Origin of the sequence: Streptococcus sp. Marseille-P6264 (assembly GCF_902460355.1) — a bacterium.
Classification (GTDB): domain Bacteria; phylum Bacillota; class Bacilli; order Lactobacillales; family Streptococcaceae; genus Streptococcus.
Map to the genome: position 1 here is coordinate 57,672 of NZ_CABPTO010000007.1, position 55,524 is coordinate 113,195.

Below are 55,524 nucleotides of genomic sequence, written 5' to 3' on the forward strand. Positions count from 1 at the left end.
CCCAATAAAATACCGAAAGCAATCTGAATATAACCTGTTAGGAGGGCGGGAATGATTGTTGCCCCAGCAAAAGCTACAGCAAAATTATTCCACCATGTTTTCTTTCTACTTCCCCTTTTTACTTGATTAAAGGCCCAGACTTTCCCCTGATTCTTTGGCAGATAATACCAAGCATAAAGACCACATGCAAAGATAAAAAGAAGTAATATAAAGATAACATAAAATGGAGTGAGAGGGGATTGATATATCTCCTTGGCTCCTATAGGACTGCCGTCTGAAATAACCATTAATAAACCAATAAAATCTAAACCTATCACTAAGCTTAAAACTGTGAGGGCTATTAGATAATATATTAAAGCCTTCCATGCGTTTACCAAATAGGGAATAAAAGAAATGATAATACCTAATATATTCACAACACCGCAAAACAAAGAAAGTCCTGTAAAGATGCCTAGATTGTCTTCATAAGTTCCAACCAAATACATAAAACCGCTTAATGCCAAACCAATCCATGGATATAACTTAATATAAACTAAACTAACACCATCTGTAATCAAAGGACCATGGTATCTTTCTCTTTCTGTATCAATAATCTTCGCTTTATTTTTTCTATTTCTCTTTGCCATTAACTAAACCTCCCTCCTATTGTTTTTATTAAGGCATCCTTAGCTACGACTCTATCAGACTAGAGCTCTTCTATTTTGCCACTCATGCCTCAAAATTATGCTTCACACTTTTTATATGTTCTGCTAATATTCGTTTTTGTCCCATTGTCACTCCGCATTGGATTTATAGTATTGTAAAAACTCCTCTTCGCTTTGAACCAGATGCGCCTGTCCATCTTTCGAACTAGCCGCTGGAATGGTGATATCTTTAAAGATATTCGTACCTTCTGGAAACACGAGTTTTATCATATCTATGGACGTTTGCAAATCATCATCAGATGCAAGTTTATAGATATAACTTGTTTCGGGATTTTTAGAAATTATTTCCATAGATTTCGGGTATTTTCTATTTAAGAGCCAGTGTTTTGTATTATCTCCAAGTTTCCAAAAATGAATATCATCATCGCTAACATAAAAATCATGATCTTCAAATAACTGTGAAAAGGCATCTATCGAACTAAGTCCAATTTTAGGCGAACTCTTTTTTTGATTGTTCGGGTCAATATCTACAATCTTTCCTGTCTCTAAGTCTATCAATCTCTTAAGTAATTTGGATTCGTCTCTGACATCAGTGATGGTATCTTCTTTTTTCCGTAAAGAAATAGTCAGATATTCCTTACCATCTATACTGTCTATCGAATACTTATTTAATATAAAAGCAGGATAATAGTTCTCATTATAATTTCTAGTGATCTCAAATACATCCAGCACTTTCTTGTTTAACTTTTCACCCTTAGTGTCATAGACATTTATTTTCCAATATTCCCCCTTATCTGGATAATTTTGTTCTAGGATAGGAAAATCATCTCGCACTTCATTCCGGGCGGATTTTGCTTTGAATCGCGCCGCATAGGAAACAAGGAAACGTCTGCCAGCTATTCGCCCTGGAGATCCAAATTTAGGTTTTTTATCAAGAACTCTCACTTGTTGATTGACTTCCTTTTTACTGTGCCAATCAACTGTGATCATTCTCCCATTTTCAATAAATTCATAATCCGTAATTTCTGTATCTATAATCCAATATTCATATTTAGATAAGTCTTGTTTTTCAAACTCTCGAATACCAAATATAAAAAGGCTACATACACTAATAAAAATTAGAAAGATTGCACCGATTTTTTTAGCTTTCAATTACCCGTTCTCCTATCATCAGACTAGCCGTCTATCTACCTTGTCCCATTATACCATATTGAATATTGAGCGCCGATAGGAGGATAAGGTCTGTCGCAAACAAAAAAGAGAAGATGGTCGTCTCCTCTAAATTCGCTCATTTTATCACTCTGGCAATTCTATCTTCAAACCCATATCCGTATTCTGCAATGTCTTCTGAGCAGCTGCTAGAAAGGCCAAGCCTTTATCAGATGGAGAATATTGGAAAGTGATATTGATGACTTTTTTATTAAAGCTATCGCCGTATCGTACCACATACTGCTTGCTTTCGAGGAAGTAGATGTAGTTGTTGAGTTTTTCTTGAAGTTTCAACAAGTGTTCTTCTTCCAGAGACTCTATCCATTTGTTTTCATCAATCAACAACAACTCCAGATGGTCATCAGAGACACCCATCGCATCGAGAAGGGCATCCTTCACTTCTTTAGGTACATTTGCAAATTCTTTAAGAATATTTTCCTCAGTTAAATCTACCAGCACTTCATACTAACGGTATGCTTGAAATCCCTCAGGATATGGCAAATCTCTAGTATTAAAATATTGTAAATTTTACAAAGCTGAACTCGATAGCCCTAGTTTAGATTTTAGTATGCTAAATCAAATTTTGTCCATTTTCTTGTATCTAGATCTAATAGAAAATTAAAACAATCACGACCGTAGGAATCTCGATTCTCCTCAATAACTGCATCGCAAACAACTTTTATTTGGTTACTAAGAACATCTGTGACATAGACCATAGTATAACCCTCAGGAGATTTAGCTTGATAAATGAGATTACCATATAAATCCAATATTTTCATTTCAGTAACCGAAGTCTGTTCAGACGAGATTCTATAAATAACTAAAATCAGTTTTTGATTGGGGTAGAAAGAGACTGATTCTTTATTAGGAATCTCTATTTCATGTTTTTTATTATAGCCCCAGGAAATAATGTCAGTCGACTCATGATATTGGAGTATTAACACCCCATCTATAGAGTAATAATAAAAATCTGATGCAATAAAATTTTTTCCAACTCCAATAAAAATAACATTTTTATCTTTATCAAAGTCTACAAATATTATATTTTCTATGTGAATTTCTATAGTTTCTCCATTATTCTCCCACTTAACACTTTGGTCAGTATATTTAACCCTCATATAGACTACCCTCTCAATATTCTATATTACGAATTCCAATTATCTCTAAATGTTTCATTTTTTCTCTCCCCATCAACATTTCAATCTGATTGGGACCACCTGGCAAATACATGTTGATTTCCAAATCTATTTGAGGTCCGATAGATCCTACATTTGCAGGGATTTCACTCTCTTCTTTGACTCTATATTGAACAACTCTATCAATATCTTGAAAACCTCCTGTCATCTAGGACATTGTATAATTGCCATTTTCTCCAGTTATAATAAACCCATTTCCTTTTATTTGATTCATTTGGTAATACACCCTTTCCCCTTCATATAAGTATGCTCAATGAAAAATATATGACTGTTTCTAATCAATCGATTTCTGAATCATCTAACTGAATTGGAGTTTCTTTTATCCAAAATTTTGTTTTTATCAAACGATAAAGTCGATTTATTGCATCACTTTCATTTTTAAATTCGTCTCTTATCCAGATATCTTGGCGCTCATTAACCTCATATACTTTATATTGACTAGATTTCTCATCGTAATAGTATCCTAAGGTAAATTGACCTTCAAATCGTTCATCAAGTGCAATATGAAATATCCCTATCTTATCTCTATGTTTATTAATGAAATTTACTAGTTCTTGTTTCGTCATTTTAAATTTTCCATGGTGTTTCCTATAGTTTCACTACCTTAAGTGGATTGTAGTATTTTTCCTTGAATTCCTTAAGGAGCTTCTCTACCTTTTCTTCATCAGTTTCATTAGTGCCAGGCTTATATACACGTGGATTTTTTATTTCATAATAGCCTTGACGTTCAATCGCAGATAGAAAATCATCGTAAGAATACCCTTTTGTACCAATCGTTGGCATAAGTAGTTCGCTGTTTAGAACTGTTAAATAATCTTTTTATAAATATAGTCTCATTATACCACAAAAAGAGAGCGTTTCCGCTCTCTTTATCACTCTGGTAATTCTACCTTCAAGCTCATATCTGTAGGTTGTAAGACTTTCTGAGCAGCTGCTAAAAAGGCTAGACCGTTGTCAGATGGAGAATATTGGAAAGTGATATGGATGACTTTTTTAACAAAGTTATCGCCATACCGCTTCACATACTGCTTGCTTTCGAGGAAGTAGATATAGTTGTTGAGTTTTTCCTGAAGCTTCAACAAATGTTCTTCTTCGGTATCTGGAAGCCAAAGATTGCCATCTATTAATAAAAGTTCCAAGTCTGTATCACTCGTTCCGATTGCATCAATTTCTGAAACATCTAACTGAATAGGAACGCTTTTAATCCTACATCTAAATTTCACAACCTCATATAATTCTTTAATAGCATCCTCCTCTCTTTCAAAACTAGCTTTTTCATGTAACTGTTGACGTTCAGTCACCTCATACACTATAAATCTATTTGCACTTAAATCCTGATAATAGCCTATCGCAAACTGATCTAAAACTTTTTTATTTAAGTATACAGTATAATATCTAAGCTTGTTGCTATTAAATTTTAAAAAATCTAATAATTCCTGTTTTCTCATTAGTTCTCCTCCATCATTTCTATATTCAGCTAATGATTTCCTCGATAGTAGTTTCTCTATCTCTCACCAAATCATAAAATCCTACATGAACGCCTTCCTCATATAGCCAGCACAAGTCGGTGCCGTATGGGGCTTCAAAAATTTTCAGTATAACAGGAGCAATTTTTACAATGCTATTTGCTCCTAAAATTGTGAAATTTTTTGAATTAGCTAGGTAAGCTTCATCATCTTCGATTGATAACAGTGTCCAGCCATTTAATTGTGGAATAGCAGATTTCTCGCGATAGGAATAGCGAATAGCTTTTCCATCAAGAATATTGTTTGAAACAACAAAACCACCAAAATCATTGTTATTAATTTCTACCATTTTCATACTCCTTTATTATATCAAGCAGACCACTTCTCCAAACATATTCTTCCGCATAGTCTAGACACGATTTTCCAGATTTATTTTTTAACTTATAATCCGAACCAGCCTCTAGTAAAAGATTTCGGGATAAAATATTTTACAATCTTTTCTCCAACACTTCTAGTTTTCAACAGGATGACCATAAAAATACTTCATGCCTTCTACCCAAAGTTTTTTGATTAGACGATCAATATAACTAATCATTAAATCAATTTCATCTCTTGAAATTACAACATTAGTATCAACTGGAACTTTTTCGCCCGAATAGATAGACAAAAGTGACGATTGAAGATATAAATGATATTTTTCTTTCTTTTGAGCAGCGATGTGTAGAGCAGTCATAATTTCTTGTGTAAACAAACCAGGAAAAGCAAGAGAAGTATTATAATAATAACAATCTAAGTTTTTAGTTTTTACTACATCTATATATAGATTTCCTACTTCCTCTAACGTTGCGTTCTCTGATAAAACCGAGCGATATTCGAGAAAAGAATCCAACGCATCCTGTATAGCAATTTCTAAATCATTATCAGAATCTTCCCATTCTTGCCACAGCGTCAAAAGATATGGAATAACTTGATATGACATTGTTTCAACTGCACCAGTAACGAATGTAAAAGCTCCAAATTCCGATACAGAATCTAAAAAACGAAAATTATTAACATCTTTTAAATCATCATTTGTACACACTGAGCAAAATAATCTGATACATAAATTTAACACAGCTTCATCTTCTGTTTGATTCATTAAATCAATTAAAAGATTTTTAACGGAAAAATCTCCCTTTTTCATTATTTCAACAATTAACAGTATGCACTCACGCTCGTCTTGTACCGAAAGCAAGCTATTCTTTAATTCATCCAAACTTAATTGGCTTACCTCGCCATACCAAATTCCAGGCAGTAATACTTCACTCATCTATCAAGCTCCTATCTTAAACCTTGCTGTCTTTGCCATCTCAATACTTCATTTTGGAAATTAGTGACTTCAGTATGATTTGGATTATTTCCAAATACATATAGTCCACTTCTCTTTGATGTATTTTCAAAACCTTTGGATCCTTTTTACCATAATCATTTTCATGATAAAAACTAGTATCTAATCCTTCTAATTCTGAATGTCTAATCGTTGTTTCTCCAGTAAATTGAATATTTTCCGGAACATTCTCACCACCAAACGCCAACCCTTGTCTATTGTATCCTTTTGGCAGTTCACCTTTTCTAAGCATCTGTTGATAATGTGAGCGCGCTTTCTTCAACTCTTCTCCAGCGACAATCCTAGATGCATCAGGATCAGCCTACCATTTCGGATTATCTACATGACCTTTAACCGCTTCTTTGTAATACGGAACATAGACTTGTTGGCTTTATCACTGTCAATTTGTGCTTTTAAACTAGCATCACTCATTTTCTCCCCTTCTATTCTGCTTGCTGCTCTCCAGAATTTTGCTGCCTCAAGTCTTGTAAGGATTTATCAACCACCTTCTTAATCGTCTCGTCATCAGCTCCAGGGATATGGTAATGAGAGTTACTATTATCACTACTGGAGCTTTCCGTTTGAGCACTTTCTTCAATGGCAGTTGACGAATTAGACATAGAAGATGTTGATGTGGTAGATGTTCCCTCATTAACCTTGAGTGCATCATTTAGCTCTTTATAATTAATCTTCTGCTGCTCAACAGGTCTATAGAATACTGCAAAGGAGAGAAGCAAAGCTAAAGTTGCACCGATACCTGCTAATGTCCTTTTATTAGCCTCAGCCGTAGGAATCTTTACTCCTTTTGTACTAAGATCTTTCCATTCAGGATGCTCTTCTTCTATCGCTTTTTTCTGTTGCCAAAAAGGAACAAGCAGAAAATGATTGACAGGTATGACAGACGCCATGGCTGTTGCTAAAAATGGGATAAATCTGGAAGAACTAATTATTAGCATACAATCTAGTATGGCAAATAAAATGAAAAGGAAAATCACTAAAGCAAGACGAATTCTATACTCCTTTTAACCTGTAAATATTTCTCTTGGGACATCTTAAAACCTTCCTTATTTTTAGTTTCATTTGTAATTTTTAATAGAGATAGTCAATATTTCTGTAAATCGTTAATGCTATCACTTAATTATCTCTTAGTATACTTTAGACTTCTGCACCTTCAGCAACCAAATCATAGGGGAAATACGGGACACCTTCCAATTCTTTGTAATCCAAGCCCTTGAGTTTGCAGAGAGCACCAGATTCAAAGGACCAGTAACCATAATAATTATCAATATTCTCTTTATGCAGGTCATACCAACCTGTATCCCTATGTCCTGGATACCATTTCTTAGTTACATATTCTTTGAGTAGTTTGAGTGCCTGTTCAGCATTCTCTTCTTCAATAATTTTCCGAGTAAAGCCATAAGGTCTTGGGAAATTATAGTTTATCCGAATTGTCCACTCTGGATGACGAGACTGGATAAGGTAATCGATTAAATAGTCCTCTGGATCATCTTTCCTTACCAAATCTACCAATTTATCAAAAGTAGTTTCATCAATCTCTAACAAAATACCAATGGATAGAGCCCAGAGCATTGCATCATATCCTGAATTACTATACCAAATAGGGAGAAGGCTATCGACATATTTAAGGTACTCTTCTTTGAATCTCTCAATAGAATATCCTGCAGTGTAGGTGGCTATCATATTCTCTTTTTGGCAAACAGAATAATCAAGTTGTACTGATCTGATAACTTTTTCTATCGGACGCTTGTAGGGATTTATACCTTGCTTTAATTTTTCCAATTCTTCAACCAACTCATCAATTGATAAGTTGTTAATTTTAATTAATTCATTAATTTTTTCTTCTATAAATATATTATCTCTTTTCACCACTTATCCTCCTATGGCCATAAAGCGCCTTCTTTTAGGTTAATGAATTTTCAGCATATTACCAGTTTTATTGATTATTCTGATTTTCTTCCATTCAGGATGTTCCTCTTCTATCGCTTTTTCTCTTGCCAAACTGGGACCAGTAGAAAGTGATTAAAGGGAATAACCGTACCCATAACTGTTGAGCAGAGTTTCTTCCTTTGTTTATTTCCTTCTATTTCTTTATTTTCTTTACTCTATTCACTTGTTTTATTTTTGTCAAACACATTTTCCCCTATTTCCGTCCAAAACCAATATTCTCTTGGAATTAAATCTAGGAAATATTGATATTTCCCAATCCATGGAGCTGATACATACTCTTCAAAAGAAATAGACTCTGCGTAATTTGAGTACAACAACAAATTATCCATATCAACAAATAAAGATGGGGCGAAATCATAAATAGCGTTCAGTTTATCCCTTTTATACTCATTAGCAAAGACTTTCCTTAACTCTGACAGATCGCAACTATATTTTTGCATATCTTCTAAAAAATAGAGAATATTCTCGGGCAGTAAAATCGGAGAGCGTAATCTATCCTTATAAATCTCATCTAAATCGTATCCCGCTTCTTCGTAATTAATATACCATAACTCCAAATCAGAAATATACCAAGAATACTGATTTTTGTATTTAAAAGCGACAACAATATTTTCACCATATTTTGCTCTAATCATTTTTCTCCTTATTCAAATAAGTCTAGTTTTATAGCACTCAAGGAAATAGACTTTTGGAGCGCTATTCAAAACTATTTTTTAAAATTTCATATTCATGACATGCCAGTTCTACGAGCAAGATGCTCACGAGTGTTCCATCTTGAGAAAATCCTAATTTTGCTCTCCCATTAGTCAGATACATAGTTTCCTTAGGATTAAGCAACTGTATTTTCAAAAAGTCTTTAGACAAAAAGACATCAAAGGACCGCCTCCTATCATGTAGTCCATTTGTAAACATGACAGTATCACGAAAAACAGGAATGCCTTCTATCTCTTCCACTTCTTCTAGACTCATGTCATCCATTAAAGTCACATTTGATACCTGGACAAGTATGATATTCATCAATCGAAAAGAATTTGGATTTATCCCAATTTCAAGTAGGCTATTATCACCTACTAAACGGAAGTAAGCTTTTCGTATATATGAGGGGAAACTCGAACATTCAATAGTAAGAGGAGTATAATAGTCCACCTCTACATTGTAGGTATCTTCAATCACATGGCTTAATGTTAACATAGTCGACCCTCTCAATTTTAAATGATATGAACTAAACTGATAGAATAGTTCTCTTACTATATCAAGTTTTTTAGCCATTAATCAGAAAGCACTTTTTTACATTATACCATATTATAAATCTAGTCCAGAAAAGATTGCAAAGGCTTTTGAAGATTAGAAAAGAGAAGACAAACGCCTTCTCTTTTTCTAACTTACTCTGGCAATTCTACCTTCAAACTCATATCTGTAGGCTGCAACACCTTCTGAACCGCAGCGAGAAAGGCTAGGCCATTATCAGATGGAGAATACTGGAAGGTGATATGGATGACTTTTTTAGCAAAGCTATCGCCATATCGCTCCACATACTGCTTGCTTTCAAAGAAATAAATATAGTTGTTGAGTTTTTCCTGCAGAATTTCCAGATGGACTGCTTCTATCTCTTCCTCCCAGCCAACTGGATCCACCAGAAGAAGCTCTAAATGATTATCAACTGTACCAATAGCGTCAAGTTCGCTAGGTTCCAGTTCTGAAACAATGGCTTTGGTGACAATTTGTCTAAATTCCTCTGCTGTAAAAAGACGACGAGTATTTCCTGGGTTTTTTAAAATAAAAGAAGGATGATTTTCGATGAAGATCTTACCAGACTCATCTTGTGTATATTGTTTTTTAGATTTCCAAAAACCATATTGCGCATAATTCATCAACTCTTTGCCAGTATGTTCTCCCGACATATAGCTATCTGCAGCTTCTTTGGGAATTTCTCTAATCACTTCTGGGCAGGTAATATTAAAAGTTGGATAACGCAAGAAAAACTTATCGCCATCTCGACAGATTTCCAACATGTCTTTTTTGCTTAAATAAATTGTTTTCATTCATATCCTCCGTCAATTCAAGCTATTTGAAAAAATAAAAGTCTGAGACAAAAAGCCCCAGACCTGTTATCTATATAAATGAGATCCTAAATCTTATTTCAAACTATTAGATCTTTGATTTATCGGAAGATGAAGAGGAGCTTGAGTCAGATTTAGAGCCAGAATCTGTTGATTTGTTTCCTTTACGGGTTTCCGCACCATTTGCTGAATACTCATTTACAAAAATTGATTTACGCAATTCAATAAAGTTTTCGTCATTGAGAATATAGCGACCCTCTTTTGTCTTCGTTAACTCCATTGTAAACTCACGTGGCGCAATGTAGCCAAAGTCTTCATTCATACGGTCAAAAGCATAGTAGAAGAGGAAGTTATTTACCAAAGCCAAACGCTTCTCAAGATCTGGATCCGTTGAGTCTTCCAAGGCTTTTACATCTTCAACCCCATTTTCAAACAAACTAGCTTTGGTCATATTGATTAAATTGGCCAAATCACGTGTTGCAATCGCACGGCTCTTAAATGTTACAGTTGCAGTTTCTCCATCATCTTCAACTTTAGTAATTTCAAAATTATCGCCAACCGTAGCTAAGACTTTAAAACGTGCTTGGTCAAATAACTCCAAGATTTTTGATGGAGGGAATTTTTCTGTTTTTAAGTCAAGCGTGTAGTTTTCTTCTGGCGTATATTTAGACAGATTTTCATCAACGTAAGACTGAGTAATACCTTTCTTCCATTTGTCAACAGACGTTCCCATCAAGGTTGTGAAACCTGAAGAATGATCTGTAAAGACTGCACGCAAGATAATATCTGCGTCTTTTTCAATCCGCTTTTCATTGGTTTCTTTTTCTGATGTAGAAGATGAAGATTGCTCTGTCTTCACGTTTTCAGCGTTCTTCTTCTGTGGTTTTGGCAGGGCCGAACATGCTCCCAGCAAAAGAATACAAGCAGGCAATACGCCAAATTTCATCAATTTTTTCATTTTTTCTCCTTTATTTATGTAAGAGTATAACCATTATACCAAAATATTATCAATTTGTTACAGTATTTGCTCGTCGCGTAATAAAAATGTAATATTTTGAGATTCCTTAAAGAGCTAGAAATTTAAGAAAGGGCAAGTTTTTCTCTAACAACCTAATTTTTCGAGAACAGCCTGATAGTTTTCCTGGACTTGATCCAGTCCAACCAGCACTTCTTGACGAGTCGCATTATTCTTCACAGTGACTTGGCCGCTTTCGATTTCACTTTCACCTAAAGTAATGATGGTCTTGGCTCTGAAAGCATCTGCTGACTTGAATTGTGCCTTAAGCTTGCGGTCCAAATAGTCTCGATCGGCCGCAAATCCTTGATTCCGAAGGGCTTGCACCAATTCCAAAGCGCTGCGATTGGCAGCCTCACCTAGAACGGCAATATAGGCATCCAAGCCTGTCTCAAATGGCAAAGCTGCTCCCTGTTTTTCTAAAATCAAGAGGAGACGTTCCATTCCCATACCAAAACCAAAGGCAGGGGTTTCTGGCCCACCAAAGTAGTCAACCAAGCCATCATAACGGCCACCCGCACAGATAGTTAGTTCGCTGCCTGCCACATCAGTCGTAAACTCAAAAATCGTGTGATTGTAGTAGTCCAGTCCGCGCACCATATTGGTGTTAATGACATAAGGAACCCCTAAAGACTCTAGCATTGAGCGGACAGCCGCAAAATGCTCCTGGCTCTCCTCGTCCAGAAAGTCCAAAATCGAAGGAGCCTGCGCAACGGCTGCCTTATCTTCTTTTTCCTTCGAATCCAGCACCCGCAGCGGATTTTCCTCCAAACGACGCTGACTATCCTTAGAAAGACTCTCTTTCAGCGGAGTCAAATAATCAATCAAGGCCTGACGGTAGGCAGCTCGACTCGCTGCATTGCCCAAACTATTCAGTTGCAGCGTCACCTGTCCAATCCCAATTTCCTTGAAAAACTGAGCCGCCATAGCAATCGTTTCTGCATCTGTCGCTGGATTTTCAGAGCCGAAGCACTCCACCCCGATTTGGTGAAATTCGCGCAAGCGACCAGCCTGAGGCCGCTCATAGCGGAACATAGAGCCCATATAATAAAGCTTAACTGGCTTTTGAACTTCTGGTGCAAAAAGCTTGTTTTCCACATAAGAACGAACGACTGGCGCAGTTCCTTCTGGTCGCAAGGTGATATGACGGTCCCCTTTATCGTAGAAATCATACATTTCCTTGGTCACGATGTCTGTCGTATCTCCAACAGAGCGACTGATGACCTCATAGTGCTCAAAAATCGGTGTCCGAATTTCCGCATAGTTGTATTTTTTAAACGTCTTACGAGCAAACTCCTCCAGATATTGCCATTTAGCAGATTCCTGAGGGAGGATATCCTGAGTTCCTTTAGGTTTTTGTAATTTCATTTTCTAATCCTCTGCAACTATATAATATCTATTATTTTACCATAAATCAGATTTTTTGAGGAGTTAGAGCAGAAAAATTCCCTCCAAGAGACTAAATCCGTTTTCATTCGCCAGAATTTCTTGAAAAATTGTCAGAATTGTGAGAAAATAAGACCACCATTCTATAGAGAAAGAAGGACTGAAGATGAGAGACGATATCAAAATCAATGACCGAGCAGCAGCTATCCAAGAAGAATTAATTAAGAAACTCGAAACGATTTACGATCCAGAAGTCGAGCTCGATGTCTACAATCTCGGGCTCATCTATGAAATCCACCTTGACGAGACTGGCCACTGCAAGATTGTCATGACCTTCACAGACACAGCCTGCGACTGTACCGAGACCGTTCCCATTGAAATCGTCGAGTCCCTTAAGCAAATCGAGGGCATCGAAACTGTCTCCGTTGAAGTCACTTGGTCGCCCGCGTGGAAAATCACTCGTATCAGTCGCTTTGGACGGATTGCGCTAGGGATTAGTCCTAGATAAGAAGATAGAAATTCATCCAAATTAATAAACCCGCTAGAAAAACTAGCGGGTTCTTTTGTCATATATAGGCTATTTTTTACCTGTTTCTTCTGGTTTCCAGAAATCGGTAACAGCACCTTTAGCGGCAGAGGATACCATGTGAGCATATTTACCAAGTACACCGCGGCTATAAAGCGGTGGAATGGTTGTTTCTGCTTTGCGTTTTTCAAGTTCTTCTTCAGAAACTGCCATGGAAATTTCCTTGGTATCTTGGTCAACCGTGACCATATCGCCTGTGCGAAGGTAGGCAATCGGGCCACCATCCTGAGCTTCCGGAGCTATATGTCCGACAACGAGACCGTAGGTACCACCTGAGAAGCGGCCGTCTGTCAAGAGGGCTACCTTATCTCCTTGGCCTTTCCCTACGATGATAGAAGAAAGTGACAGCATTTCTGGCATACCAGGGCCACCCTTTGGACCAACGTAGCGAACCACGACTACATCGCCATCGACTACTTCATCGGCCAGCACTGCATCAATAGCAGCTTCTTCTGAGTCAAAGACCTTAGCAGGCCCGACGTGACGGCGCACTTTAACACCTGATACCTTGGCAACAGCGCCGTCTGGAGCTAGATTACCATGCAGGATAATCAATGGACCGTCCGCACGTTTTGGATTTTCAAGCGGCATAATGACCTTCTGACCTGGCGTCAAGTCAGCAAAATCAGCCAAGTTTTCAGCCACCGTCTTACCTGTACAAGTGATGCGATCACCGTGCAAGAAGCCGTTAGCCAAAAGATATTTCATAACGGCAGGCACACCACCGACATTGTATAGGTCTTGGAAGACATACTGGCCGGATGGTTTCAAATCCGCCAAATGCGGCACGCGCTCTTGAATGACATTGAAATCATCCAAGGTCAGCTCCACATTAGCCGCATGGGCAATGGCCAACAAGTGCAGAGTAGCATTGGTAGAGCCGCCCAAAGCCATGGTCACTGTGATCGCATCTTCGAAGGCTTCGCGAGTCAGAATATCAGACGGCTTAAGCCCCATTTCCAGCATTCGGACAACAGCTCGGCCAGCTTCCACGATATCATCCTTCTTATCTTGAGATTCCGCTGGGTGAGAAGAAGACCCTGGCAAACTCATACCTAGAACTTCAATAGCTGTCGCCATAGTATTAGCCGTGTACATACCGCCACAACCACCAGGGCCAGGGCAGGCATTACACTCGATGCGGCGTACTTCCTCAGCAGTCAAATCGCCATGGTTCCACTTACCGATTCCTTCAAAGACAGAAACCAAGTCAATGTCTTTCCCGTCAAGATTTCCCGGTGCAATGGTTCCTCCATAAGCGAAAATAGCTGGAATATCCATGTTAGCGATGGCGATCATGGAGCCAGGCATATTCTTATCACAGCCCCCGATAGCGACGAAGGCATCCACATTATGTCCCCCCATGGCAGCTTCGATAGAGTCCGCGATGATATCACGAGATGTCAAAGAGAAGCGCATACCCGGTGTCCCCATGGCAATCCCGTCTGCTACGGTAATCGTACCAAACTGAACAGGCCAAGCACCTTGTTCTTTTACTCCTTCTTTGGCTAATTTCCCAAAATCATGCAGGTGAATATTACAAGGCGTATTTTCAGCCCAAGTCGAAATCACTCCGACAATCGGAGTCTCAAAGTCCTTGTCCGTCATCCCTGTCGCACGAAGCATGGCGCGGTTAGGAGATTTGACCATACTGTCATAAATCTTACTTCTGTGGCGTGTATCTAGCTTATCTGTCATGTCTTTCCCTTTCATTGCAGTTATCTTTGTGCTTTATTATACCACACTTAGGCTCTGTTGGATAGAAGAAAATTTTTAAATTTTCAGAATATTGGAATAATAATCTAAAAAACAGGCGCAACTGCTAAAAAGCTTTGCTATGTCAAAAAGAAAATCAAAAATTTCTGTCAAGTAACTTTACTTTACAAAAAAGTTTTGTTATACTGTTAAAGTTGATGAAAATCATGAGATTGCATCGAATTACATTCTAAAAGGAGAAACAAACAATGGCAGTACCTGCACGTCGCACTTCAAAAGCGAAGAAAAACAAACGTCGTACACACTACAAAGTAACAGCTCCATCTGTAAACTTTGACGAAACTACTGGAGATTACTCACGTTCTCACCGCGTATCACTTAAAGGATACTACAAAGGACGTAAAATCGCTAAAGCTGCAGCAGCTGAATAATAGAAGGGAGATACCATGCGCGTAAATATCACACTTGAACACAAAGAATCTGGTGAACGCTTGTACCTTACTTCTAAAAACAAACGTAACACTCCAGACCGTCTTCAATTGAAGAAATACTCACCAAAACTTCGCAAACACGTTGTGTTTACAGAGGTTAAGTAAGGGTTTCAGTACACGTCAATAGACGTCAAAATATTGATTTTAAGTAATTTTTGATTTTTTGAAACTCATTATATCGCACTACAAATCAATAAAAACTCTACCTTTTACTCTACCTTTTTTAGATAAATATATCATCTGAATATTGAAGTTAAGCCCTGCTATCATTTCGATGGCAGGGCTTTTTAATATTTGGTACACTAACTTCTTATCTATATTTTGGTGGATTTTAAGTTGACATCTACAAAGTTTAATGTTAGAATACATTCAAAAATATATTTGAATGAGGTGTTTTATGATTCAAAATATTGTTACTTCAATAATCCTGTATTCTGGGACAGCCGTAGACTTACTTATTATCCTAATGTTATTTTTTGCCAAAAGAAAAAGCAGAAAGGACATCATTAACATCTATTTAGGACAATTTCTAGGCTCTGTTAGTCTAATATTCCTAAGTTTGCTTTTTGCATTTGTCTTAAATTATATTCCTAGTAAAGAGATTTTAGGTTTACTCGGTTTGATTCCAATTTTCCTAGGCCTCAAAGTTTTGCTTTTAGGAGATTCTGATGGAGAAGCTATTGCAAAAGATGGTTTGCGAAAAGACAATAAAAACCTGATTTTTCTAGTCGCTATGATTACTTTTGCAAGTTGTGGCGCTGACAATATTGGTGTCTTTGTCCCATATTTTACCACCTTAAATTTAGCGAATTTAATAGTGACTTTACTTACTTTTCTAGTCATGATTTATCTCTTGGTTTTTTCTGCCCAAAAATTAGCACAAGTCCCTTCTGTTGGAGAAACTTTGGAAAAATATAGCAGATGGTTTATTGCCGTTGTCTATTTAGGATTGGGGATGTATATCCTGATTGAAAACAACAGCTTTGACATGCTATGGGCTGTGTTAGGCTAGGAGAAAAAATTATGAAAAAAGATAGTATCTGTCAAGTGGATGTTATAAATCAACAAAATGTTACAACCGCAACGAACTACCTTGAAAAGGAAAAAGTCCAAAAATCACTTCGCATTTTATCAAAATTTACCGATAATAAACAGATAAATATCATCTTTTATCTCCTTGCCGTCGAAGAACTATGTGTCTGCGATATAGCCTGTTTATTAAATCTCAGTATGGCATCTGCCTCCCACCATCTTCGTAAACTAGCCAATCAAAACATCTTAGACACTAGAAGAGAGGGGAAAATTATATATTATTTTATAAAAGATGAGGAAATCAGAGATTTTTTTAATCAACTAGGATAACAACTATTTTTACTACTTTATACTTTTCCATGATTATAGGGGGATTATATATGAAATTTTTTGAAGAAAATTATTCACAAGAAATACCTACTCGTATCAAAAATTTAAGAAAAAAATACAATATTACACAAAGCGAACTATGATGACACGACAAACGCGTAAAGAGAAAAGTTCCAATAAATTTTTGAAATACAAAAGATTTGAAAGATTAATTCCATATTTTTCTGAAAGACGCTTTAAGCTGATTCCTTGTTTCCTTAGTTCATAGATTTGAACTTTATCTTCATAACGCAATTTCATTATAAAATACCCCAATGTTAGATTTTTTCTGTCCAACTTTTCGGGGTCAGTACATTTCAAGCGCTTTTCCTTTTTCTTGAATTCAGTACATCGCAATATAAATCAATCGAATCACTACCTTTTTCACTACCCTTATTTGAAATGAGAATATCGATTCGGACAATCAAAAGTAAGAGGAACTTCATTACGAGGCTCCTCTTTTTTCTATGCTCGCTCCAACATCTATTTTATTATTGTATTATAATAAGATAGCATGTAAATTGATGGATTTGGTTTTATTCAGCTCGACAAGCTGTAATCTGTTTACTTACGATATTCCTCTACTTTAGATTCATACTTTTTTAAAAGTTCCCGTGAGTAAACTTTTTCATGTATCGAGTTTCTAACTTCTTTCCAGAGAATAGCTGCAACTTTTAACCTATTAGAATAACAATCGCTCAATTCATCTAAACAAAAGTCTTTTAGAAACTGATTCCATTGGCAAGCCGAACTATCATACTTGGCATAATCTGACTCACCATAATATATTTTAATCATATCTTGAATAGTGAATGTTATATCTTTATCCCTTTTTACTTTTCGCCAAGCCGTTGCCATATCAGCACTAAATTTAAAGGGACTAATGCCTGTTACAGCTGAGAAATAATCTCGAAATTTTTGGTTAAAAGAAAAACCGCAGTTAAGTAGCGGAGTCTCCAAGGTTATCACTTCAACTTGACTCTTGTTTCCTTTACTCAAAAATTTTTCTATTTTATTTCCCTTAAAATACTGTTCGATAATATAGTTTAATTCTTGCTTCGTACATCTATACTCTAATCCAAGGGACTTACAAATTTGTGAAAGTTCTTCTCGATACCAGTAGTATCTATTAAATTCTTCAAATGATTTTATATCTCCAAAATCAGGTCTTTTTTCTTCCATATGCACACCTTAATACATTCAAATTTGTCAGACAATCAATTTACTTGCTAACTTGTAAACCCGTCTTATCTCTTTACTTTTTCATTTTAAGCTATCAAGCTCAATTAAGCAACTCTGGAAATTTCTTACTAATATCCCTTAAAGCATTTCCAACCGCTTTTCTCACATATTCGCTTGCATCTTCTTTTAAGTTTGCAATCTTTCAATAGCTTCATTCGGATTTCCTTAAACTATGATCTACTCGTCTATATTCTTAACCCCTCTATGACTGCTCTCCTTGTATTAGGATTGAATAACCGGAATACAATCATAACTGCTCATATTATAGCATTATTTCGAAGATATTATTTCTATCGACTTCGAATCCTTCAAAAAGAGAGGAAAAAATGGATAAAATTCGGAGAAAAACTCTTATAAAATTCCAAGAAAACCCTTACTTTTGAAAATCTTCATTTTAATGCAATAAACTTTGACAGATGCTCTACTAGCCTTTATAATAGTATTATTACTAAAATTAGGGAGAGTATGTCCATGCCAAATAATGAAGAGAACAAAGGTATGTTTCGTAATTTTTTAGGTGGCTTTAAGCGTCTTATAAAAGGAGAAGAGGACGAATCATCCACTTCTGCGGTTCATAACAATGAAGGAAGTAACTCACAAGTCAATGTGAACCCAGAAGATAGAGAAAATTTCCTCATTGAGAAAGCTTTGGAGTCGATCCAATACTACGACCGCTTGGATGTTATGAATATTGGTGGAGAAGAAGTAGACGAATCTCCAGCTGTAGAAAGTGAAGCTAGTCTGGAGCAGGAAAAAATGGCAGCGAAAAGCCATGCAGCTAGCACGACAGAATCTGCTGAGACAAGCACTTTTTCAGATTCTATGAAAAAGAGGGGCTTGAAGAGCACTGCTGATTCAATATCTCTATCATTAAGTATAGAAAGTAAAAAGGCCTCTCGTAGTTTGGAAGTAACCGAATCACAGACACACAGTTTGGAAGTTGGGCAATCTGATAGCAAAGAAACGGATACTTCTGCTAGCTTGTCAATTGCACAAAGTCATGCCTTCGAGCAATCAATCCTTGAAGAAAATAGAGCGTCGCTTAGCTTATCAATTTTTGAGTCAGTATCTCAAAGCATGGCCGCTGAAGAGTCTCTCAGTGCGGACAACGAAGCATCGCTGAGCTTATCTGCTGCTGAGTCTGTGGCTCAAAGCATTGCCATCCAAGAATCAATCAGCACGGAAACGGAAGCATCTACCAGCTTATCTGCTGCTGAGTCTGTGGCGCAAAGCATTGCTATCCAAGAATCGATCAGTGCAGAAATCGAAGCGTCTAAGAGTTTATCCGTGGCGGAGTCTATTTCTCAGAGCGTTGCCATCCAAGAATCGATTAGTACGGAATTGGAAGCATCTACCAGCTTATCTATCGCTGAATCTGTGTCTCAAAGTATCGCGATTCAGGAATCCATTAGCGCAGAATTGGAAACATCGCTGAGCTTATCCGTGGCTGAATCTTTATCTCAAAGCATTGCTATCCAAGAATCCATCAGCGCAGAAAACGAGGCATCACTGAGCTTGTCCGTGGCGGAATCTGTTTCGCAAAGTATCGCGATCCAAGAATCAATCAGCGCAGAAATCGAAGCGTCTACTAGCTTGTCCGTAGCGGAATCTGCTTCGCAAAGCATTGCTATCCAAGAATCTATCAGTGCAGAAATCGAAGCATCTACTAGTCTGTCGGTAGCCGAGTCTGTTTCTCAGAGCATTGCTATCCAAGAATCTATCAGTGCAGAAATCGAAGCGTCTACTAGCTTGTCCGTAGCGGAATCTGTTTCGCAAAGCATTGCTATCCAAGAATCAATCAGTGCGGAATTGGAAGCATCTCTTAGCCTGTCCGTAGCTGAGTCTATTTCTCAAAGTATTGCTATCCAAGAATCGATCAGCGCGGAATTGGAAGCCTCTACTAGCCTATCTGTAGCAGAGTCAGTTTCGCAAAGCATTGCAGTCCAAGAATCGATCAGCGCTGAAAGCGAAGCATCTACTAGTCTGTCGATAGCTGAATCTGTTTCTCAAAGTATCGCAATCCAAGAATCAATCAGTGCAGAAATCGAAGCGTCTAACAGCTTGTCTGTAGCCGAGTCTATTTCTCAGAGCCTTGCCATCCAGGAATCTATTAGTGCAGAAGTCGAAGCGTCTGCTAGCCTGTCTGTAGCGGAATCTGTGTCGCAAAGCATTGCGATCCAAGAATCGATCAGCGCGGAATTGGAAGCATCTACTAGCCTATCTGTAGCAGAGTCAGTTTCGCAAAGCATTGCAGTCCAAGAATCCATCAGCGCAGAAATCGAAGCATCTACCAGCTTGTCTGTAGAGAAATCCCAAGTCTTAGATAGAGCTATTGAACAGTCTATTATGACGGAAAACGAAGTGTCTACGAGCTTATCTATCGTAGAGTCTGAAGCACTAAGTAAAGCGATCGAGTTATCAATTAGTGCAGAAAATGAAGCGTCTATCAGCCTATCTGTAGCGGAATCTGAAGCCTTAAGTCGGGCAATTGAACAGTCTATCAGTGCTGAAAACCAGGCATCGCTAAGCTTATCTATTACAGAAAATGAAATACAAAGTATCGCTATTGAACAATCTATCAGCCTAGAAAATGAAGTGTCTTCTAATCTATCTATGGCAGAAGCTGAAGCGAAAAGCGTGGCCATTGAGCAATCTATCAGCTTAGAAAAAGAAGCATCTACGAGCCTATCTATCGCTGAATCACAATCACAATACACAGCGATAGAACAATCCCGCAACCTGGAACAAGAATATTCATACAGTTTGGCAGCTGCGGAATCTAGAGCCAAAAGAGATACTATTGAGCAATCTACTAGCCTAGAGCAAGAACAGTCATTCAGCTTATCTATTGCAGAATCTAAAGTCCTCAGCAGAGCCGTTGAACAATCAATCAGCGTCGAACGGGATCATTCATTCAGCATCTACCTTGCCCAATCTGAAGCACACAGCATTATTATTGAGCAGTCTATCAGCCTAGAGCAAGAACAGTCACGTAGCCTGTCTATTGCTGAATCACAATCACAAAGCATCGCTATTGAGCAATCAATGAGCGTGGAAAGAGAGCGTTCAATCAGTCTATCTATCGCTGAATCGCAATCACAAAGAATGATTATTGAACAATCAATCAGTGCAGAGAGAGCCCATTCGATCAGTCTGTCTGCTGCCGTATATCAATCGCAAAGCATGGCTTCTGAGTTTACTACTGTCACACAGAATCTATCAACCTTAGCCATGATTACTAAAAGACAGAAAAAATAAGCTCAGAGCAAGCAGCGAATGAATACTGAAAGGAACTAATATGATTAGAAATATTCTATCAAGTAATGGTAAAAGTCTAGGAATCACCGACATCCTGCCCCAGTATGGTGAAGACTATCGTCTCTCTGTCATGGACGGAACAGTTGATTATCGAACAATTCCCCTAGGAGCCTACGATTTGTTCAAACAAGGCTCCAGCAAACAGGATTATCTGGCAGACATTGAAAAAATTAAAACAATGGGCTTCAATACCTACCAGCTATCCTTTTCATGGACTCGCCTCTTCCCAACTGGAGAAGAGCGGAGACCCGATGCTAAGGTCCTTGCTTTCTATGAGTCAATTATCGATGCACTGCTAGAGAATGACATCGAACCAATTGTAAGCTTGTCTCATTTCGATTTCCCGCTTCATTTGTATGAAAAATACGGCGCATGGAAAAGCCGGCAAATGATTGCCATGTACGAAAAGTATTGCGAAGCCGTTTTGACCCACTTTAAAGAAAAAGTCACTTATTGGATTACCTTTAAAGAAATGAGCGCTCTGTCTTATTTGCCATTCTTAGGCGCTGGGCTACACTTTGATAGCACAGAAAACCAAGAGCAACAAATTTGGCTGGCTGCTCACCATCAGCTAATCGCATCCGCAAATGTGGTTAAGCTCGGTCAAACCATCAATCCAACCTTCCAATTTGGTAGCTTGATTACCATCAATAGTGATTCCCACCAAGAAAATCACTCAGCTACCGATGCCTTGGGCCATGAGCTGAACAGACGTAAAAACTACATTTTTACAGATGTGCAGACCAAGGGGCACTATCCAAATCACTTCCTTCGCTACATTGAGCGAAATCAGCTGGATCTGGGCATTACGGAAGAGGATGTCTTCGCCTTAAGAGAAGGAGTCGTGGACTTCATCGCCTTCTCACACTATGCGGCAGAAAATATCCAAGATTTGTTTACCAGCAAATATGTCCGCAAAAATGTAGAAACTTGCCTTGCACAACCTGTCCTTCTTCGGATTGCCATGTCTGAGCTATACGAGCGCTACCACAAGCCTCTGTTGGTCATTGAGACTTGTTCTGAAGTTTCTGACCATCCGCAATTAGCTAAGAACATTCAAGACAACGTTCAAGAAATTATTAAATCCGTTGAGATTGACGGGATTGAGTTACTTGGTTACACACCATTTAGCTGGAGCGATGTAAACATCTAGAATCCAGTCCCAAGTTCAAAACATAGAAAAAATCTCCCTAAGAAAGTGGACAGCCACTTATGGGGAGATTTTTGATGTTTTAGAATAGAAATCAAAGCCTTAATCTTTTCCTTTTCTATCTCTAAAAATCCGATAACTGGTCTCAGCGACAGGCAGGCCGATGATGGTGTGCATATCGCCTGTAATTGAGCGGATAAAGCGAGGATCCAGCTCCTGAAAGCCATAAGCACCTGCCTTATCCAGCGGGCGCTTATCATGCAGATAAGCCTCGATGACAGGCTCTAATTCTGGGTAATAATCTACAAAGTCCACCTGAGCCACGGTGTAAAAAACTTCTAAAAAACCCTGCATACGTAGGCAGACCGAAGTCACTACATGGTGGCTCTTGCCAAAGTAAGAGCGAAACATCCGACTAGCTTCAGCTAAATCCTGTGGTTTATTGTAAATCTGACCATCCACTACGACGATGGTATCAGCTGAAATATAAAGGGTTTCAGCTTCCAAGTCCAAATCGGACTTTGCCTTGGAAATCTCACAACAAATTTTGGCTGCCTTGGTCAGAAAGTTCTGATCATCGATGGTCGCCATGCAATGCTCTTCGATAGCTCGCTCGTCCACTTCTACAGCCTGAATCTCTGAATTCAAAAAACTCAGCAATTCCTTGCGTCTGGGCGACGTAGATAGGAGTACAAAGTGACGAATCCTTCCTTTTTCACCTTCCCTTTGGTAGTCAAAAACCGTCTTCATGATTGTCCTCCTATGTCCTTTAATTGAAAGAGTTCTTCCACCCGCAAATCAAAAACCTGAGCGATTTTTAAAGCCATCTCTAGCGAGGGATTGTAGCGGTTATTTTCCAAGTGCAAGATTGTCTCGCGTCGCATGCCGATGCGGTCAGCCAATTCCTGCTGGGTCATGCCTCTAGTTTCACGGACAGATTTGAGTTTGGTGATAATATTGCTTTCCTTGGCCATCTTCAACCTCTCTTTTCAAATAAAAAGAAGACAAAGCCAAAGAGCAAAACCAAGACACCGGTCATGATGAAAAATATTCCAGCATTGACTGTGATGGAACCTACATTAGCGCTAAGCCCTGCAAGTGCCAATAAAGTTGCTATGCAGATGGCAAACATCAAAGTCGCTGCTTTTGCCAGATTGGCATAAAAGCGCTCGTCTGCTCTCTCCTTGACCTTTTTCAAGGCAAAAAATAAAAGAAAGAGAAACTGGATAGCGAGGAAGCCTCCCAAAGCAATGTGCTTTATAATGGGCGGATTGGTGCTCGGAGTCCACAACCAGATTCCGACAGTATAGATAGAGGTTGCCGTAAGATTCAACAGATTATAAAATTTCATGGTCAGATCATAGACCTGCTTTTCTTGAATCTCTTTCATCTTCTTAGGCCACGGTTTCATGTGAAACCAAGACCAGATGCTTATAAGCTGACCTATACTTACCAAACCGACAATCATCCACTTGGCTGACCAGCTGAGATTGCTGGGAGCAAGGAAAACAGTAAAATCAATAAAGAGAGCCGTGGCAACCATTAAAATGAGGCCACCCATTTTTTGACTTTTTTTCATGATAGACTCCTTTCGTTTGTTAGAAATATTTAACACCCTTTATGTTATAAATATATCACACATAAGAATAAAAGGCAAGTACTTATGTACTGCTTTGGAATTTTTTATTTCCACAAACAAAAACCCCAGAATTTCTCTGGGGAGCTGGCTTATTCTTTACCAATACAATATTCTTGGTGTTCCTGCAAGCTTTCATCGGTCTGAATGGTTACTTTGGCAATGCCATGAGCTAGAAGCTTTTGGCGCAAGCTAGCCTGCGTTTCAGCCAGCAAATTGGGATTTTCCAAACAGATATGAAGCATGGCAAATTTTTCTAAGCCATCCGTCGTCCAGACATTGAGCTGGGTAATAGCTCGCACATTTTCCAATGCTGCTATTTCCTGATAAAGCTGACCGAGGTTCACATCACTGGGCAAATGGTCTAGGAAAATCTGGATATTTTCCCAAAATTTTGGCAGAGCCTGACTGAGAATAAAGCCTGCGATGACCAGAGAAAGCAGCGGATCCAGGAAATACCAATCGGTGAAACGCAAGATGAGAGATACTACGATAACCGCTATCCAGCCCAAAATATCCTCAAGAAAATGCAGGCTGAGAATGGATTCATTATGACTGTGTCCATGGCTAACAACTCGGCTGGCCGCTGTATTGACGACAATGGCGACAATCCCCAAAACTAACATACCATCATAATTCACCCTCTCAGGCGCAAATAATTTAGGAATATTTTCCACGATCACCAAGGTTGATCCGACCAGCAAAATCACCGAGGTCAACAGGGCTCCCAGCAAGCTGTATCGTTTATAACCCAAGGTATATTTTTGGTCTTCTTTTTTTGTGGAAATCTTTTCAAAAAGAGTCGATAGACCAATAGCCAGAGCATCTCCCGAATCATGAATCGCATCCGCTAAGATAGCGCTGGAATTAAAGAGAAGGCCAAAGATAAACTCAATAATAGCAAAAGAAAAGTTTAACAGAAAGGCGATTGTCATATTTTTACTGGATTTCATGCGAACCTCCTTCTTTATTTTCCTAAGTAGACAATACTTATGGTATAATCTAATCAATACCGAACACTATGTTCAATTATATTATCTCCTATTATTAGAAAGGAAACAAGAGCCAGTTCATGTCCTTTGTCTCTTAGCAGACAAAAAGCTCTTTTTGTACGGAATTTCCATGGATAGACGAGTAAAAAAATCACGCGCAGCCATTTACCAAGCCTTTATCAGCCTGCTCAATCAGAAAAGCTACGAAAGCATCACCGTTCAGGAAATCATTGACCTAGCAGATGTGGGACGCTCCACCTTCTATAGCCGCTTTGAAACCAAGGAAACCCTGCTGGAGGAACTCTGCCAAGATCTCTTTCAGCATACCTTTATCGAGCGTTCCGAAGGACGCGATTTATTTGAAGCGACAGCCCATATTTTCCATCACTTTCGGAAAAATCAGGATCGGATAGCCACCCTTCTCTTGGCTAAAAATACTTACTTCATCAACCGCCTGAAAATCGAGCTGGAACACTATCTCTTTCCCATGATTCAGCAGAAATTATTGCAGGAAAAGGACCATCTGCCTGAAGATTTTCTCAAAAATTATGTGACGTCAACTTTTGTGGAGACGGTCAGCTGGTGGCTGCAGCAAAGAAAGCAGATCGACGAAGACACGATTTCCCACTATTTTCTGGACTTGATGAACTAATCTGCAATTTACCTGTTATTTTCAGGAAAGATGTGGTATAATCGTTCCTTGACGCACGAAAGGAGATTGATAACTCATGAAAAAAGAACACTCACCATTTTTAATTCCAGGTATTATCATGATTGGGGTTGCCTTGCGGGCACCTTTTACTGTTTTGCCTGTCGTTTTGACGGACATTGCTGATGGACTTCAGGTTCCAGTCAGTTCTCTGGGTCTCTTGACTAGTCTGCCTTTGATTATGTTTGCCCTCTGCTCAGTCTTTGCTCCGCGCTTGGCGCAAAAGATGAGCTTGGAAAAGCTGTTTGCACTTGTGCTAGTCGTCCTAACTCTAGGCTCGCTGATTCGCGTGTTTAATCTTCCCTTACTCTATACGGGAACTATTATTTTAGGAGCGGCTATTGCTGTCTTAAATGTCCTTCTTCCAAGCCTGATTCAGGCCAATCAGCCACATCGAATCGGATTCTTGACAACCCTTTATATCACATCAATGGGGCTGTCGATTACGATTCTTTCTGCTCTAGCTGTTCCCATCGTTCAAATGAGCTCTTGGCGAGGTCTCATATGGGTGTCGACTCTGATTTGCTTTGTGATTCTCTTGGTTTGGCTGCCCAATGTCAAATATAGCCATCGCTTGGCTAGTAAGCAGCAAGGAAAGCAAGAGCACGGAGCTCTTCTGAAAAATCCAAGAGTCTGGGCCTTGATTTTATTTGGTGGTTTACAGTCACTACTCTTTTATACCAGCATGACTTGGTTGCCAACCTTGGGGCAGCAAGCCGGTCTTTCTACTGATACGACCGGACTACTAGCAGCGGTCTTTTCTCTGATTAGCCTGCCCTTTTCGATGACAATTCCTAGTTTGACAGCCCGCTTGAAAGCTCGTCAACGCCTGGTCATGATTAGCTTGGTTTCCGCAGCAGGTCTGAGTGGTATTGCCATGCTCTTGATTCGGACAGATTCCTTTGCTTACTGGTTGATTCTTAATCTCCTCATTGGCATGTCTGTCAGTGCTCTCTTCCCCTATCTCATGGTGACCTTCTCCCTCAAGACCTCTACGCCTGCGCAAACGGCTCAACTATCTGGACTGGCTCAAACTGGAGGATACATCCTAGCTGCTTTCGGCCCTAGCCTCTTTGGCTACAGCTTTGATTTGTTCCATTCTTGGACACCAGCCATCCTCATCCTCCTCGGTCTGACCGTCATCATGACCATGAGCCTCTTTTACATAGAAAAATTTGATAAGATTCTATAAAACTTCTGATTCTCCATCAGGAGTTTTTTGTTGCCAAGTTTCTTGTAATTTCCGAAATTCGCTTGAAATCATCTTTCCCTCATCTTATCTGTTTGATTCTTTTGATTATAACATAACTTTTAAACGACTTTTTTATATTCGACAAAATAACTTACATTTCATTATAAAAACTTGCATATACTTATAAAATGAATTATAATGAACTTATAAAGTAGCAGAAAGGATGAGAAAGATGTATCAAGAGCAGCGAATTTCAAAGATGCTGGAACTTTTGGAGGACAAAGGGCAGCTGGCGGCCAAGGATATGGTGGATTATTTTCAGGTTTCTAAGGACACTATTCGCCGTGATTTCTCGATTTTGAGCGAGCGAAAACTGGTTCAGCGCACTCATGGCGGGATTATTCCTTTAGAAACTAGTCGGCAAATTCCCTCTTTCAACGACCGTGTCGGCCAACTAAACCAAGAAAAAAAGGCCATTGCTCACAAGGCTCTGGACTTTCTCAAACCCAATCAAGTCAATTTCTTTGATGTATCGACGGTAGTTCTCAAGCTGGCTCAGCAAGTTCAGCAACCGATGACGATTTTTTCTCATTCTTTGGATAATGCCATCATGCTGAGTGGTCAAGAGCAGATTGATTTCCATCTTTTAGGTGGGAAGTTCTATCCGAGAAATCGTTTTTACTACGCTCTCAATGAAGCCGATCTGCTCAGAGAAATTTCTTTTGATCTAGCCTTCATCGGAGCTGCAGGTCTAAAAAATGGCCAAATCAGCTTTGAAGACCAGGAAGATGCCTATCTAAAAAAGCTAGCTCTCAAGCAGGCCAAGACAAAGATTCTGCTGGCCGAGCAGGCCAAAGTTAAGAAAGAGTCAACCTATATTTTAGGAAATATCAGCGATTTTGACTACTGGATTACCGATCAAAAACCTAGCCCTGAGTTAGAAGCTCTTCTGGCTGGGAAAGTCACCATTATTTACTAGTTTCATTTTATAGCTTACGGAGGAAGAACCATGACAAAGCCAGATATTCGTTTGATTATCAGCGACATTGACGGCACAATCCTTAATGACCAACACCAAGTAGATCCGCAACTGAGGGAGCAGATTCCCTTGCTGAACAAAGAAAACATTCCCTTTGTCCTAGCCTCTGCCCGCTCTCCTCTGGGCATGGAGCCAATTGCGCGCAAGCTAGGGCTGGGGGATAACCCACTAGCCTGCTACAACGGTGCTCTGGTCATCAAGGGTGACCCGCAAGATTACGAGACCATTATCGAGCATCCATTGGATAAAAAAGAAATTCGCACTTTTCTGGAACTGGTTAAAACTAAGTTTCCTAGTATTTCCATCAATCTCTACTCTGGTAAAGATTGGATTGCTAATCGTTTAGACAAGTGGGTACAAATTGAAGCCGATATTACAGGTGAGCGACCTCTTATTCAAAATATTCTGCTGCCTGTTCTGGATGTGCTCATCCCAGCTCATAAGTTGCTGTTGATTGATGAGGCAGCCGTCATCCAGGAACTCCATACCTACTTACAAACGATAGATTTTCCAAATACAGCCTTCTACCTGTCCAAGGACAACTATTTGGAAGTCACACATAAAGAGGTGTCAAAAGAGCAGGCTCTTCTGGAAGTGGCCAAACACTATCAGATTCCGCTGGAACAGGTCATGACCATTGGAGACAACTTCAATGACCTTCCGATGCTGAGACTGGCCGGTCTGGGAGTTGCCATGGGCAATGCTCCTGAAGCAGTTAAACTCAAGGCAACAGCCGTCACTAAAAGCAACAACCAGCACGGTGTCGCCAAAGTTATTGAGGAATACGTTTTACTATAATGCAAAAAAATCTGCCCTTGAGCAGATTTTTTATTGATGGTAATCATAGGCAAGGCGAGGGCTGCCATCTGGCAAATAAATCGTACCACACTTGCTAAAACCGTAGCGGCGAATGGCTGCCTGCATCGGATGGTTATCCTCATGCGTATCAATGCGGAGATAGGAAATTTGCTGCAAACAAAAGTCAAAACACTGGTAAGCCAGACCCTTGACTTGTCCATTTGAAGCGATACGGTGGATTGTACCGTAAGGCTCTGAAAAATGCCAAGCACCTTCAATTTCTTGGTAGGTCGGATCTGGTCCGATGATGAACGCAAAGGTTCCAATAACTTGCCCAGCCTCTTCAAAGACATAGCAGTGACCTGCCCGAATATCTTCCTCTACCAGCTGACGATTCGGATAGGAAGCTGGCCACTGACTGGGATTTCCCATAGTCCGCATAAACTCCCTAGCCTGATCAAAAATTGCTAAAATCGCTGGGATATCCTGCATTTCCGCCAAGCGAATCATGTCGCCTCCTTCCAGCCTATTACCTTATTTGACAAATTCCTCGTAGTTCCCCGTGTAATTAGCCCACTCCTTACTGAAGAATTTTTCATTGATCTGATAATTCGGAGCAGGTTGAGGGTTAGAGACAAAAGGATCGACAGCCTTGTCGAAAGCCAGCCAGCCATTCCAACCCATGTGGATCGTGTCCTGCATAAAGTAAGGCTTATCGCCGTCCTTAGAAAAGTCAGCAATATTTGTAAAGCCTTGACTCTCCAGCTGGAACTTAATCTTCTCAACTGTACGCTGGTACATCTCCTCACTCAATCCAGTATAGGCCATCCATTTGGCATTGACTGGTGGAATGACAAAGATGACATTCGTATGGGATTTGGCAAATTGTTCCAAAACTAGCTGAAAATCATTGTACTCAGGAGACTTTTCGTAAGACTGTTTGGATTGGAATCCTTTGAACTTCTTGATTTTTCTAGCCAAACGCTTCTTATAAAAGTCGTTATCGATACCTAAATCATTGTTATTGGTCTGCTTGACAGCATCTGCCGTAGCCAGTTTTTCCAATTCTTCATAAGAGAATTCATCTGGAAGACGGGAAAGCTGAGGTAAAACCTTCGTGTCATAGTTGCCATTATTACCAGCAGCAAACGTGCTGAAAAAAGCATCCTCCCGCTGATAAATACGGCTCATAGTATGGATATACTGCTGCTCAAAAGAAGTCAGTTGGCTTCCATCGGCCACTTTCCTGACAATATCCCCCATAGCAATGTTGGGATAGAGCTGCAAAAGCCGCTGGGCTGCATACTGAGCGCCTACTCCACCATCCTGCCAGCTAAGAAAACCAGCTAGCTGGTCGCTATTGAAATACTGCTGAAAAGCTGCTGCATCATAGCCTTTTTTAGTAAACCATTGCGGAGAAACGACATAGACAGCCGTCTTATTTTCCAGCTCAGAGGTCATCTGCTGCATCCCAAAATATTGGTTGAGCGAAGCCGCCCCCCGCTGCCCTAGAAAATAAGGTCGGTAATTGCGGTCATACTTCTCGGCCAAAACAGCTGGGTGCATGCTGTCAAAGCGCAGCCATTCGCTGGAGCCAAAGTAGGGCACAAAACGGGTATCTTGATCTGTCAGGGCCGTCATTTTTTTGCTACGGCTTTTGAACGTTTCTGCTGTAAGGGTCACAGCTGCCCGCTTCTCTGCTTCCACATCATGCTTTTTCTCAAGCGGATAGAAGAAAAAGAGCAGGGCGACCATGACCAAGGCGCAGAAGACCGGCCCCAGAATCAGCCAGAGTCGTTTAAGCATTACGAAGCTCCGTTACACCTTCAACGATTTTATTGGCTGTATTCCAGTCATCGCGACCAAATTCTGATACTGGCACGCGGATATCAAAACGGTTTTCCAGCTCAACAATCAGCTCTACTGTCCCCATGCTGTCCAAAACGCCAGCATCAAACAAGTCCTCGTCCATCATGTCCGAAACATCTTCCATAAATAATTCGTCAATAATTTCAATTACTTCTGCTTTTACATCCATTATAGTTTCCTCGTTTTACATTTTATTTTTTAAACCAAAGGTCATTCAAAAATCCTGAGAAGATCAAGAATGAGAACATGACAACATGGAAGGTGATAACAACCCCCAGTGCTTGGGTCCACTTGTTGTCAGGCAGGGCTGGCAGTCCCTTGCTTTTACGCTCTTTATTGATGTTCTTTTTCTTACGGAGCCAAGCGTCATTGACCACCAAACCCAGACCGTGGAAAAGACCATAGGCGATATAGTACCAGGTCACACCATGCCAGAAGCCCATGACCAACATATTGATTATATAGGCTACACTGGAAGTCGTATTGCGGTTTTTAAAGACCTTGTTGCGCATGAGCACCATGACCAGACGCATAAAGACAAAGTCTCGGAACCAGAAGGACAGGCTCATGTGCCAGCGATTCCAGAATTCCTTCAAATCGCGTGAAACAAAAGGCTTGTCAAAGTTGATAGGACTCTTGATGCCCATAAGATTGGAAATGGCCACCGCAAACATCGAATAACCAGCAAAGTCAAAGAAGAGATCCAGACCAAAGACATACATGACGCCTAGCGTTCCCAGATTGAAGAAACCGCCAGTATAGAGGGCGTAGGTCTTGACATGCCCTAAAATCATGTGGCCAAAGATATGAGCCAGTACAAACTTATAGAGAAAGCCCAGCATGATATACTTGACCGACTGCTCCAGCATATCTAGAAGCTCATCGCGCTCTGGTATCTGGAGATAATTTTCATTGAAACGCTTGAAACGATCAATAGGACCACTAGAAAAAGTGGGCATAAAGAGCATAAAGCGGAGGAATTCCCAGAGGCTGAAATCAGTCAGCACGCCATCCCTCAGCTCAATAATCATACCAACTGAGCGGAAGGTCAAATAGGAAATTCCCAAAAAGCCAAAGAGTGATTGATGGCCACTAATAGCTGGCTCGACCTTAACCCAGAATAGGGGCAGAACCGCCAATGCTGTATGCAAATAAAATATCCACTTGCTGTCCTGCTTTTTGCGGTAGAATTTATAAGAATAAACCCAGACCGTCTGCCAGACGACATAAAAGAGCAGGGCATAGAGCTGCGCCAGACTAGGACCCGTCAGCATCAAGACGATAAAAGCCAAGCTAACTAAAGCTTCGTAGACCGGGAAGCGTTTTTTAAAGAAAAGTCCGATAAAGATTGGCAAAACAGCCAAGATAAGATAAAGGAAATACTGTGGGTCTCCGTAAGGCTCCAGATGAGGAAGCTGTTTCAAGAAATCCATCATGACTTGTTGACCTCACTAATCAGCCCCTTGATATCAATCTTGCCGTTTGGTGTTAGGGGCAGAGATTCCCGATAGAGGAACTTAGATGGCATCATATAAGACATCATGATATCCTGTAAATCCTCTTTGATAGCCTTGGTAATATCGATTTCGCGGTCAAATTGCTCTGCAACACCGTCTTTCAAAATAACGTAGGCCAATAAGTTTTGCACCTTGTGGTCCTTATTATAACGTGGCACTGCTACTGCCGCCTCGATATACTTGGATTTGTTGAGGTTTTGAGATACGTCCTCTAGCTCGATGCGATAGCCGTTAAACTTAATCTGGAAGTCCATACGACCGCCGTAGAGTAGGAGGCCTTCATCAGTCATCGTCCCCACATCACCTGTATGATAGGCTGGTAGCCCTTCAAATTCAAAGAAGGCTTCAGCTGTCTTTTCAGGATTGTTGAGGTAGCCCTTGGATACAGCTGGTCCACAGACAATGATTTCCCCCTGCTGACCATTTGGCAATTTTTGCCCATTTTCATTGATAACAAAGGTTGGTGAATCCGCCTTGGTATAGCCGATTGGCAGACGCTTGAGGGTCGCTAGCATGTCATCCGTGATGGCAACTGCAGACAGAGCCACCGTTGCCTCAGTCGGACCGTAGGCATTGATAATACGAGCCTCAGGGAAACGCTCCCGCAATTTCTGAGCTGTCTTGACCGTCAACTCCTCCCCATCAAAGTAAAAATGCGTAATGCCTGGCATCTTTTGGCTGTTAAAATCTTCCGAAAGCATAGCCATATCCGCAAAGGACGGTGTAGAAGTCCAGATTGCTACAGGGAGGCTGAGAATCGCTTCAAATAACTGCTTGAAGTCCTGAGTCAGACTAGAAGGTAGGGCATAGAGAGTGCCTCCCAGCGCCAAAGTCGGTGCCCAGTACATAACTGACAAGTCGAAAGAATAAGGCGGTTGCGCCAGCATTTGCGGACGGCTTGGTGTCGCAAATTCCTTATCTGTAATCATCCAATTAGTAAAGCTGAGCAGGTTATCATGAGAGATTTGCACACCTTTAGGTTTGCCAGTCGTACCAGAAGTAAAGATAATGTAGTAATTATCATCTCCCTTGACTGGATGACTAATCTCATAGGCAGTCTTCTCTTCATAAGCCGCTCGAACCTGATCCAGACTGAGAATAGCTACATCTGTATCAGCCAGCGGAAAATCTGCAATGGCGATAATCAGGCTTGGTTCAGCTACTTCCACAATAGCAGTCACGCGCTCCAAGGCTGAATGACTATCAATAGGAATATAGGCATGACCTGCCTTAGTCAGAGCCACAAAAGTAGCCAGCATTTCATACTCCTGACCACCGTAGACAACGACGGGTGACTTAGGAGCCAGCCCCAAGCTATCAATCTTGGCTGCCAGTGCATCGGAATCGGCTTTTAGATCTCCGTAGGTATGAACTTGTCCGAGGACATTGTAGACAGGGAAATCTGGCTGCGTCTGAGCAAAGTGCTCAATTGCTTCAATCATATCTGTAATTGCTGTGTTTGACATATGTATAGTACTCTCTTACATTAAAATTCATTGTAGATAAAGCCACCTTGACCTTGACCAAGATAACTAAAGAAATAAAGCAGGGCTACGAAAATCACAAAGTATAGCAATGTCTGCCCTACAAACTTATAAATCGTCTTATATTTCGTCATTTCATTCACTCTTATCTTTTTTAGATAGACATAGATTATTTTACCATTTTATAGAGAAAGATTTCAATATAAAAGCTATCAATTGTGTAAAGTTCTTGTAAGGAAATAAAGAGAAAAAGAGTTACTTCCCTTATCTTTCAAGGATGAAATCCTTTTCAAATTCTATAAGTAAAATTTCTATATATTACTTGACTTTTAGTTCAAAGGGCGGTATCCTATATGTAGAAAGTTTATATATAATATTTTTATATATAGGAGGTAGTGCATGTATTTCCCTACATCTTCTACCCTGATAGAATTTCTGATTTTAGCGATTTTAGATAAAGAAGATTCCTACGGCTACGAGATTAGCCAGACCATCAAGCTCATTGCTGATATTAAGGAGTCCACGCTTTATCCTATCCTAAAAAAATTGGAAAAGAGTCAGTATTTAGAGACTTACTCTCAGGAATATCAAGGTCGAAAACGAAAATATTACTCTCTGACCCCAAGAGGTCAGAAACAACTGGTCCACCTCAAAAAGGAATGGGAGCTTTATACCAGCACGATTAAGGGCATTATCGAAGGGAGTGTTCGCCATGACAAGAACTGAATATCTAGCCCAACTAGATAACTATTTGAAAAAGTTGCCAGCAAAAGACTATCAAGAAGCCATGGACTACTTCACCGAGTATTTTGACGAGGTAGGTCCAGAGGGTGAGGCAGCGGCTATGGCTGAGCTAGGCAGTCCAAAAGAAGCCGCTCACGAGATTATCATCAATCTTTTGGATAAAAAAATAGAAGAAGACAACCAAGAAGCTGGCTCTGTCAAAAACAGCAAGCAGATCGTCCAGATTGCTATTCTGTCCATCTTGGCGGCTCCACTAGCAATTCCTCTATTAATTTTGGCTTTGACTTTGATTTTTACTTTCTTCCTCCTCGTCAGTGTCCTTGCTTTTGTCATGGCCGTCTTTACCTTTGCTATGCTTCTCCTAGGGGCTAGTCTGATTTGGGACAGCCTGACTCTCGGCATGACCACTTCTATTCCTGCTTTTGCCCTTAGTTTGGGGATGAGCCTTTTAGCCTTGGGGCTGGCTGGACTCTTCTATCTCAGCATTGGTCCTATCCTTCGCTTTATCAAACTCAGCTTTGTCAAACTCGCCCAAGCCTTGGCACGGAAAGGAGGCCGTCATGTCTAAAGTAAGAAAAACCATATTCCGCTTTGCTATTGCTGCCTGTCTGCTGGGTCTAGGCCTCATACTGGCAGGGCTAGCAAGTGGTGGGCTGCAGGATCTGGCGAAGAGCTCAGCCGCTAGCACCAAGATGGCCAAGCAAGAAGAAACCTATGACAATATCCATTCCTTAAATCTAGAGCTGAGCAACCGCTCGGTTGTAATTGGAGAATCGCCCGATGATAAGGTTCATTTGACCTATTATCAAGGAGACGGAAAGACAACTGAAAAAATCAGTACCAAGGCCGAAAACGGTAGTTTATACATTAAGGAATCCAGCTTTTTTATCAACATTAGTAGCGGTCTGCGCTCTTTACTGAGCTTGATAAATGGAGATTTTGAAAGGACTCAACAAATCACTCTAAGCCTACCTAAGGGAAAAAACTTGGAAGAGGTTAAGGCAAGTTTAGCTAATGGCAGCCTATCAATCAATGACCTGACAATCAAAAAATTAAAAGCCGATCTCAGCAATGGTTCAATCGAACTCAGTCATAGCCAAATTGAGAGCGGTAGCATTGAAAGTGCTAATGGCAGCATCGAGCTAGTCCAAACCAGCCTGACCGATACTCAAATCAATCTCGCCAACGGGAGTATCACTAGTGATAAACTAACCCTCAAGGGCAATATCAACATGTCCAGTGGCAATGGCTCCATCGATCTCCATCTCACCGAAGAGACCTACAAAGCCATCTCACTGGATCTGCAGACAGATATAGGTGACATTGAACTACCCAAGGAGATGCAGACGAGCCACGAACAAGAGGACTTTATCGGCGATCGAGTCATCCACACCAATGAACGGGCCCAAGCCAAGCTGACCGCTCGCACCAGCACCGGCAGCATTGAGATTAGTCATTAAAAATAGAACGGAGCCTGATTGGTTCCGTTTTTTATGGTTATTTTCTCTAACCCTACCTTTACTTCCTATAGCCTTTATGTTATGATACTCTATAAAATTTACCACAAGGAGGTTTCTATGAAAAAACTCACACCTGGCATGCATATTCGGGTCGTCAGCCCCTCGGCGTCAATCGAACACATCGGTGGCTTCGAGGCCAATCTAGTCGCCAAGGAGCGCTTGGAAAAGCTAGGATTTACCGTGTCTTTTTCGGAGCATTATCTGGAAAATGATATGTTAGACTCTGCCTCCATCGAAAGCCGGGTGGCAGACATCCATGCCGCCTTTGCAGATGACTCCGTTGATGCTATTCTGGCCACCATCGGCGGTTTCAACTGCAATGAGCTCCTGCCCTATCTGGACTTTGAATTGATTGCTAGAAATCCTAAGATTTTCTGCGGCTACTCAGACACAACAGCCTTGCTCAACGCCATCTATAGTAAGACCGGCATGAAAACTTATATGGGTCCCTCCTACTCTAGCTTTAAGATGGAGGCCCTGCAGGACTATCAGACCGAGAGCTGGTTCAAGGCCGTCAGCCAGACCTCTTATGAATTGACTCCTAGTGAAAAATGGGGCGACAATGCTTGGTATCTGCCCGATGCGCCACTGACCTTCCATGAGACAGAGTGGAAAGTCTACAACCATGGAAAAGCCCAAGCCACTGCTATCGGCGGTAATCTCTCCACCTTCTCACTCCTACGCGGCACCCCCTATGCCCCGACAGATGAAAACTATGTGCTCTTTGTTGAAGAGGCGGAGGAAGATGATTATGTGGAGTTTGACCGCAATCTAGCTGCCCTCCTTCAAGCCTATCCTAACCCACAGGCTCTCCTCATCGGCCGCTTTCCCAAAGAATGTCAGATGACAAAGGAGCTGCTCCTTTATATCTTGGATAAACATCCTATTCTAAAGACAATTCCTGTCCTCTATGACTTGGACTTTGCTCATACTCAGCCACTCTTTACCATCACCATCGGTGCTCAAGTGACGGTGGATACAGAGAAGATGTCTATCAAAATTGATGAATAAACAAGAGACGACCTCCAAACAAAAGGTCGTTTTTGATATCTAAAAGTCATGAATCATCTCTAAACAGCGCTCCAAATCCACATCCCGCTCCAGATGCTCAACTGTCCAAGGAATAAGGATGTCTGGTTCAATCCCCTTGTCTGTCATCCCCTGTCCCTTATCAAGTGCTAGAGCGCGTGAAGTTGGAAAGTTCAAACTATAATCACCATAATCTACCTGACAGCAGTTGGAATAATCTAGTATTCCAAGAGTCGGGCGCCCCAGAACCGTCACCTTAGGAAACCATTTCATCATCTGGACAAAATTGTCTCCCGACGAAGCACAGTAGACATCTGCTAAGACAAAAATCTTCTCAGGATGGCTTCCTCCTTTCACATTAGGAAACATTTCCCTGTCCTCGCCTCCAAATTTGACATAGCCTTTGCCCCGATTGGCCTGCAGGTCTTGCATGATTATCTCCAACAAATCCTTCATCTCCTGGTTAATCCCTTCCTGCTGCACATAGGCTTCAAAATCTTTCAAACGCAGGTCGACATTCCGCTCTGTGTAGAGAATTTCCATCCCTTCATCAGTCCAGTCCAAGTCAGAATAGACTTGCCCCTCAGAAAGAGCATAGTGGAGTAGGGGAAAATACAGCGAGTCCATCCCGCCAGTATTTTGACGGACATCAATCACCAGACAAGCAGCCCTCTTGATAGTATCTTGTGCTTCCTGATAGAGTTTGTTGATGGCTTTCTCGTTCCTAAAGTCATCCAAACGGAGATAAATAACACCCTTTTCTAACTCTTTACATTCAAATCGGCTCTCTATAGGATTCTGGCTAGGCTCAACTGAAAGGATTTGCTCTGCTCCTGCTCGCAAAACAGTCACTTGCCTAGCTTTTGAAATCAATTCGCTCCACTCACGGTAGTTTCGCTCGGGTGTTGAACTGGTAAAATACGCTCGGTGCATCCTATAAAATTCTTCTAGATGCTGTCCATCCAGTTTCACAATTTGATCGCCCGCCTGCAAATTCGTATCTGCATTAGCCTGCTCAACATAAAGTCCTTGGATTGTTGAACGTAGAACAAAACCTTTTGGCTTAGCATATTTCTCCCGAAAAGCTACGTGGCCAATAACTCCGAAGCTAGCTAGATAAGTCTGAACCTGATAAAGAAAGTCCTTTTCACTCATATCGTCTGAAATACATTCGCGAAAACCAGTCGGATCCGCACCGTCAATATCCTTTTTAGTTGCAGAATCTTGGGTCATAATAGAAACAACATCTTCAAAAATAGCCGTTTTTCTCATCGTATTGCTCCTCGTCATTATTGAGACTAGTATATCATTTTTGTACATTTTATGCCGATTTAAACAAAAAATCTAAGCACAATCTCTGCTTAGATTTTTTTCTAATCAATGTCCACCGGGACCGCCACCTTGTCCGCCTTGGGCACCGCCACCACCAGGGCCATCGGCTGTGATTTCGGTTCGGGTTTGCCCATTGACCGTGATAGTCCCGCCCGTATAGGTAGCCTTACCATCAAAGTCAAAGGCAGACACAGTGGACGTGATAGCTAAGTTTCCACCTGTCATGATGATATCACCGTTGGAATCAAGGGCGTCTGTATCGCCTTGGCCGACCTCAACCTTGATGTCACCTCCAGTAATCTTAATAAAAATCTCAGCCCCAGTCGCTGTACTAGCCGCATTGATTCCATCATCCGTCGCATAAAGGTCAAGTGTACCGCCGTTAATCGTGACATTTGTTCCCTCTAAAGCTTCGACACTGGACTTGACTGTGATAGTACCACCGTCAATCACTGCTGCATTGCTGGCATGAAGACCGTCATCGCCAGCATTAATCGTAATGGTACCAGATTGGATATAGAGATTTCCGAGCGAAGTGTCCTCGTCATTATCTGCGTGGATCGCATCCTCCGTCGCGGTAATATCTAGACTCGCCTCCTTGATGTTGATGGCATCATTGGCTGACAAGCCATTCTTGTAGCCTTTAATCGTATAAGTCCCGCCTGTGATACGCAGGTCATCATTAGATTCGACCGCGTTACCGTATTTTCCTTCAATGGTCAGACTGCCTGAGCCGTTGAAGGTCAAGTCGTCCTTACTGTAAATAGCCGCATCGTAGTCAGTATTGGTGTGATTGGCTGAGTCAGAAATGCTATTCTTGCTGCCTTCAGCTAGGGTAATGAAGGTTTTATCCGCATTTTCTACCACAATCGCTGCATCCGTTCCCGTCATGGTCACGCCATCCAAGACGATTTGCACCTTGTCTTGATCGCCAGCCTTGACGACAATCTGCACATTTTCACTGCTGCCAGAGAGGACATAGGTTCCAGCTGCCGTAATGGTCACCGTTGAGCCAGAAACGCTCGCTCCGTCACCAGATGTCTTGGCTGTAGAGCCGCTCAAGCTAATCTTGGTCGCTGTCGACTCATCATAAGAAGCATCCTGATCACGATCCGTGAAATAGCTAGATGTATCTGTCTTTGTCGTACTGCTAGCCGTTTGAGTGGTCGTGGCACTAGCACTCGTAGGAGTGCTGGACTGGTTGGTCAAGCTACAGGCCCCCAAGCTAACAGTCATAAGCGCTAGGGGCACCATTAGTTTTATTTTCTGAAATATTTTTTTCTTGCCTGTTTTCATGATTGGCCTCTTTCTAGTTATAATTCATTTTCTTTCGTGATATAGCGGCTGATGGCAATCTCTAGATTTCCATTGCGCGTGCGTAGGGCATCGATGAGTTCTTTTTCAGTCATTTGACCATTCAGCTGAAGGATGTATTTAATCTTGAACAAACTTCCCATATCAGAGGTTTTGACATTGGCTAGTTCAATATGATTTGCAGCTTTGTTAAAAATATCATCAAAAATGCTTTCATAGTCCAGACTTTCTGGTATGACGACAGTCAGCTGGCGCATGGAATGCTTCATCTGACCAAAATTGACCACCTCAAGCAGCAGCATGACGAGCGACATGATGAAGGTAAAGACGGTCGCAAAGACCAGATAGCCCATTCCGATGGCAATCCCGATTGTCATGACCAGGAAAATGGACACCAGCTCCTTGGCCCCTCCCGGTGCGGAACGGAAACGAATCAAGCTGAAGGCCCCCATGACGGCAACCCCTGCTCCCAGACTTCCATTGACCAAGAAAATCACAATTGCAATCAAGGTCGGCAAAAGCGCCAAACTCATCACAAAGGATTTGCTGTAAACCGTCTTAAACTGGTAAACCTTGGCAACGACCAAGCCCAAAAGCAAGGACACTCCGATTGCCAGCATCATCATGGCCGGATCTACGGCCGTATCGGTAAAAATATCATAAAATAAGTGACTAAGCATGATTTACAACTCCTTTATAGTCTGTCGTTTTCTTGTAAGCAACCCCGTATTTGGAAAAGGAACTTGGAAAGACCTGATGGCGATCCAGAATCTCACTCAGCCAGAGCGGATAGGCTCCTGGCACCTTAACTTCCATAATCACATGATGATCCGGCAGAAGATTTTCTCCGTAATGACCATGCAAAAGACTCAAATCATAGTTGCGGTAGGTCAAATCGTGGTCAATGGTAATTCGAACATTGGGATCCTCAATCCCCTTCATAGAATAACGATTGTAGTAGATATACATCATGGGCTGCAGGCCACCGTAGCGCTGACTCAGCCAGTCGATTTCCTCACGAATCTGACAATCTTCAATCTTACTGTGATCGCCCTCCAAGTAAGCCTCTGCAGCCACTAAATCTGTCGAAATGCGGCGTTTGTAGACAATTTTGCGTACTTTTTTCTTGATTTCCAAAAAGACTTGACTGTCTTCTCTTGGATTTTCATCGTAGGTCCGCACGCGCAATTTTTCTTTAAAATAAGGCTTTTCTAAGGACTCACGAATCATTTGATAGGTCGGGGTGTCGTAGTAAAGATTGTTGATGGTCGAATAAGCATGCTCATCCTCCACCAGATGGCCTTCAAACTCGGTCAATAAATCGGCCAAAGTTTCTTTGGAAATAATGTATTTGGTTTCAAATCGTTGAAATTTATCTTTAAATGTTTTTTTAGCCATGGATTCTCCCCTTGTCTTTCTTGTAACTAGGGCCATTTTACGGATGAAAACTTAAAGCAAGGCTAAAGAAAACTTAAAGAAAACAAAACATTATTATTTTCATACCGAATAAAATAGACTTGTGGAGAGAATCTATACAATAAAACTCTCTGTTATTTAACGACTGTTTCACGTGAAACAAAAAAACTTGGTTCTGTTCACAAAACCAAGTTGTTCCTTTCGTAGAGAAAATAGTCTGCGCTCTTCTCTATCTTAAATGATTTCTTTCTTATCAGGACGATAGGCTATTGTTCCTAAGGCCATGAAAAGCAGTAAAGTCGCGATCAAGAAGGCTAGCTGGCCACCGATTTGACCATTCATCGAGATCGTTTCCCGCAGTCCTGACACCGCATAGCTCATCGGCAAGATTGGATTGAGTTTTTGGAAGATTTCCGCCGTCAGAGGCAACGGATAAGTACCAGCGCTGGAAGCCAGTTGCAGGAGCAAGAGGATCAAGGAGATAAAGGCCCCGACCTTACTATCCCAAGTGACCAGAGTCGTCACAACCGCCATAAAGGCCATGCTGGCTAAAACAGTCAAGGCCAGCGTCATCCATTCATAGTTGGCCTCAAGACCAATCAAATGAACCGCTCCATAAACTAAGATGCCTGCCAAAACAGAAATCAAGCCATTGACCTCCAAACGAGCCTTGAGCCAAGCTTTACGGGAAGCTGGAACCTGACCAGAAGGGAGCGTGCCGAAAATAACATTGGTTGAAATCGCCGCTACAAAAAGAGCAACAGAAATCATGTAGGGAGCCATACCAACACCATTTTTACCAACTTGATCTTTATCTGTCTTTTTCAGCTCGACAGGGCCAGCCAAGGCAGCCGCATTGTCCTCTGTCACTGAAAGTTCAGATAATTGACCCTTGGCATTCGTCAAGCCTGTATTTAGAGTCTGAGCACCGATTGATAAATCTCCCAGCCCACTGTTCAAGGTAAGACCACCAGCCGCTAACTGCTGAGAACCATCCGCCATTTGAATAGCACCCGTAGATAATGTTTGCATCCCTGTGACCAAAGTAGATGATTTATCATTTAATTGAGAGAGGCCTGAGCTGATTTGACCGATTCCTGAAGTCACTTGGTCATTATGGCTAGCTAGATTAGCCGCTCCTTGAGAAAGCTGATCGACCCCTGCAGTATATGCCGCTACTCCCTGAGCTACTTGAGAAAGGCCACCTGTATAAGCCGTAATGCCTTGAGAAAGGGTCGCTGAACCAGTGCTGGCAGAGGACAGAGCTTCATTTACCTGACCTAGACCACCGTAGAGACCATTAATCATAGCTGAAGCACCTGGCAGGACTTGATTGGCTGCTGCCGACAGCTGACTTGCCTGACTGCTAGCTGTTTTCAAACCTTGGAGATTTGTTTGGATAGCTTGAACTTCCTGTACAATGGCTGCCGCCGCACTGCTGCTAGAATCCGTACCACCTGCTAGAGCTGATTTTAGTTCTTCTTGCTCACTGGCAGAAAGTTTCTGGTAAGCAGCTGTGCCTTCCAAAGCCGCCACGGCTGCCGCCCGATCACTTTGCGCACTACTTGCCAAAGACTGGGCATTGGTCGCAATTGTCGTGAGAGAAGCCGCAATTGTGTCCGTTGGCAAGCTCGTTCCCGATGTGGCATTCTGAATGGCTGTATTGAGCTGATCTAGACCCGCTGTCAACTGAGCAACCTTTTCTTGATTAGTCGTAACACTGCTATTAACAGCTGATTGCAGTTCTGCCAATCCACTATTTAGGCGCTCTACACCAGCGACTAATTCCTGTGAATTTCCTGTCAGTTGGTTGGTTCCATTCAGTAATGTTTGTGACTGAGCGGTTAATTGACTAGCACCAGCTGAAAGCTGCCCAACTCCATCTGTATATTCTGTCATCTTGTTAGTAAAAGTCGGCAAGCCGGCATTGATCTGAGCCACTCCATCTGTGTATGCTACCAGACCAGTCGATAGCGCTGTAGCTCCATCTGAGAAAGTGAGGCTGGACTGAGCTAGACTTTCCAAGTTAGTAGAGAGCTTTTGGCTGCCGTTTGCTAATTCTTGACTGCCTTCAGCCAATTTAGCTGTCCCATCTGCGGCTGTTCCAAGTCCACCTTTTAGCTTGTCCATGCTCGCAAAAAGGCTTGTCACATAGCTGTTCGTGATCTTCTGACTGACCGACTGCTTCATCGAAGTCATGGCAGAATCGCTCATTTTACTAGCGATAAAACTATGGCCACTGGATGTTTGATAATTAATCGTGACCTGCTTAGGCTGATTGCTCAAGATACTAGCCGCATTGGCTGACAGATCCTTGGGAAGAGTCACCACCATGTAATAGTCGCCCTTTTCCAGCCCCTTCTCTGCCTGACTCTCATCCACAAAATGAAAATCCAACGATGCATTTTTCTTCATATCTTGGACCATATCTGACCCAATGGACAAGTCTTTTCCATACAAGCTCGCCTTTTGGTCTTGATTGACCACCGCTACTGGCAAATCAGAAAGTTTGCCATACGGATCCCACATGGAACTCAAAAAAATCACATTATACAAGGCTGGAATCAAGGCAACTCCCAGCATGACCACTATAATCTTCGGTTTTTTGAAGATCGCTTTCCATTCTTTGAACATCTTTTCTCCTTTTTTATACACATTGTCTAAAAATTTGATATAATAGATTATACACAATAAAAAAATTAAGGCAAGCAGAAAATTCTATTTTTTGTACACCTTGTCTAATTTTGTATAATTCAATAACAAAGGAAAAATTGAAATGACAGAAAGTAATAAACGTAAGAAAACCAAGGCCATCATTGAAAAGGCTATGGTTGACTTATTGCATCAGGAGTCTTTTGACCATATTACAACAGTCGAATTAGCCCGAGCTGCTGGTATCAGTCGCAGTAGCTTTTATACCCACTACAAGGATAAATATGATATGATTGAGCGCTATCAACAAGGCCTCTTTCATCAACTAGAATACATCTTTGAACACAATCGTGAGGATGTAGCAGTCGCTATCACAGAGGTCTTTCAGTTCCTGACCCAAGAGCCTCTTCTGGCTGCTCTCTTGACGGAAAACGGTACTAGAGAAATTCAAAATTTCCTACGCCACAAGCTCCAATCCTTACTTTCCCAAATCCTACAAGAACGGTTTCGCAATAAAGCTTTCAATCAAATCGAAAAGGAATACGGCATCGTCTACCTCGTTAATGCCTTCTTTGGCGTCTACCAGATGTGGATCGCCCGAGGTAGTAAGGAAAGCCCAGAACAAATGGCTAATCTTCTTTTAAAGATGCTATAAAACTCGACAACTAATAAAGGCTGGGACAAGATGTCCTAGCCTCTTTTGGTTAATCGAATAAAAAAGAAGCCGAAATCGGCTTCTGAATAAATTTCCAATAGAAATTAAAGCATTTTGTTGTAGAATTCAACGACAAGTGCTTCGTTGATTTCTGGGTTGATTTCGTCGCGTTCTGGCAAGCGAGTCAATGAACCTTCCAATTTTTCAGCGTCGAATGATACGAATGCTGGACGTCCAAGAGTTGCTTCAACAGCTTCAAGGATCGCTGGAACTTTCAATGATTTTTCACGAACTGAGATCACTTGACCTGGAGTTACGCGGTATGATGGGATATCAACGCGTTTTCCGTCAACAAGGATGTGACCGTGGTTTACGAATTGGCGAGCTTGACGACGAGTAGTCGCAAGACCAAGACGGTAAACAACGTTATCCAAACGACGTTCCAAAAGAAGCATGAAGTTGAAACCAAGGATTCCGCCTTTGATTTTTGTAGCTTGTACGAACAAGTTACGGAATTGTTTTTCACCTACACCGTAAGTGAAACGAAGTTTTTGTTTTTCAGCCAATTGCAAACCGTATTCTGACAATTTAGAACGGTTGTTTGGTCCGTGTTGTCCTGGTACGTAGTTACGACGTGCCAATTCTTTACCTGTACCTGTAAGTGAAAGGCCAAGGCGACGAGCTTGTTTCCAAGATGGTCCTGTATAACGTGACATATGTATGTCCTCCTGATATAAATAATATTTGGCGGAAATAGTCACTTAGAAAGCCCTGATTCGTGCAGATGCCCTTCGCCTAAACAGCCAAGGTTACTTGTCATAAGACACCTGTTGACGAGCTTCATGCTTTCCTGCTGCTATTTCACACAAAGGCTATTGTACCATGAACAAAAGAAAAAGTAAAGGGGAATAAACAAAAAAAGGGCTGGGACAAAAGTCCTAGCCCCTCAATTGTTTTTGGATTGTCGAGCAAGACGCAGTGGTTGAGTGGGCTCTATTACGCTGATTTCATCAGCTTTTACAACCCTACTCAACTGTGCGGAGGTGGGACGACGAAATCGAATTCTAACGAATTACCGATTTCTTTCCCACTCTCTAAAGTCATTTTTAGAAAACAAGGAAACTCACAAACCTAAAAGTTTCAAAATCTCCTGCTTGTATCGCAGCTTCTGCAGTTCTTTATCCTCGCTGTCTGACCAACTTAGCTGGAGGTTTGCCACGATTTGCCCAGGGCGATTTTTCAGAATGTAGATACGGTCACTGAGAGCGAGAGCTTCCTCAATGCTATGCGTGATGAGAAGAGTCGTCAGACTCAGCCTACGGTGAATATCCAGATACCAAGCATGTAGCTCCATCTTGGTCAGCTCATCCAAGGCACTAAAGGCCTCGTCCAGAAGAAATAGCTTATGGCCGAACATGTAGGTCCGCAGCAGAGCCACGCGCTGCCGCATCCCCCCGCTCAGCTCATGTGGATACTTGTCTGCCACATCAAAGAGCCCGAACTCCTTCAAAATCTGAGTTGCTTGCTCCGTCGCTTCCTTTTTGGATACTTTTCGGATGAGGAGGGGCAAGATGACGTTGCCCAGCACTGTCTTGTGCTCCAGCAGCAAGTCCTTCTGCAGCATATAGCTCACCCGCCCCTTAGGATTTTCCTGCCCGTCTAGGACAATCCTGCCCGACTGGACTTCCAAAATCCCAGCAATCAGATTAAAGAGAGTCGATTTCCCAACGCCACTAGGACCCAAAATCCCTACGACCTGGCCTGCTTCTACCTCTAGGCTGATATCTTTCAAAATCTGCTGCTCATCATAAGCATAGCTTACATTTTCAAGTTTAATTTCTGTCATTATTTTATATAATCGTTGCTGAATCCCTTATCACTCAAGTCATTGTTCACGATGCCATTGTCCTTGGTCCATTTGTAAAAGGCATTCCAGCGGCTAGCCTCAAACTGACCCCACTTGTCCTTATCCGATGCATATTGCTCGGACAAATATTTTTGGGAAGCCAAGACAAAGTCACGCTTGCTTTTCAGCTCTGGCGCATGCTTGATTAAAATATCCGCTGCTTCTTCAGGGTGCTCCATGGCATATTGATAACCCTTCCTGATGGCCTGCAGGACCTTTTTCGCCTCGTCTGGATTCTTCTTCAGATAGTCATTATTAGCAATAATGACTGGGGAATAATAGTCAAACTCCTTTACATAGTCCTTCATATAAAAGAAATTAGTGTCAATGCCTTGCGTCTCTGCCATGATGCCGTCCCAGCCATGATAAATCCACGCTGCATCAAACAAGCCATTTTCAATCGGCGTAATAGAGTTGGAATCGTTATTAGGCACTTTTTCCACTTCGTCAAACTTGCCACCTTGGCTTTCAACTAAGGTTTTGAGCATGCCCAGCTCCACAGGATCATTCCAAGTGCCGTATTTTTTCCCAGCCAGATCCTTAGGCCCTGTAATACCAGCCGATTTCTTAGAAATAATGCCCGAAGTATTATGCTCTACAATAGCTGCAACAGCCGTGATTTCTGCACCCTTATCCAGTTTTTTAGCCATGGAGTCCTGGAAGTAAATACCAAAAGGTGCCTTGCCGTTGATAATCAAATCCGAACTGCTATCTTCAGGCGGCAACTTGATATCCACATCCACACCTGCTTCCTTAAAGTAGCCCTTTTCCTGAGCTACATAAAGGCCAGTATGGTTGGTGTTTGGTGACCAGTCTAGAATAAAATCAATCTTTTTATCCTTACTAGCAGACTCTGAGCCTGACTTGCTGCAAGCCGCTAGGCCAAAGATTGACACGGCAGCCAAACCTGCCAAGAACATTTTATAAGTTTTTTTCATTATAATCCTCTTTTCTTTCTTTGGAAATAGCAGAGCTGAGCTCCTATTTCCACTTAATGACATATTTTTCACTGACAGCCACCAGCTTCATCCCCAGAAGACTGATAACCGAAACCAATATGATAATAGCAAACATAGTATCGTACTGGAAAAGTTTCTTGGACTGAATCATATAAACACCCAAACCTTCGAAACCGCCCAGCCATTCAGAAACCACGGTCGTGATAAAGGCATAAGAAACACTGACACGCAAGCCCGCATAGAAATAGGGTAGGCTAGCCGGAATCTTAAAGTGCCAGAGAATCTGCCAGCGATTGGCCTGCATAAGCTCAAAGAGCGTCAGAGTATCCCGGTCACAATGCCGAAAACCATCCAGAATACTGACGATAATCGGAAAAGTTGTCGTCAAAATAATCAGCACAATCTTAGGCAAAATCCCATAACCCAGCCAGAGAACCAGAATTGGCGCCAAAGCAATGGTCGGAATCGTCTGCACCACGACCATCATGGGGTAAATCAGATCATTGAGCCAGCTCATGCTGTCCATGAGTATAGCTAGTATACAGGCCAAGATGACGCCCAAGACTAACCCCAGCAAGGCTACTTTTAAGGTGGCCCAGCTATGACCTGCTAGAAAGCCCGCATCTCTGATAAAGGCCTGACCGATTTCCAGAGGTGTCGGCAGGATAAACTTGGGCAAGAGCTTGAGCCAGCCCATGACCTGCCATATGACAAGGATTCCCAGCATCCCCAAAAGGCTAATCTGCTGCCGCAGGATATTTTTCAAGTTTTTCATCAATACTTAAAATCTTTCCATAGTTTATTTTCACATTCGCAAAAACATTGTCTGCCTGAGTGCCTGCAAGCTCAATCGCCTGCTGCAGAATAGGAAATAAGGTCTCCCATTCCCCTTCTAGAACGGTCTCAAAAGGTGTCACGACCATCTTCACTGGCTGTTTTTGCAAAAACTCAATCACTTCCTCTATGACTGCCAAACGATTCAAATCATGTGACAAAGGAAGAATTTGTAAAGCGATACTGGCTTTCATCTCTTCACCTCCTTACTTTCATGCTTCATCTGAGAATAATGTATGCAGATAGGATTAAAATTCACAAGAAAATAACTTGGCTTTTAAACAAAAAGACAGCGAGCTCCCTTTATAAACACCTTACTTTCCATACAAAAACACCTTCTCCAATATGGAAAAGGTGTTGCATGCATCAGTAAACTAAAGATTGGTGAATATTCACCAATTTAGCAAAACCACAAGGTCTTTACAAATACAATTCCCTACGCTGGCATTACCCAGATCAGGTGCGGTCGAAGCTTACACTTCCTCTCAGACTGTACACAGACTCCCATATATAGGATTATGATAACGCAATCATCAGCAAATGTCAAGATTGGAGCTTGGACTCACTACTTTTCAACTACAAGTGAATCAAACGATCGTCAATCAGACAAACTCTCCTTTCGCAGCCAACAAAGCCTCCATAGCCCTGATATTTTCTGGCTCACTGGTGGATAAGATGGTTTCAAAACCCAGTTCAGCTGCCGTATCCAAGTTAGCCTGAATGTCGTCAATGAAAACGGACTCTGTCGGATTAAGACTATACTTTTTTAGTAGCTTTTGATAAATCTCTGGCTCTGGCTTGACAACCCCGACTTCTGAGGAAAGGATATAGCCCGACAGCAGTGGAAAGATGGGCAGCAAACCAGCTTTTTCAATACGGTAAAAAATCTCGCAAGTAGTTGACAGGATGTAAATGCGATAGCCTTGATCAGCCCACAGCCCAATCTGCTCCTGTAAACCACTGTAAACCTCCACAACCTCATACCAATTGTAGAAGATATTCTGAACAGCAGGATGGTAGGAGTCATCCAGCTGAACAAGCACTTCGTCACAGGCTTCTTTCAAGCTCAGCTCTCCCTTGTCTGTTTGATGCCAGACACCCGACTCAAAAATGACCTGTCTAAGAAGCTGTCGCCGCTCTTTCTCAGGTTCAAAAGAGGTCAAGATTTTCTCAGAATTCCATTCAATCAAGACATTTCCTAAGTCAAAAATCAGGTTTTTTATCATTTCCTTCACCAGCACTTTCTCTATATGTAGGAGCTTTCATAAGTCCTAGCTCATGCCTTCGCAGATACACCATTCGGCTGATCTTAACCGTCCTTGGTATGGCATGTTTAGGTTAAGAAAAATCCCAGAAATGAACTGTTCCTCAAAGTTGGGTTTTACCCAACTCTAGGAAGCAATACAAAGTTCTGGAATAACCTATTATTCTTAGTCAAAATAGCGAATTAAATTTTTCTCTGTCAAAATATCTGAGTAAGTATAGGACTCCACATAGGTGTTGGCAATTTCACCCGGCTGCCCTCCTTCATTTTCATACTCAACGATAAATAGAGAAGGATAAACTTCAATCAAGCGACCTTGTTTGCTTTTTTGGCGCTTACGGCCATTTTCCAAGGTCATTTCCACCATCTGCCCCTCGTGAGCCTTGATGTCCTCCTTGATTTTCTTCATTTTTGCCACATCTGTAAATGCATCACTCATACTATACATCCTCTCTTTTAGAAATACTTGAAAATTTATTATATTCTTTTTGGAAAATTAGCTCAACCGTACCACGCGCTCCGCTCCGGTTTTTCTCAATAATGACTTCAACCTTATTGTTAGGAATGCCTTCCTCTTCCTCACCGGCCCGTTCATAATAGTCATCTCGGTAAAGAAAGGCTACGATATCCGCATCCTGTTCGATAGAGCCAGACTCCCGAATATCTGATAGTACTGGACGTTTGTCCTGCCGTTGCTCCACGCCACGCGAGAGCTGACTCAGCGCAATAACTGGCACCTTGAGCTCCTTCGCTAAAATCTTAAGCTGGCGGGAAATTTCTGAAACTTCCTGTTGGCGATTTTCGCGACCCGTTCCTGTAATCAACTGCAAGTAGTCAATTAAAATCAGGCCAAGATTACCTGTCTCTTGAGACAGCTTACGAGCCCGCGAACGAATCTCCGTAATTCGAATCCCTGGCGTGTCATCAATATAGATACTCGCATTGGCCAGATTTGCCGTCGCAATGGTATATTTCTGCCACTCTTCATCTGTCAATTGCCCTGTACGAATGGAGTGAGAATTAATCACTCCCTCTGATGCCAACATCCGGTCCACCAGACTCTCTGCCCCCATTTCTAGTGAGAAGATGGCCACTGTTTTATCCAGCTTGGTCCCGATGTTCTGAGCGATATTGAGGGCAAAGGCCGTCTTACCAACCGCTGGACGAGCAGCTAGGATGATTAACTCTTCTTCGTGCAAGCCCGTCGTCATCTTATCCAGCTCACGGTAACCCGTCGCAATCCCTGTAATATCAGTAGTTTGCTGAGAACGAGCTTCCAGACTAGCGAAGTTAAGATTTAGAATATCCTGGATGGTTTTAAAACCGCTACGGCTAGCCGTTTCACTGACATCAATCAGGGCCTTTTCCGCACCCGCAATGATTTCCTCGGATGGTCTCTCGCCATCATAGGCTTGATTGATGGATTCTGTCAAACGCGAAATCAGCCGACGCAAGATTGCTTTTTCAGAGACGATTTTGGCATAGTACTCTGCATTGGCAGAAGTCGGCACAGAATTAACGACCTCTACCAGATAGCTCAAACCACCAATATTCTGCAAGTCTCCCTGGCTATCCAAAATATTGCGGACAGTGGTCGCATCGATGGCATCCCCACGGTCTGCCAAGTCAATCATAGCCTTAAAAATCAACCGATGGGCATATTTAAAGAAATCCCCAGGCTCAATATATTCACGGACAAAGACCAGTTTGCTCTCATCGATGAAAATGGCCCCTAGTACAGACTGTTCTGCTAAAATATCTTGAGGCTGAGCTCGCAACTCATCAATCTCTGCCATAGGTGAATCCTTCCTTTATTCCCTTTCTACCCTTCAGTAACCCGCAGGCGAATCACACCTGTTACATCTTGGTAAATCTTTACAGGAACATCAATCAGACCAATCGAACGAATGGGAGAATCAACCTTGATATTCCGTTTGTCAATTTTTAGGCCAAATTGCTTTTGTAGTTCATCAGCAATTTTCTTGTTAGTAATCGAACCAAAAGTCCGTCCGTCTGGGCCGACCTTCTCTGTAAACGCAACAACCGTTGCCTCTTCTTCCAACTTAGCTTTAATGGCTTGAGCTTCTGCTACCATTTCTGCGTGGGCTTTTTCTTGAGATTTTTGCTTTCCTCTCAGCTCACCGATAGCTTGTGCATTGGCTTCTTTGGCCAGATTTTTCTTAATCAGGAAATTTTGAGCGTAGCCAGTAGGCACTTCCTTGATTTCCCCTTTTTTCCCTTTTCCTTTTACATCTGCTAAAAAAATAACTTTCATTTTATTTCTCCTTTTCTAGTGATTCTTCATTATCCATCACTTGATCCATAATCTCTTGATTTAGACGTTGGGTGACTTCAGCAACCGTTTGATCGCTGACTTGCGCTGCAGCTAGATTAAAGTGGCCGCCACCACCCATTTTCTCCATAATCCGCTGGACATTGATCTTGCTGCGACTACGAGCTGAAATGGATACGTAACCCTCAGTATTCCTGCTGACCACAAATGTTGCTTCAATGCCCGACATGGCAAGCATAGTGTCAGCTGCCTTACTAATGACGACAGTATCATAGCTGGTATTTTCAGGACCCGCTGCTACAATCACATTTGGCAAAAGCTTCTTACCAGTCAAAATCAGCTCATTGACTGCTCTATACTCTTCAAAATTCGTCGAAGAAATATCCTGAATGACGACACTATCACTGCCCCGAGCCCGCAAATAACTGGCTACATCAAAGGTTCGACTCGTTACTCTGGAGGTGAAATTCTTGGTGTCTAGCATAATCCCAGCCATGAGCAGGCTGGCTTGAATTTTATTAAGGCGATTTTTCTTGGAGTTTTGAAACTGAATCAGCTCTGTTACCAATTCGCTGGCGCTGCTAGCTCCACTTTCGATATAGGCGATGACTGCGTTTTCAGGAAAATCCTCATCGCGACGATGATGATCCACTACAATTGTCTGACTAAATCGATCAAATAATTCTCTTGAAAGCGTTAAGGCCAACTTCGAGTGGTCTACCATTATCAAGAGCGAACGACTGGTCACTCGGTTTACGGCTTCTGAGATCGGCAAAAGATAATCAGCGCCTTCTGACGTCAATTTTTGAATAGAGCGATAGATATCTGACCCCATCTGTTGATCATCATACACAACATAAGCTTTCTCAATGATATTGCTAGCAAAAAGCTGCATACCCACCGCGGAGCCTAAGGCATCCAAATCAAGATTGCGATGACCAACCACAAAAACCTGATCTACACTCTTGATTTTATCTGAAATAGCTGCCATCATAGCCCTCGTACGCGTGCGTGTACGTTTGACAGATGCAGCCGTTCCACCACCAAAGTAAACTGGATTCTTGGTCTCGTCATTCTCTTTGACAACCGCTTGGTCACCACCTCGGACCTCAGCTAGGTTAAGATTAAGGAGGGCAATCTTACCAATTTCATCATGCTTACCATCCCCGTAAGAAAAGCCCATACTAAGCGTCAGAGGAAGTTTTCGATTCTTGGCTTCTGTCCGAAATTGATCAATGATCGAAAATTTACTATCCATCAGTTGTTCCAAAACCGTATAATCTGTGAAAAGATAATAACGATCCATACCCACCCGACGGTAGAACATATGAAATTGCTCAGAAAACTCTGCTACAAAGTTAGCTACAAAACTATTGATATGACTGATATCTGAATCTGATACAGCATCTTCCAAATCATCATAATTATCAACTGAAACAACACCGATAACTGGTCGCGTCGTAACGAGCCCAACTGTTGCTTCATACTCACTTGATGCATCAAAAAAGTACAAGACACTAGAAGCTGAATCAAAGTAAACAGAATACTGGTTTTCTCCTACTGTTGCGTAGCTACCCGATTTCGAAGCAGCAAGCTGGATAATTTCCTGCAGGAGATCACTATTTAGCTCCCCATCATCCGTTGTAAAAATCAATTCAGCATAAGGATTGAACCAGTCCACATCTCCACTATTTTCATTGATTTTAATCACACCAACTGGCATCTTATCTAACAAAGAAGCTAAACTTCCCTCTGCTTGATGATTGACATAGCGAATCTGCTCAAGCTCGTCCAATTCGGACATTCTCTGCTGCTGAATAAATAGCCCAACCAAAAGCGCCAGCACTATGAAAAGAGAAGCCAGCATAGGCAAACTATCACCAAAAAGGCGTAGACAAATAGCTAATATGATAAAGGAAGTAAACCCCACTATCGCAAAGTGGCTCGGGGAAAAACGAATTCTTTTCATTAAAAAACCTCTTATTGCGCCATTTTACCATATTTTCTTAAAAAAAGCGAGTTTTCACTGTCTTTGGACACTTGTAAAGCAAGACAGAAGCAAGTCGCTAAGATTCTTTTTAGATAAGAACTTGTGAATCGCTTTCAATCTCTGTAAACCTTGTAAATATAACAGTTTTAATAATTGACAATATATGTAAACCCTGTTTTGTATAAAGAGATTCTTTTGTCAATTTTCGTTTACAAAACTGTAAATTATATAAAAAACGTACTATCATTAAGATAGTACGTTAATATGGTTATGATTTTGCTTTGTTTTTAGAAATACTTCTAGACTTTCCTTCCAAATAAACCATCAAAATCGAAATATCTGCTGGATTGACACCCGAAATACGGCTTGCTTGACCAATCGTTTCTGGATTGATTTTCTTAAACTTCTGCCGTGCTTCTGTCGCAATGGAATCAATATCATCCCAGTCAATATTAGCTGGAATCCGCTTTTCTTCCATACGTTTCATCTTCTCAACCTGATCAAGGGCTTTAGAAATATATCCTTCGTACTTAATCTCTGTCTCAATTAGCTCGATAATTTTTTCATCCAACTCTTCTGTCGCTGGACCAATAAACTGAACTACATCTTGGTAAGACACTTCCGGACGCCGCATAAATTCTTTAGCTGTCACTGCATCTGTCAGAGATTTAAAGCCAAGAGCTTCTATCTTAGCATTGGTTTCCTTGACAGGTTTCAACTTGATGGATTCCAAGCGCTTCATCTCGTTGTCAAATTGATTCTTTTTAATCTCGAAACGAGCCCAACGCTCATCATCTACCAAACCAATTTCTCGGCCAATCTCTGTTAAACGCATATCAGCATTGTCATGGCGGAGAATCAAACGGTACTCCGCTCGGCTAGTCAAGAGTCGATAAGGTTCTACGGTTCCCTTGGTCACTAAATCATCAATCATGACTCCAATGTAACCATCACTGCGCTTCAAGATTAACTCCGGCTTACCTTGAACTTTCAAGGCCGCATTAATCCCAGCGATAATCCCTTGACCTGCAGCTTCTTCATAACCAGAAGTTCCATTGGTCTGACCTGCTGTAAAGAGTCCAGAAATTTTCTTGGTTTCCAAGGTTGCCCGCAACTGGTGAGGCATAATCATATCGTACTCAATGGCATAGCCTGTCCGCATCATCTCAGCATTTTCTAGCCCCTTAATAGAGTGAACCAAGTCCTTCTGCACATCTTCTGGCAGACTGGTTGATAGCCCCTGCACATAAACTTCTTCCGTATCACGTCCTTCAGGCTCTAGGAAAAGCTGGTGGCGTTCTTTGTCCGCAAAACGGACGATTTTATCCTCAATAGACGGGCAATAGCGTGGCCCCACACCCTTGACTATTCCTGAAAACATAGGCGCCCGATGCAGGTTGTTTTGGATGATTTCATGACTTTCGGCATTGGTATAAGTCAACCAGCAAGGAACTTGATCCTTCACATAGTCCTCATCACGAGACGTGTAAGAGAAATGATTGGCCTTTTCATCACCTGGCTGAATCTCGGTCACATCATAATTGATAGATGACGCCTTGACACGCGGAGGCGTTCCAGTTTTAAAACGACCAATTTCAAAACCTAGATCCCGCAGGTTATCAGCCAAAGGAATGGCTGCCAGACTGTGATTCGGGCCAGATGAATACTTGAGATCACCAATGATAATTTCTCCCCGCAAGGCTGTTCCAGTCGTAACAATGACAGCTTTAGCTGCAAATTCTTGATTGGTCGCTGTCTTAACCCCAATGACCTTACCATCTTCTACTAAGATTTCATTAATCATGGTTTGCCGCAGAGTCAGATTTTCTTGATTTTCGACAGTTTTCCGCATTTCTTTGGAGTAGACTTCCTTATCCGCCTGCGCACGAAGAGCCCGTACTGCAGGTCCCTTCCCCGTGTTGAGCATCTTCATCTGGATATAGCTCTTGTCAATATTCTTGGCCATCTCACCGCCCAAAGCGTCTACTTCACGGACAACAATGCCTTTAGCAGACCCTCCGATAGATGGATTACAAGGCATAAAAGCCAGCATCTCAATATTAAGGGTTGCTAGCAGCACTTTACAGCCCATACGACTGGCAGCCAGAGACGCCTCAACTCCGGCGTGGCCTGCCCCAATCACGACAATATCATAACTTTCAGTAA

General features: G+C 41.5%; 62 protein-coding genes, 4 pseudogenes and 1 riboswitch (2 of these 67 running past the window's edge). Of the genes and pseudogenes, 17 read left to right on the top strand and 49 right to left on the bottom strand.

Going from position 1 to position 55,524, the window contains the following annotated elements; translation table 11 throughout:
- From FZ941_RS09105 to hisS, 19 genes and pseudogenes are all read right to left on the bottom strand, one after another.
- Positions 1-626, bottom strand: partial view of a hypothetical protein gene (locus FZ941_RS09105; protein ID WP_148887649.1) — the 5' portion only. 97 nt of this gene lie to the left of the window's left edge; the window shows 626 of its 723 coding nt (coding positions 1-626); it begins with the start codon at positions 624-626; its stop codon lies off the left edge, out of view.
- Between the two features lie 147 nt (positions 627-773).
- Complete coding sequence (locus tag FZ941_RS09110; protein WP_148887650.1) at positions 774-1,796, bottom strand: hypothetical protein; 1,023 nt, start codon at positions 1,794-1,796, stop codon at positions 774-776.
- A gap of 144 nt (positions 1,797-1,940) precedes the next feature.
- Positions 1,941-2,237: pseudogene (locus FZ941_RS09115) on the bottom strand (DUF6572 domain-containing protein); the annotation flags it as partial.
- A gap of 179 nt (positions 2,238-2,416) precedes the next feature.
- Positions 2,417-2,971: an alanine acetyltransferase gene (locus FZ941_RS09120; protein WP_148887651.1), complete on the bottom strand. Its 555-nt coding sequence runs from the start codon at positions 2,969-2,971 to the stop codon at positions 2,417-2,419.
- Positions 2,972-2,984: 13 nt separating this feature from the next.
- Positions 2,985-3,197: a hypothetical protein gene (locus FZ941_RS09125; protein ID WP_148887652.1), complete on the bottom strand. Its 213-nt coding sequence runs from the start codon at positions 3,195-3,197 to the stop codon at positions 2,985-2,987.
- 130 nt (positions 3,198-3,327) lie between these two features.
- Positions 3,328-3,615 carry a hypothetical protein gene (locus FZ941_RS09130; RefSeq protein ID WP_148887653.1) on the bottom strand — a complete coding sequence of 96 codons (288 nt, stop codon included), beginning with the start codon at positions 3,613-3,615 and terminating at the stop codon, positions 3,328-3,330.
- 22 nt (positions 3,616-3,637) lie between these two features.
- Positions 3,638-3,832 (bottom strand): hypothetical protein, encoded by a 195-nt coding sequence (locus tag FZ941_RS09135; protein ID WP_148887654.1) that lies wholly within the window; start codon positions 3,830-3,832, stop codon positions 3,638-3,640.
- An 89-nt stretch (positions 3,833-3,921) separates the two neighbouring features.
- Positions 3,922-4,497 (bottom strand): DUF6572 domain-containing protein, encoded by a 576-nt coding sequence (locus FZ941_RS09140; RefSeq protein WP_148887655.1) that lies wholly within the window; start codon positions 4,495-4,497, stop codon positions 3,922-3,924.
- A 25-nt stretch (positions 4,498-4,522) separates the two neighbouring features.
- Positions 4,523-4,864, bottom strand: coding sequence for a DUF2185 domain-containing protein (locus FZ941_RS09145; RefSeq protein ID WP_148887656.1), 342 nt, complete (start codon positions 4,862-4,864; stop codon positions 4,523-4,525).
- Positions 4,851-4,985: pseudogene (locus FZ941_RS10870) on the bottom strand (ankyrin repeat domain-containing protein); the annotation flags it as partial. The gene FZ941_RS09145 and the pseudogene FZ941_RS10870, both read right to left, overlap by 14 nt.
- Positions 4,986-5,026: 41 nt before the next feature.
- Positions 5,027-5,824, bottom strand: coding sequence for an Imm47 family immunity protein (gene imm47, locus FZ941_RS09155; RefSeq protein ID WP_015606008.1), 798 nt, complete (start codon positions 5,822-5,824; stop codon positions 5,027-5,029).
- 40 nt (positions 5,825-5,864) lie between these two features.
- A complete protein-coding gene (locus FZ941_RS09160; protein ID WP_218837446.1) occupies positions 5,865-6,164 on the bottom strand; it encodes a hypothetical protein in 300 nt (99 codons plus the stop codon).
- 160 nt (positions 6,165-6,324) lie between these two features.
- The gene (locus tag FZ941_RS09165; RefSeq protein WP_306452465.1) at positions 6,325-6,837 is read right to left on the bottom strand and encodes a hypothetical protein; all 513 of its coding nucleotides are present in this window, start codon (positions 6,835-6,837) and stop codon (positions 6,325-6,327) included.
- Positions 6,838-7,036: 199 nt separating this feature from the next.
- Entirely contained in the window at positions 7,037-7,771 is a 735-nt protein-coding gene (locus tag FZ941_RS09170; RefSeq protein ID WP_398587584.1) for a PoNe immunity protein domain-containing protein, read from the bottom strand.
- Between the two features lie 233 nt (positions 7,772-8,004).
- On the bottom strand, positions 8,005-8,484 hold the full coding sequence (locus FZ941_RS09175; RefSeq protein ID WP_148887657.1) for a hypothetical protein: 480 nt from the start codon (positions 8,482-8,484) through the stop codon (positions 8,005-8,007).
- A 61-nt stretch (positions 8,485-8,545) separates the two neighbouring features.
- Entirely contained in the window at positions 8,546-9,040 is a 495-nt protein-coding gene (locus FZ941_RS09180; protein ID WP_148887658.1) for a hypothetical protein, read from the bottom strand.
- 191 nt (positions 9,041-9,231) lie between these two features.
- Positions 9,232-9,891, bottom strand: a complete 660-nt coding sequence (locus FZ941_RS09185) for a DUF6572 domain-containing protein (RefSeq protein WP_148887659.1) — start codon at positions 9,889-9,891, stop codon at positions 9,232-9,234.
- Positions 9,892-9,997: 106 nt separating this feature from the next.
- Positions 9,998-10,867, bottom strand: a complete 870-nt coding sequence (locus FZ941_RS09190) for a hypothetical protein (RefSeq protein ID WP_111694601.1) — start codon at positions 10,865-10,867, stop codon at positions 9,998-10,000.
- A gap of 144 nt (positions 10,868-11,011) precedes the next feature.
- On the bottom strand, positions 11,012-12,292 hold the full coding sequence (hisS, locus tag FZ941_RS09195; RefSeq protein ID WP_148887660.1) for a histidine--tRNA ligase: 1,281 nt from the start codon (positions 12,290-12,292) through the stop codon (positions 11,012-11,014).
- Positions 12,293-12,476: 184 nt separating this feature from the next.
- Here hisS and FZ941_RS09200 point away from each other — a divergent pair, with 184 nt between their 5' ends.
- Positions 12,477-12,818 (top strand): metal-sulfur cluster assembly factor, encoded by a 342-nt coding sequence (locus tag FZ941_RS09200; protein ID WP_148887661.1) that lies wholly within the window; start codon positions 12,477-12,479, stop codon positions 12,816-12,818.
- Positions 12,819-12,887: 69 nt separating this feature from the next.
- On the opposite strand, the gene ilvD is transcribed toward FZ941_RS09200, so the two are convergent.
- Positions 12,888-14,609: a dihydroxy-acid dehydratase gene (gene ilvD / locus FZ941_RS09205; RefSeq protein ID WP_371259085.1), complete on the bottom strand. Its 1,722-nt coding sequence runs from the start codon at positions 14,607-14,609 to the stop codon at positions 12,888-12,890.
- Between the two features lie 251 nt (positions 14,610-14,860).
- Between ilvD and rpmF the strand changes: the two genes are divergently transcribed.
- Both rpmF and rpmG read left to right on the top strand, forming a co-directional pair.
- On the top strand, positions 14,861-15,043 hold the full coding sequence (gene rpmF, locus FZ941_RS09210; protein ID WP_000290416.1) for a 50S ribosomal protein L32: 183 nt from the start codon (positions 14,861-14,863) through the stop codon (positions 15,041-15,043).
- Between the two features lie 15 nt (positions 15,044-15,058).
- The gene (gene rpmG, locus FZ941_RS09215) at positions 15,059-15,208 is read left to right on the top strand and encodes a 50S ribosomal protein L33 (RefSeq protein WP_001265622.1); all 150 of its coding nucleotides are present in this window, start codon (positions 15,059-15,061) and stop codon (positions 15,206-15,208) included.
- 78 nt (positions 15,209-15,286) lie between these two features.
- On the opposite strand, the gene FZ941_RS10820 is transcribed toward rpmG, so the two are convergent.
- Positions 15,287-15,472 (bottom strand): hypothetical protein, encoded by a 186-nt coding sequence (locus FZ941_RS10820; protein WP_002892741.1) that lies wholly within the window; start codon positions 15,470-15,472, stop codon positions 15,287-15,289.
- A gap of 28 nt (positions 15,473-15,500) precedes the next feature.
- Between FZ941_RS10820 and FZ941_RS09225 the strand changes: the two genes are divergently transcribed.
- From FZ941_RS09225 to FZ941_RS10825, 3 genes and pseudogenes are all read left to right on the top strand, one after another.
- Positions 15,501-16,115, top strand: coding sequence for a CadD family cadmium resistance transporter (locus tag FZ941_RS09225; protein WP_002911684.1), 615 nt, complete (start codon positions 15,501-15,503; stop codon positions 16,113-16,115).
- A gap of 11 nt (positions 16,116-16,126) precedes the next feature.
- Positions 16,127-16,465 carry a Cd(II)/Zn(II)-sensing metalloregulatory transcriptional regulator CadX gene (gene cadX / locus FZ941_RS09230; protein WP_000711078.1) on the top strand — a complete coding sequence of 113 codons (339 nt, stop codon included), beginning with the start codon at positions 16,127-16,129 and terminating at the stop codon, positions 16,463-16,465.
- Positions 16,466-16,515: 50 nt separating this feature from the next.
- Positions 16,516-16,605, top strand: a pseudogene (locus tag FZ941_RS10825) (XRE family transcriptional regulator); the annotation flags it as partial.
- 463 nt (positions 16,606-17,068) lie between these two features.
- Here FZ941_RS10825 and FZ941_RS09245 read toward each other — a convergent pair.
- Both FZ941_RS09245 and FZ941_RS10670 read right to left on the bottom strand, forming a co-directional pair.
- Positions 17,069-17,686, bottom strand: a complete 618-nt coding sequence (locus FZ941_RS09245; RefSeq protein ID WP_148887662.1) for an SAP domain-containing protein — start codon at positions 17,684-17,686, stop codon at positions 17,069-17,071.
- Between the two features lie 81 nt (positions 17,687-17,767).
- Positions 17,768-17,976 (bottom strand): annotated as a pseudogene (locus tag FZ941_RS10670) (DNA alkylation repair protein); the annotation flags it as partial.
- Between the two features lie 268 nt (positions 17,977-18,244).
- Between FZ941_RS10670 and FZ941_RS09255 the strand changes: the two are divergent.
- The gene (locus tag FZ941_RS09255; RefSeq protein WP_262366295.1) at positions 18,245-21,004 is read left to right on the top strand and encodes a hypothetical protein; all 2,760 of its coding nucleotides are present in this window, start codon (positions 18,245-18,247) and stop codon (positions 21,002-21,004) included.
- A gap of 40 nt (positions 21,005-21,044) precedes the next feature.
- Positions 21,045-22,217 carry a family 1 glycosylhydrolase gene (locus tag FZ941_RS09260; protein ID WP_148887664.1) on the top strand — a complete coding sequence of 391 codons (1,173 nt, stop codon included), beginning with the start codon at positions 21,045-21,047 and terminating at the stop codon, positions 22,215-22,217.
- 99 nt (positions 22,218-22,316) lie between these two features.
- Here the strand turns inward: FZ941_RS09260 and FZ941_RS09265 are convergent, their stop codons facing one another.
- The 4 genes from FZ941_RS09265 to FZ941_RS09280 all read right to left on the bottom strand — a co-directional run bounded on the left by FZ941_RS09265 (position 22,317) and on the right by FZ941_RS09280 (position 24,803).
- Positions 22,317-22,964, bottom strand: a complete 648-nt coding sequence (locus FZ941_RS09265; RefSeq protein ID WP_148887665.1) for a nucleoside triphosphate pyrophosphatase — start codon at positions 22,962-22,964, stop codon at positions 22,317-22,319.
- Positions 22,961-23,188 (bottom strand): helix-turn-helix transcriptional regulator, encoded by a 228-nt coding sequence (locus tag FZ941_RS09270; protein WP_148887666.1) that lies wholly within the window; start codon positions 23,186-23,188, stop codon positions 22,961-22,963. Before FZ941_RS09270 ends, FZ941_RS09265 begins: the two co-directional genes overlap by 4 nt.
- Before the next feature lie 2 nt (positions 23,189-23,190).
- Entirely contained in the window at positions 23,191-23,793 is a 603-nt protein-coding gene (locus FZ941_RS09275; protein ID WP_148887667.1) for a DUF3796 domain-containing protein, read from the bottom strand.
- Positions 23,794-23,942: 149 nt separating this feature from the next.
- Positions 23,943-24,803 carry a cation diffusion facilitator family transporter gene (locus FZ941_RS09280; protein ID WP_148887668.1) on the bottom strand — a complete coding sequence of 287 codons (861 nt, stop codon included), beginning with the start codon at positions 24,801-24,803 and terminating at the stop codon, positions 23,943-23,945.
- 169 nt (positions 24,804-24,972) lie between these two features.
- On the opposite strand from FZ941_RS09280, the gene FZ941_RS09285 reads away from it, so the two are divergent.
- The 4 genes from FZ941_RS09285 (at position 24,973) to FZ941_RS09300 (ending at position 28,580) form a co-directional block, all read left to right on the top strand.
- Positions 24,973-25,494, top strand: coding sequence for a TetR/AcrR family transcriptional regulator (locus FZ941_RS09285; protein ID WP_148887669.1), 522 nt, complete (start codon positions 24,973-24,975; stop codon positions 25,492-25,494).
- 76 nt (positions 25,495-25,570) lie between these two features.
- Positions 25,571-26,743 carry an MFS transporter gene (locus FZ941_RS09290; RefSeq protein WP_148887670.1) on the top strand — a complete coding sequence of 391 codons (1,173 nt, stop codon included), beginning with the start codon at positions 25,571-25,573 and terminating at the stop codon, positions 26,741-26,743.
- 232 nt (positions 26,744-26,975) lie between these two features.
- On the top strand, positions 26,976-27,722 hold the full coding sequence (locus FZ941_RS09295) for a DeoR/GlpR family DNA-binding transcription regulator (protein WP_187418418.1): 747 nt from the start codon (positions 26,976-26,978) through the stop codon (positions 27,720-27,722).
- 30 nt (positions 27,723-27,752) lie between these two features.
- A complete protein-coding gene (locus tag FZ941_RS09300) occupies positions 27,753-28,580 on the top strand; it encodes a Cof-type HAD-IIB family hydrolase (protein WP_148887672.1) in 828 nt (275 codons plus the stop codon).
- Between the two features lie 30 nt (positions 28,581-28,610).
- Here FZ941_RS09300 and FZ941_RS09305 read toward each other — a convergent pair whose 3' ends face one another.
- The 6 genes from FZ941_RS09305 to FZ941_RS09330 are packed head-to-tail and all read right to left on the bottom strand — an operon-like array spanning position 28,611 to position 33,584.
- Entirely contained in the window at positions 28,611-29,090 is a 480-nt protein-coding gene (locus tag FZ941_RS09305) for a GNAT family N-acetyltransferase (RefSeq protein ID WP_148887673.1), read from the bottom strand.
- A gap of 24 nt (positions 29,091-29,114) precedes the next feature.
- The gene (gene dltD / locus FZ941_RS09310; RefSeq protein ID WP_148887674.1) at positions 29,115-30,386 is read right to left on the bottom strand and encodes a D-alanyl-lipoteichoic acid biosynthesis protein DltD; all 1,272 of its coding nucleotides are present in this window, start codon (positions 30,384-30,386) and stop codon (positions 29,115-29,117) included.
- A complete protein-coding gene (gene dltC, locus FZ941_RS09315) occupies positions 30,379-30,618 on the bottom strand; it encodes a D-alanine--poly(phosphoribitol) ligase subunit DltC (RefSeq protein WP_005591431.1) in 240 nt (79 codons plus the stop codon). The genes dltD and dltC overlap by 8 nt, the downstream gene beginning before the upstream one ends.
- Before the next feature lie 22 nt (positions 30,619-30,640).
- The gene (gene dltB, locus FZ941_RS09320; RefSeq protein WP_148887675.1) at positions 30,641-31,885 is read right to left on the bottom strand and encodes a D-alanyl-lipoteichoic acid biosynthesis protein DltB; all 1,245 of its coding nucleotides are present in this window, start codon (positions 31,883-31,885) and stop codon (positions 30,641-30,643) included.
- Positions 31,882-33,432 (bottom strand): D-alanine--poly(phosphoribitol) ligase subunit DltA, encoded by a 1,551-nt coding sequence (gene dltA / locus FZ941_RS09325; protein WP_148887676.1) that lies wholly within the window; start codon positions 33,430-33,432, stop codon positions 31,882-31,884. Before dltA ends, dltB begins: the two co-directional genes overlap by 4 nt.
- A 20-nt stretch (positions 33,433-33,452) precedes the next feature.
- On the bottom strand, positions 33,453-33,584 hold the full coding sequence (locus FZ941_RS09330) for a teichoic acid D-Ala incorporation-associated protein DltX (RefSeq protein WP_005591428.1): 132 nt from the start codon (positions 33,582-33,584) through the stop codon (positions 33,453-33,455).
- A gap of 265 nt (positions 33,585-33,849) precedes the next feature.
- Between FZ941_RS09330 and FZ941_RS09335 the strand changes: the two genes are divergently transcribed.
- From FZ941_RS09335 to FZ941_RS09350, 4 genes are all read left to right on the top strand, one after another.
- Positions 33,850-34,176 (top strand): PadR family transcriptional regulator, encoded by a 327-nt coding sequence (locus tag FZ941_RS09335; protein WP_148887677.1) that lies wholly within the window; start codon positions 33,850-33,852, stop codon positions 34,174-34,176.
- Complete coding sequence (locus FZ941_RS09340) at positions 34,163-34,762, top strand: DUF1700 domain-containing protein (RefSeq protein ID WP_148887678.1); 600 nt, start codon at positions 34,163-34,165, stop codon at positions 34,760-34,762. Before FZ941_RS09335 ends, FZ941_RS09340 begins: the two co-directional genes overlap by 14 nt.
- Positions 34,755-35,654, top strand: coding sequence for a DUF4097 family beta strand repeat-containing protein (locus FZ941_RS09345; protein ID WP_148887679.1), 900 nt, complete (start codon positions 34,755-34,757; stop codon positions 35,652-35,654). The genes FZ941_RS09340 and FZ941_RS09345 overlap by 8 nt, the downstream gene beginning before the upstream one ends.
- Before the next feature lie 117 nt (positions 35,655-35,771).
- Positions 35,772-36,725 (top strand): S66 peptidase family protein, encoded by a 954-nt coding sequence (locus FZ941_RS09350; RefSeq protein ID WP_148887680.1) that lies wholly within the window; start codon positions 35,772-35,774, stop codon positions 36,723-36,725.
- 39 nt (positions 36,726-36,764) lie between these two features.
- On the opposite strand, the gene FZ941_RS09355 is transcribed toward FZ941_RS09350, so the two are convergent.
- The 5 genes from FZ941_RS09355 to FZ941_RS09375 form a co-directional block, all read right to left on the bottom strand.
- Positions 36,765-38,015, bottom strand: a complete 1,251-nt coding sequence (locus FZ941_RS09355; protein ID WP_148887681.1) for a S41 family peptidase — start codon at positions 38,013-38,015, stop codon at positions 36,765-36,767.
- Positions 38,016-38,120: 105 nt separating this feature from the next.
- Positions 38,121-39,371 (bottom strand): carbohydrate-binding domain-containing protein, encoded by a 1,251-nt coding sequence (locus FZ941_RS09360; protein WP_148887682.1) that lies wholly within the window; start codon positions 39,369-39,371, stop codon positions 38,121-38,123.
- A 17-nt stretch (positions 39,372-39,388) separates the two neighbouring features.
- On the bottom strand, positions 39,389-40,069 hold the full coding sequence (locus FZ941_RS09365) for a DUF4956 domain-containing protein (protein ID WP_148887683.1): 681 nt from the start codon (positions 40,067-40,069) through the stop codon (positions 39,389-39,391).
- Complete coding sequence (locus FZ941_RS09370; RefSeq protein ID WP_148887684.1) at positions 40,062-40,787, bottom strand: polyphosphate polymerase domain-containing protein; 726 nt, start codon at positions 40,785-40,787, stop codon at positions 40,062-40,064. The genes FZ941_RS09365 and FZ941_RS09370 overlap by 8 nt, the downstream gene beginning before the upstream one ends.
- 252 nt (positions 40,788-41,039) lie before the next feature.
- Positions 41,040-43,439, bottom strand: coding sequence for a YhgE/Pip domain-containing protein (locus tag FZ941_RS09375; RefSeq protein ID WP_148887685.1), 2,400 nt, complete (start codon positions 43,437-43,439; stop codon positions 41,040-41,042).
- A 142-nt stretch (positions 43,440-43,581) separates the two neighbouring features.
- On the opposite strand from FZ941_RS09375, the gene FZ941_RS09380 reads away from it, so the two are divergent.
- Positions 43,582-44,112 (top strand): TetR/AcrR family transcriptional regulator, encoded by a 531-nt coding sequence (locus FZ941_RS09380; RefSeq protein ID WP_005591417.1) that lies wholly within the window; start codon positions 43,582-43,584, stop codon positions 44,110-44,112.
- Positions 44,113-44,216: 104 nt separating this feature from the next.
- Here FZ941_RS09380 and rpsD read toward each other — a convergent pair whose 3' ends face one another.
- The 11 genes from rpsD to mnmG all read right to left on the bottom strand — a co-directional run.
- Positions 44,217-44,828, bottom strand: a complete 612-nt coding sequence (gene rpsD, locus FZ941_RS09385) for a 30S ribosomal protein S4 (RefSeq protein ID WP_000092756.1) — start codon at positions 44,826-44,828, stop codon at positions 44,217-44,219.
- A gap of 407 nt (positions 44,829-45,235) precedes the next feature.
- A complete protein-coding gene (locus FZ941_RS09395) occupies positions 45,236-45,958 on the bottom strand; it encodes an ABC transporter ATP-binding protein (protein WP_148887686.1) in 723 nt (240 codons plus the stop codon).
- Complete coding sequence (locus FZ941_RS09400; RefSeq protein ID WP_187418414.1) at positions 45,958-46,956, bottom strand: ABC transporter substrate-binding protein; 999 nt, start codon at positions 46,954-46,956, stop codon at positions 45,958-45,960. Before FZ941_RS09400 ends, FZ941_RS09395 begins: the two co-directional genes overlap by 1 nt.
- 43 nt (positions 46,957-46,999) lie before the next feature.
- Entirely contained in the window at positions 47,000-47,752 is a 753-nt protein-coding gene (locus tag FZ941_RS09405) for an ABC transporter permease (RefSeq protein ID WP_148887687.1), read from the bottom strand.
- Positions 47,715-48,005: a thiamine-binding protein gene (locus tag FZ941_RS09410; RefSeq protein WP_148887688.1), complete on the bottom strand. Its 291-nt coding sequence runs from the start codon at positions 48,003-48,005 to the stop codon at positions 47,715-47,717. Before FZ941_RS09410 ends, FZ941_RS09405 begins: the two co-directional genes overlap by 38 nt.
- 221 nt (positions 48,006-48,226) lie before the next feature.
- A riboswitch (TPP riboswitch) is annotated at positions 48,227-48,329 on the bottom strand.
- An 84-nt stretch (positions 48,330-48,413) separates the two neighbouring features.
- Positions 48,414-49,037: an HAD family phosphatase gene (locus FZ941_RS09415; RefSeq protein ID WP_187418415.1), complete on the bottom strand. Its 624-nt coding sequence runs from the start codon at positions 49,035-49,037 to the stop codon at positions 48,414-48,416.
- A gap of 204 nt (positions 49,038-49,241) precedes the next feature.
- Positions 49,242-49,514, bottom strand: a complete 273-nt coding sequence (locus FZ941_RS09420; protein WP_005592064.1) for a Veg family protein — start codon at positions 49,512-49,514, stop codon at positions 49,242-49,244.
- Between the two features lies 1 nt (position 49,515).
- A complete protein-coding gene (gene dnaB / locus FZ941_RS09425; RefSeq protein ID WP_015606064.1) occupies positions 49,516-50,871 on the bottom strand; it encodes a replicative DNA helicase in 1,356 nt (451 codons plus the stop codon).
- Between the two features lie 26 nt (positions 50,872-50,897).
- On the bottom strand, positions 50,898-51,350 hold the full coding sequence (rplI, locus tag FZ941_RS09430) for a 50S ribosomal protein L9 (protein WP_125373170.1): 453 nt from the start codon (positions 51,348-51,350) through the stop codon (positions 50,898-50,900).
- Position 51,351: 1 nt separating this feature from the next.
- On the bottom strand, positions 51,352-53,337 hold the full coding sequence (locus FZ941_RS09435) for a DHH family phosphoesterase (RefSeq protein ID WP_187418416.1): 1,986 nt from the start codon (positions 53,335-53,337) through the stop codon (positions 51,352-51,354).
- Positions 53,338-53,626: 289 nt separating this feature from the next.
- A protein-coding gene (gene mnmG / locus FZ941_RS09440; RefSeq protein WP_148887690.1) for a tRNA uridine-5-carboxymethylaminomethyl(34) synthesis enzyme MnmG crosses the window boundary here: on the bottom strand, positions 53,627-55,524 show its 3' portion. The gene runs 13 nt beyond the window's last position; only the last 1,898 of its 1,911 coding nucleotides appear in the window; its start codon lies off the right edge, out of view — the gene reads right to left on this strand; its stop codon occupies positions 53,627-53,629.

What these genes read in the sequence shown, in the direction of transcription:
- FZ941_RS09290 (WP_148887670.1), top strand. Translation starts at nt 25,571, where the DNA reads ATGAAAAAAGAACACTCACCATTTTTAATTCCAGGTATTATCATGATT.
- FZ941_RS09400 (WP_187418414.1), bottom strand. Translation starts at nt 46,956, where the DNA reads ATGAAAAAAACTTATAAAATGTTCTTGGCAGGTTTGGCTGCCGTGTCA.
- FZ941_RS09265 (WP_148887665.1), bottom strand. Translation starts at nt 22,964, where the DNA reads ATGAAGACGGTTTTTGACTACCAAAGGGAAGGTGAAAAAGGAAGGATT.
- rplI (WP_125373170.1), bottom strand. Translation starts at nt 51,350, where the DNA reads ATGAAAGTTATTTTTTTAGCAGATGTAAAAGGAAAAGGGAAAAAAGGG.
- rpmF (WP_000290416.1), top strand. Translation starts at nt 14,861, where the DNA reads ATGGCAGTACCTGCACGTCGCACTTCAAAAGCGAAGAAAAACAAACGT.
- FZ941_RS09255 (WP_262366295.1), top strand. Translation starts at nt 18,245, where the DNA reads ATGTTTCGTAATTTTTTAGGTGGCTTTAAGCGTCTTATAAAAGGAGAA.
- ilvD (WP_371259085.1), bottom strand. Translation starts at nt 14,609, where the DNA reads ATGAAAGGGAAAGACATGACAGATAAGCTAGATACACGCCACAGAAGT.
- dnaB (WP_015606064.1), bottom strand. Translation starts at nt 50,871, where the DNA reads ATGGCAGAGATTGATGAGTTGCGAGCTCAGCCTCAAGATATTTTAGCA.
- FZ941_RS09345 (WP_148887679.1), top strand. Translation starts at nt 34,755, where the DNA reads ATGTCTAAAGTAAGAAAAACCATATTCCGCTTTGCTATTGCTGCCTGT.
- FZ941_RS09395 (WP_148887686.1), bottom strand. Translation starts at nt 45,958, where the DNA reads ATGACAGAAATTAAACTTGAAAATGTAAGCTATGCTTATGATGAGCAG.
- FZ941_RS09365 (WP_148887683.1), bottom strand. Translation starts at nt 40,069, where the DNA reads ATGCTTAGTCACTTATTTTATGATATTTTTACCGATACGGCCGTAGAT.
- FZ941_RS09375 (WP_148887685.1), bottom strand. Translation starts at nt 43,439, where the DNA reads ATGTTCAAAGAATGGAAAGCGATCTTCAAAAAACCGAAGATTATAGTG.
- dltD (WP_148887674.1), bottom strand. Translation starts at nt 30,386, where the DNA reads ATGCTTAAACGACTCTGGCTGATTCTGGGGCCGGTCTTCTGCGCCTTG.
- FZ941_RS09285 (WP_148887669.1), top strand. Translation starts at nt 24,973, where the DNA reads ATGGATAGACGAGTAAAAAAATCACGCGCAGCCATTTACCAAGCCTTT.
- FZ941_RS09405 (WP_148887687.1), bottom strand. Translation starts at nt 47,752, where the DNA reads ATGAAAAACTTGAAAAATATCCTGCGGCAGCAGATTAGCCTTTTGGGG.
- FZ941_RS09410 (WP_148887688.1), bottom strand. Translation starts at nt 48,005, where the DNA reads ATGAAAGCCAGTATCGCTTTACAAATTCTTCCTTTGTCACATGATTTG.
- FZ941_RS09190 (WP_111694601.1), bottom strand. Translation starts at nt 10,867, where the DNA reads ATGAAAAAATTGATGAAATTTGGCGTATTGCCTGCTTGTATTCTTTTG.
- FZ941_RS09185 (WP_148887659.1), bottom strand. Translation starts at nt 9,891, where the DNA reads ATGAAAACAATTTATTTAAGCAAAAAAGACATGTTGGAAATCTGTCGA.
- FZ941_RS09370 (WP_148887684.1), bottom strand. Translation starts at nt 40,787, where the DNA reads ATGGCTAAAAAAACATTTAAAGATAAATTTCAACGATTTGAAACCAAA.
- FZ941_RS09280 (WP_148887668.1), bottom strand. Translation starts at nt 24,803, where the DNA reads ATGAAATCCAGTAAAAATATGACAATCGCCTTTCTGTTAAACTTTTCT.
- FZ941_RS09175 (WP_148887657.1), bottom strand. Translation starts at nt 8,484, where the DNA reads ATGATTAGAGCAAAATATGGTGAAAATATTGTTGTCGCTTTTAAATAC.
- FZ941_RS10820 (WP_002892741.1), bottom strand. Translation starts at nt 15,472, where the DNA reads ATGTATTCTAACATTAAACTTTGTAGATGTCAACTTAAAATCCACCAA.
- FZ941_RS09360 (WP_148887682.1), bottom strand. Translation starts at nt 39,371, where the DNA reads ATGAAAACAGGCAAGAAAAAAATATTTCAGAAAATAAAACTAATGGTG.
- FZ941_RS09180 (WP_148887658.1), bottom strand. Translation starts at nt 9,040, where the DNA reads ATGTTAACATTAAGCCATGTGATTGAAGATACCTACAATGTAGAGGTG.
- FZ941_RS09200 (WP_148887661.1), top strand. Translation starts at nt 12,477, where the DNA reads ATGAGAGACGATATCAAAATCAATGACCGAGCAGCAGCTATCCAAGAA.
- FZ941_RS09340 (WP_148887678.1), top strand. Translation starts at nt 34,163, where the DNA reads ATGACAAGAACTGAATATCTAGCCCAACTAGATAACTATTTGAAAAAG.
- FZ941_RS09330 (WP_005591428.1), bottom strand. Translation starts at nt 33,584, where the DNA reads ATGACGAAATATAAGACGATTTATAAGTTTGTAGGGCAGACATTGCTA.
- dltA (WP_148887676.1), bottom strand. Translation starts at nt 33,432, where the DNA reads ATGTCAAACACAGCAATTACAGATATGATTGAAGCAATTGAGCACTTT.
- FZ941_RS09420 (WP_005592064.1), bottom strand. Translation starts at nt 49,514, where the DNA reads ATGAGTGATGCATTTACAGATGTGGCAAAAATGAAGAAAATCAAGGAG.
- rpsD (WP_000092756.1), bottom strand. Translation starts at nt 44,828, where the DNA reads ATGTCACGTTATACAGGACCATCTTGGAAACAAGCTCGTCGCCTTGGC.
- FZ941_RS09380 (WP_005591417.1), top strand. Translation starts at nt 43,582, where the DNA reads ATGACAGAAAGTAATAAACGTAAGAAAACCAAGGCCATCATTGAAAAG.
- FZ941_RS09145 (WP_148887656.1), bottom strand. Translation starts at nt 4,864, where the DNA reads ATGGTAGAAATTAATAACAATGATTTTGGTGGTTTTGTTGTTTCAAAC.
- FZ941_RS09300 (WP_148887672.1), top strand. Translation starts at nt 27,753, where the DNA reads ATGACAAAGCCAGATATTCGTTTGATTATCAGCGACATTGACGGCACA.
- FZ941_RS09135 (WP_148887654.1), bottom strand. Translation starts at nt 3,832, where the DNA reads ATGCCAACGATTGGTACAAAAGGGTATTCTTACGATGATTTTCTATCT.
- FZ941_RS09305 (WP_148887673.1), bottom strand. Translation starts at nt 29,090, where the DNA reads ATGATTCGCTTGGCGGAAATGCAGGATATCCCAGCGATTTTAGCAATT.
- FZ941_RS09295 (WP_187418418.1), top strand. Translation starts at nt 26,976, where the DNA reads ATGTATCAAGAGCAGCGAATTTCAAAGATGCTGGAACTTTTGGAGGAC.
- cadX (WP_000711078.1), top strand. Translation starts at nt 16,127, where the DNA reads ATGAAAAAAGATAGTATCTGTCAAGTGGATGTTATAAATCAACAAAAT.
- dltB (WP_148887675.1), bottom strand. Translation starts at nt 31,885, where the DNA reads ATGATGGATTTCTTGAAACAGCTTCCTCATCTGGAGCCTTACGGAGAC.
- FZ941_RS09140 (WP_148887655.1), bottom strand. Translation starts at nt 4,497, where the DNA reads ATGAGAAAACAGGAATTATTAGATTTTTTAAAATTTAATAGCAACAAG.
- FZ941_RS09275 (WP_148887667.1), bottom strand. Translation starts at nt 23,793, where the DNA reads ATGAAAAAAAGTCAAAAAATGGGTGGCCTCATTTTAATGGTTGCCACG.
- rpmG (WP_001265622.1), top strand. Translation starts at nt 15,059, where the DNA reads ATGCGCGTAAATATCACACTTGAACACAAAGAATCTGGTGAACGCTTG.
- FZ941_RS09270 (WP_148887666.1), bottom strand. Translation starts at nt 23,188, where the DNA reads ATGGCCAAGGAAAGCAATATTATCACCAAACTCAAATCTGTCCGTGAA.
- FZ941_RS09350 (WP_148887680.1), top strand. Translation starts at nt 35,772, where the DNA reads ATGAAAAAACTCACACCTGGCATGCATATTCGGGTCGTCAGCCCCTCG.
- FZ941_RS09130 (WP_148887653.1), bottom strand. Translation starts at nt 3,615, where the DNA reads ATGACGAAACAAGAACTAGTAAATTTCATTAATAAACATAGAGATAAG.
- FZ941_RS09435 (WP_187418416.1), bottom strand. Translation starts at nt 53,337, where the DNA reads ATGAAAAGAATTCGTTTTTCCCCGAGCCACTTTGCGATAGTGGGGTTT.
- dltC (WP_005591431.1), bottom strand. Translation starts at nt 30,618, where the DNA reads ATGGATGTAAAAGCAGAAGTAATTGAAATTATTGACGAATTATTTATG.
- FZ941_RS09125 (WP_148887652.1), bottom strand. Translation starts at nt 3,197, where the DNA reads ATGACAGGAGGTTTTCAAGATATTGATAGAGTTGTTCAATATAGAGTC.
- FZ941_RS09120 (WP_148887651.1), bottom strand. Translation starts at nt 2,971, where the DNA reads ATGAGGGTTAAATATACTGACCAAAGTGTTAAGTGGGAGAATAATGGA.
- FZ941_RS09165 (WP_306452465.1), bottom strand. Translation starts at nt 6,837, where the DNA reads ATGCTAATAATTAGTTCTTCCAGATTTATCCCATTTTTAGCAACAGCC.
- FZ941_RS09355 (WP_148887681.1), bottom strand. Translation starts at nt 38,015, where the DNA reads ATGAGAAAAACGGCTATTTTTGAAGATGTTGTTTCTATTATGACCCAA.
- FZ941_RS09225 (WP_002911684.1), top strand. Translation starts at nt 15,501, where the DNA reads ATGATTCAAAATATTGTTACTTCAATAATCCTGTATTCTGGGACAGCC.
- FZ941_RS09245 (WP_148887662.1), bottom strand. Translation starts at nt 17,686, where the DNA reads ATGGAAGAAAAAAGACCTGATTTTGGAGATATAAAATCATTTGAAGAA.
- FZ941_RS09415 (WP_187418415.1), bottom strand. Translation starts at nt 49,037, where the DNA reads ATGATAAAAAACCTGATTTTTGACTTAGGAAATGTCTTGATTGAATGG.
- hisS (WP_148887660.1), bottom strand. Translation starts at nt 12,292, where the DNA reads ATGAAATTACAAAAACCTAAAGGAACTCAGGATATCCTCCCTCAGGAA.
- FZ941_RS09335 (WP_148887677.1), top strand. Translation starts at nt 33,850, where the DNA reads ATGTATTTCCCTACATCTTCTACCCTGATAGAATTTCTGATTTTAGCG.
- imm47 (WP_015606008.1), bottom strand. Translation starts at nt 5,824, where the DNA reads ATGAGTGAAGTATTACTGCCTGGAATTTGGTATGGCGAGGTAAGCCAA.
- FZ941_RS09260 (WP_148887664.1), top strand. Translation starts at nt 21,045, where the DNA reads ATGATTAGAAATATTCTATCAAGTAATGGTAAAAGTCTAGGAATCACC.